Annotated in this window: 56 protein-coding genes, 3 tRNA genes, 1 other RNA gene and 1 pseudogene (2 of these 61 running past the window's edge); 27 read left to right on the top strand and 34 right to left on the bottom strand. The window is 63.2% G+C overall.

Features of this window, described 5'->3' with window-relative positions; translation table 11 throughout:
• Positions 1–1,218, top strand: partial view of a DNA primase gene (dnaG, locus tag ACIGGF_RS01350; protein WP_397519644.1) — the 3' portion only. 699 nt of this gene lie to the left of the window's left edge; only the last 1,218 of its 1,917 coding nucleotides appear in the window; its start codon lies beyond the left edge, outside the window; the stop codon is at positions 1,216–1,218.
• On the opposite strand, the gene ACIGGF_RS01345 is transcribed toward dnaG, so the two are convergent.
• The gene (locus ACIGGF_RS01345) at positions 1,215–1,460 is read right to left on the bottom strand and encodes a hypothetical protein (RefSeq protein WP_397519643.1); all 246 of its coding nucleotides are present in this window, start codon (positions 1,458–1,460) and stop codon (positions 1,215–1,217) included. The genes dnaG and ACIGGF_RS01345 overlap by 4 nt on opposite strands.
• A 181-nt stretch (positions 1,461–1,641) precedes the next feature.
• On the opposite strand from ACIGGF_RS01345, the gene ACIGGF_RS01340 reads away from it, so the two are divergent.
• Both ACIGGF_RS01340 and ACIGGF_RS01335 read left to right on the top strand, forming a co-directional pair.
• Positions 1,642–1,714, top strand: a tRNA-Asn gene (locus tag ACIGGF_RS01340).
• A 224-nt stretch (positions 1,715–1,938) separates the two neighbouring features.
• Complete coding sequence (locus ACIGGF_RS01335) at positions 1,939–2,853, top strand: AfsA-related hotdog domain-containing protein (protein WP_397519642.1); 915 nt, start codon at positions 1,939–1,941, stop codon at positions 2,851–2,853.
• On the opposite strand, the gene ACIGGF_RS01330 is transcribed toward ACIGGF_RS01335, so the two are convergent.
• The gene (locus ACIGGF_RS01330) at positions 2,831–3,472 is read right to left on the bottom strand and encodes a ScbR family autoregulator-binding transcription factor (protein ID WP_397519641.1); all 642 of its coding nucleotides are present in this window, start codon (positions 3,470–3,472) and stop codon (positions 2,831–2,833) included. The two genes, ACIGGF_RS01335 and ACIGGF_RS01330, sit on opposite strands and share 23 nt — an antisense overlap.
• Positions 3,473–3,629: 157 nt before the next feature.
• On the opposite strand from ACIGGF_RS01330, the gene ACIGGF_RS01325 reads away from it, so the two are divergent.
• The 3 genes from ACIGGF_RS01325 to ACIGGF_RS01315 all read left to right on the top strand — a co-directional run bounded on the left by ACIGGF_RS01325 (position 3,630) and on the right by ACIGGF_RS01315 (position 5,855).
• Positions 3,630–4,094 (top strand): NUDIX domain-containing protein, encoded by a 465-nt coding sequence (locus ACIGGF_RS01325; RefSeq protein ID WP_397519640.1) that lies wholly within the window; start codon positions 3,630–3,632, stop codon positions 4,092–4,094.
• 74 nt (positions 4,095–4,168) lie between these two features.
• Complete coding sequence (locus ACIGGF_RS01320) at positions 4,169–4,333, top strand: hypothetical protein (protein WP_397519639.1); 165 nt, start codon at positions 4,169–4,171, stop codon at positions 4,331–4,333.
• A gap of 55 nt (positions 4,334–4,388) precedes the next feature.
• On the top strand, positions 4,389–5,855 hold the full coding sequence (locus ACIGGF_RS01315) for an MFS transporter (RefSeq protein WP_397519638.1): 1,467 nt from the start codon (positions 4,389–4,391) through the stop codon (positions 5,853–5,855).
• Between the two features lie 10 nt (positions 5,856–5,865).
• Here the strand turns inward: ACIGGF_RS01315 and ACIGGF_RS01310 are convergent, their stop codons facing one another.
• Positions 5,866–6,588, bottom strand: a complete 723-nt coding sequence (locus tag ACIGGF_RS01310) for an ANTAR domain-containing protein (RefSeq protein WP_397519637.1) — start codon at positions 6,586–6,588, stop codon at positions 5,866–5,868.
• A 112-nt stretch (positions 6,589–6,700) separates the two neighbouring features.
• Between ACIGGF_RS01310 and ACIGGF_RS01305 the strand changes: the two genes are divergently transcribed.
• The gene (locus tag ACIGGF_RS01305) at positions 6,701–7,168 is read left to right on the top strand and encodes a universal stress protein (protein WP_397519636.1); all 468 of its coding nucleotides are present in this window, start codon (positions 6,701–6,703) and stop codon (positions 7,166–7,168) included.
• Between the two features lie 19 nt (positions 7,169–7,187).
• Here ACIGGF_RS01305 and ACIGGF_RS01300 read toward each other — a convergent pair whose 3' ends face one another.
• From ACIGGF_RS01300 to ACIGGF_RS01230, 15 genes and pseudogenes are all read right to left on the bottom strand, one after another.
• Positions 7,188–7,802, bottom strand: coding sequence for a YdeI family protein (locus ACIGGF_RS01300; RefSeq protein ID WP_397519635.1), 615 nt, complete (start codon positions 7,800–7,802; stop codon positions 7,188–7,190).
• Between the two features lie 462 nt (positions 7,803–8,264).
• Positions 8,265–8,504 (bottom strand): hypothetical protein, encoded by a 240-nt coding sequence (locus ACIGGF_RS01295; RefSeq protein ID WP_397519634.1) that lies wholly within the window; start codon positions 8,502–8,504, stop codon positions 8,265–8,267.
• A gap of 242 nt (positions 8,505–8,746) precedes the next feature.
• Entirely contained in the window at positions 8,747–9,058 is a 312-nt protein-coding gene (locus ACIGGF_RS01290; protein ID WP_397519633.1) for a hypothetical protein, read from the bottom strand.
• Entirely contained in the window at positions 9,058–9,501 is a 444-nt protein-coding gene (locus tag ACIGGF_RS01285; protein WP_397519632.1) for a hypothetical protein, read from the bottom strand. The genes ACIGGF_RS01290 and ACIGGF_RS01285 overlap by 1 nt, the downstream gene beginning before the upstream one ends.
• A gap of 4 nt (positions 9,502–9,505) precedes the next feature.
• Positions 9,506–9,868 carry a hypothetical protein gene (locus ACIGGF_RS01280; protein ID WP_397519631.1) on the bottom strand — a complete coding sequence of 121 codons (363 nt, stop codon included), beginning with the start codon at positions 9,866–9,868 and terminating at the stop codon, positions 9,506–9,508.
• 6 nt (positions 9,869–9,874) lie between these two features.
• Positions 9,875–10,054 carry a hypothetical protein gene (locus ACIGGF_RS01275; RefSeq protein ID WP_397519630.1) on the bottom strand — a complete coding sequence of 60 codons (180 nt, stop codon included), beginning with the start codon at positions 10,052–10,054 and terminating at the stop codon, positions 9,875–9,877.
• Between the two features lie 342 nt (positions 10,055–10,396).
• On the bottom strand, positions 10,397–11,113 hold the full coding sequence (locus ACIGGF_RS01270) for a M48 family metallopeptidase (RefSeq protein ID WP_397519629.1): 717 nt from the start codon (positions 11,111–11,113) through the stop codon (positions 10,397–10,399).
• Positions 11,110–14,397 carry a type I restriction endonuclease subunit R gene (locus tag ACIGGF_RS01265; protein ID WP_397519628.1) on the bottom strand — a complete coding sequence of 1,096 codons (3,288 nt, stop codon included), beginning with the start codon at positions 14,395–14,397 and terminating at the stop codon, positions 11,110–11,112. The genes ACIGGF_RS01270 and ACIGGF_RS01265 overlap by 4 nt, the downstream gene beginning before the upstream one ends.
• Positions 14,394–15,083, bottom strand: coding sequence for a restriction endonuclease subunit S (locus ACIGGF_RS01260; RefSeq protein WP_397519840.1), 690 nt, complete (start codon positions 15,081–15,083; stop codon positions 14,394–14,396). The genes ACIGGF_RS01265 and ACIGGF_RS01260 overlap by 4 nt, the downstream gene beginning before the upstream one ends.
• Positions 15,081–15,338: pseudogene (locus tag ACIGGF_RS01255) on the bottom strand (restriction endonuclease subunit S); the annotation flags it as partial. The gene ACIGGF_RS01260 and the pseudogene ACIGGF_RS01255, both read right to left, overlap by 3 nt.
• A 276-nt stretch (positions 15,339–15,614) precedes the next feature.
• Positions 15,615–18,017: an N-6 DNA methylase gene (locus ACIGGF_RS01250; protein ID WP_397519627.1), complete on the bottom strand. Its 2,403-nt coding sequence runs from the start codon at positions 18,015–18,017 to the stop codon at positions 15,615–15,617.
• 199 nt (positions 18,018–18,216) lie between these two features.
• Positions 18,217–18,573 carry a hypothetical protein gene (locus ACIGGF_RS01245; protein ID WP_397519626.1) on the bottom strand — a complete coding sequence of 119 codons (357 nt, stop codon included), beginning with the start codon at positions 18,571–18,573 and terminating at the stop codon, positions 18,217–18,219.
• The gene (locus ACIGGF_RS01240) at positions 18,573–19,526 is read right to left on the bottom strand and encodes a hypothetical protein (RefSeq protein ID WP_397519625.1); all 954 of its coding nucleotides are present in this window, start codon (positions 19,524–19,526) and stop codon (positions 18,573–18,575) included. The genes ACIGGF_RS01245 and ACIGGF_RS01240 overlap by 1 nt, the downstream gene beginning before the upstream one ends.
• Positions 19,527–19,784: 258 nt before the next feature.
• Positions 19,785–21,461, bottom strand: coding sequence for an AAA family ATPase (locus tag ACIGGF_RS01235; RefSeq protein WP_397519624.1), 1,677 nt, complete (start codon positions 21,459–21,461; stop codon positions 19,785–19,787).
• A gap of 105 nt (positions 21,462–21,566) precedes the next feature.
• The gene (locus ACIGGF_RS01230) at positions 21,567–21,761 is read right to left on the bottom strand and encodes a helix-turn-helix transcriptional regulator (RefSeq protein ID WP_397519623.1); all 195 of its coding nucleotides are present in this window, start codon (positions 21,759–21,761) and stop codon (positions 21,567–21,569) included.
• Positions 21,762–22,097: 336 nt separating this feature from the next.
• Between ACIGGF_RS01230 and ACIGGF_RS01225 the strand changes: the two genes are divergently transcribed.
• Complete coding sequence (locus tag ACIGGF_RS01225; RefSeq protein ID WP_397519622.1) at positions 22,098–23,411, top strand: tyrosine-type recombinase/integrase; 1,314 nt, start codon at positions 22,098–22,100, stop codon at positions 23,409–23,411.
• Between the two features lie 114 nt (positions 23,412–23,525).
• On the opposite strand, the gene ACIGGF_RS01220 is transcribed toward ACIGGF_RS01225, so the two are convergent.
• Both ACIGGF_RS01220 and ACIGGF_RS01215 read right to left on the bottom strand, forming a co-directional pair.
• Positions 23,526–23,602, bottom strand: a tRNA-Ile gene (locus tag ACIGGF_RS01220).
• A gap of 69 nt (positions 23,603–23,671) precedes the next feature.
• Positions 23,672–25,807: a molybdopterin-dependent oxidoreductase gene (locus ACIGGF_RS01215; RefSeq protein WP_397519621.1), complete on the bottom strand. Its 2,136-nt coding sequence runs from the start codon at positions 25,805–25,807 to the stop codon at positions 23,672–23,674.
• An 83-nt stretch (positions 25,808–25,890) separates the two neighbouring features.
• Between ACIGGF_RS01215 and ACIGGF_RS01210 the strand changes: the two genes are divergently transcribed.
• The 3 genes from ACIGGF_RS01210 (at position 25,891) to ACIGGF_RS01200 (ending at position 27,889) form a co-directional block, all read left to right on the top strand.
• Entirely contained in the window at positions 25,891–26,694 is an 804-nt protein-coding gene (locus tag ACIGGF_RS01210) for a serine hydrolase domain-containing protein (protein ID WP_397519620.1), read from the top strand.
• Positions 26,695–26,838: 144 nt separating this feature from the next.
• A complete protein-coding gene (locus ACIGGF_RS01205) occupies positions 26,839–27,351 on the top strand; it encodes a DUF3145 domain-containing protein (RefSeq protein WP_397519619.1) in 513 nt (170 codons plus the stop codon).
• Positions 27,352–27,442: 91 nt separating this feature from the next.
• Positions 27,443–27,889: a cold-shock protein gene (locus ACIGGF_RS01200; RefSeq protein ID WP_397519839.1), complete on the top strand. Its 447-nt coding sequence runs from the start codon at positions 27,443–27,445 to the stop codon at positions 27,887–27,889.
• A 222-nt stretch (positions 27,890–28,111) separates the two neighbouring features.
• Here ACIGGF_RS01200 and ACIGGF_RS01195 read toward each other — a convergent pair whose 3' ends face one another.
• The 6 genes from ACIGGF_RS01195 to aceE all read right to left on the bottom strand — a co-directional run bounded on the left by ACIGGF_RS01195 (position 28,112) and on the right by aceE (position 36,733).
• Positions 28,112–29,545 (bottom strand): acyl-CoA carboxylase subunit beta, encoded by a 1,434-nt coding sequence (locus tag ACIGGF_RS01195; RefSeq protein ID WP_397519618.1) that lies wholly within the window; start codon positions 29,543–29,545, stop codon positions 28,112–28,114.
• 129 nt (positions 29,546–29,674) lie between these two features.
• Positions 29,675–30,925, bottom strand: coding sequence for a KasA/KasB family beta-ketoacyl-ACP synthase (locus ACIGGF_RS01190; RefSeq protein WP_032403883.1), 1,251 nt, complete (start codon positions 30,923–30,925; stop codon positions 29,675–29,677).
• 8 nt (positions 30,926–30,933) lie between these two features.
• A complete protein-coding gene (gene acpM, locus ACIGGF_RS01185) occupies positions 30,934–31,236 on the bottom strand; it encodes a meromycolate extension acyl carrier protein AcpM (protein WP_027497448.1) in 303 nt (100 codons plus the stop codon).
• Between the two features lie 128 nt (positions 31,237–31,364).
• Positions 31,365–32,273, bottom strand: a complete 909-nt coding sequence (locus tag ACIGGF_RS01180; protein ID WP_397519617.1) for an ACP S-malonyltransferase — start codon at positions 32,271–32,273, stop codon at positions 31,365–31,367.
• Positions 32,274–32,401: 128 nt separating this feature from the next.
• Positions 32,402–33,826 (bottom strand): PucR family transcriptional regulator, encoded by a 1,425-nt coding sequence (locus ACIGGF_RS01175; protein WP_397519616.1) that lies wholly within the window; start codon positions 33,824–33,826, stop codon positions 32,402–32,404.
• An 87-nt stretch (positions 33,827–33,913) separates the two neighbouring features.
• Positions 33,914–36,733, bottom strand: coding sequence for a pyruvate dehydrogenase (acetyl-transferring), homodimeric type (gene aceE, locus ACIGGF_RS01170; RefSeq protein WP_397519615.1), 2,820 nt, complete (start codon positions 36,731–36,733; stop codon positions 33,914–33,916).
• A 256-nt stretch (positions 36,734–36,989) separates the two neighbouring features.
• Between aceE and ACIGGF_RS01165 the strand changes: the two genes are divergently transcribed.
• The 4 genes from ACIGGF_RS01165 (at position 36,990) to ACIGGF_RS01150 (ending at position 39,009) form a co-directional block, all read left to right on the top strand.
• Positions 36,990–37,412, top strand: a complete 423-nt coding sequence (locus ACIGGF_RS01165; RefSeq protein ID WP_032379129.1) for a DUF3052 domain-containing protein — start codon at positions 36,990–36,992, stop codon at positions 37,410–37,412.
• A 31-nt stretch (positions 37,413–37,443) separates the two neighbouring features.
• Positions 37,444–37,905: a peroxiredoxin gene (locus tag ACIGGF_RS01160; RefSeq protein ID WP_397519614.1), complete on the top strand. Its 462-nt coding sequence runs from the start codon at positions 37,444–37,446 to the stop codon at positions 37,903–37,905.
• 87 nt (positions 37,906–37,992) lie between these two features.
• Positions 37,993–38,067: transfer RNA gene (locus ACIGGF_RS01155), tRNA-Val, on the top strand.
• A 270-nt stretch (positions 38,068–38,337) separates the two neighbouring features.
• Positions 38,338–39,009 (top strand): nitroreductase, encoded by a 672-nt coding sequence (locus ACIGGF_RS01150; RefSeq protein WP_397519613.1) that lies wholly within the window; start codon positions 38,338–38,340, stop codon positions 39,007–39,009.
• Positions 39,010–39,016: 7 nt separating this feature from the next.
• On the opposite strand, the gene ACIGGF_RS01145 is transcribed toward ACIGGF_RS01150, so the two are convergent.
• Positions 39,017–39,958, bottom strand: a complete 942-nt coding sequence (locus tag ACIGGF_RS01145) for an NAD(P)/FAD-dependent oxidoreductase (RefSeq protein ID WP_397519612.1) — start codon at positions 39,956–39,958, stop codon at positions 39,017–39,019.
• Positions 39,959–40,203: 245 nt separating this feature from the next.
• On the opposite strand from ACIGGF_RS01145, the gene ACIGGF_RS01140 reads away from it, so the two are divergent.
• Complete coding sequence (locus ACIGGF_RS01140) at positions 40,204–41,604, top strand: amino acid permease (RefSeq protein WP_397519611.1); 1,401 nt, start codon at positions 40,204–40,206, stop codon at positions 41,602–41,604.
• Between the two features lie 6 nt (positions 41,605–41,610).
• On the opposite strand, the gene ACIGGF_RS01135 is transcribed toward ACIGGF_RS01140, so the two are convergent.
• Together ACIGGF_RS01135 and ACIGGF_RS01130 are read right to left on the bottom strand one after the other, a co-directional pair.
• Positions 41,611–42,777: an iron-containing alcohol dehydrogenase gene (locus ACIGGF_RS01135; protein ID WP_397519610.1), complete on the bottom strand. Its 1,167-nt coding sequence runs from the start codon at positions 42,775–42,777 to the stop codon at positions 41,611–41,613.
• 106 nt (positions 42,778–42,883) lie between these two features.
• Entirely contained in the window at positions 42,884–44,377 is a 1,494-nt protein-coding gene (locus ACIGGF_RS01130; protein ID WP_397519609.1) for a CoA-acylating methylmalonate-semialdehyde dehydrogenase, read from the bottom strand.
• 111 nt (positions 44,378–44,488) lie between these two features.
• On the opposite strand from ACIGGF_RS01130, the gene ACIGGF_RS01125 reads away from it, so the two are divergent.
• The 3 genes from ACIGGF_RS01125 (at position 44,489) to ACIGGF_RS01115 (ending at position 46,717) form a co-directional block, all read left to right on the top strand.
• Positions 44,489–45,385 carry a LysR family transcriptional regulator gene (locus ACIGGF_RS01125; RefSeq protein ID WP_397519608.1) on the top strand — a complete coding sequence of 299 codons (897 nt, stop codon included), beginning with the start codon at positions 44,489–44,491 and terminating at the stop codon, positions 45,383–45,385.
• Between the two features lie 191 nt (positions 45,386–45,576).
• Entirely contained in the window at positions 45,577–45,702 is a 126-nt protein-coding gene (locus ACIGGF_RS01120; RefSeq protein ID WP_397519607.1) for a hypothetical protein, read from the top strand.
• A 46-nt stretch (positions 45,703–45,748) separates the two neighbouring features.
• Positions 45,749–46,717: a cobalamin biosynthesis protein gene (locus ACIGGF_RS01115; protein WP_397519606.1), complete on the top strand. Its 969-nt coding sequence runs from the start codon at positions 45,749–45,751 to the stop codon at positions 46,715–46,717.
• On the opposite strand, the gene ACIGGF_RS01110 is transcribed toward ACIGGF_RS01115, so the two are convergent.
• From ACIGGF_RS01110 to ACIGGF_RS01100, 3 genes are read right to left on the bottom strand one after another with little or no spacing between them, the layout of a single operon-like run.
• Positions 46,658–47,563, bottom strand: a complete 906-nt coding sequence (locus ACIGGF_RS01110) for an SURF1 family protein (RefSeq protein WP_397519605.1) — start codon at positions 47,561–47,563, stop codon at positions 46,658–46,660. The two genes, ACIGGF_RS01115 and ACIGGF_RS01110, sit on opposite strands and share 60 nt — an antisense overlap.
• A gap of 18 nt (positions 47,564–47,581) precedes the next feature.
• Positions 47,582–48,037 (bottom strand): low molecular weight protein-tyrosine-phosphatase, encoded by a 456-nt coding sequence (locus ACIGGF_RS01105; RefSeq protein WP_397519604.1) that lies wholly within the window; start codon positions 48,035–48,037, stop codon positions 47,582–47,584.
• 14 nt (positions 48,038–48,051) lie between these two features.
• Positions 48,052–48,744 (bottom strand): HAD-IA family hydrolase, encoded by a 693-nt coding sequence (locus ACIGGF_RS01100; RefSeq protein WP_397519603.1) that lies wholly within the window; start codon positions 48,742–48,744, stop codon positions 48,052–48,054.
• Between the two features lie 56 nt (positions 48,745–48,800).
• Between ACIGGF_RS01100 and cobC the strand changes: the two genes are divergently transcribed.
• The 5 genes from cobC to ACIGGF_RS01075 all read left to right on the top strand — a co-directional run bounded on the left by cobC (position 48,801) and on the right by ACIGGF_RS01075 (position 53,310).
• A complete protein-coding gene (gene cobC, locus ACIGGF_RS01095; protein ID WP_397519602.1) occupies positions 48,801–49,838 on the top strand; it encodes an Rv2231c family pyridoxal phosphate-dependent protein CobC in 1,038 nt (345 codons plus the stop codon).
• A gap of 14 nt (positions 49,839–49,852) precedes the next feature.
• Positions 49,853–50,974 (top strand): Nif3-like dinuclear metal center hexameric protein, encoded by a 1,122-nt coding sequence (locus ACIGGF_RS01090; protein WP_397519601.1) that lies wholly within the window; start codon positions 49,853–49,855, stop codon positions 50,972–50,974.
• 104 nt (positions 50,975–51,078) lie between these two features.
• The gene (locus ACIGGF_RS01085; RefSeq protein ID WP_269604300.1) at positions 51,079–51,816 is read left to right on the top strand and encodes a zinc ribbon domain-containing protein; all 738 of its coding nucleotides are present in this window, start codon (positions 51,079–51,081) and stop codon (positions 51,814–51,816) included.
• Positions 51,813–52,955, top strand: coding sequence for a bifunctional RNase H/acid phosphatase (locus ACIGGF_RS01080; protein WP_397519600.1), 1,143 nt, complete (start codon positions 51,813–51,815; stop codon positions 52,953–52,955). The genes ACIGGF_RS01085 and ACIGGF_RS01080 overlap by 4 nt, the downstream gene beginning before the upstream one ends.
• A 37-nt stretch (positions 52,956–52,992) precedes the next feature.
• Complete coding sequence (locus tag ACIGGF_RS01075; protein WP_397519599.1) at positions 52,993–53,310, top strand: hypothetical protein; 318 nt, start codon at positions 52,993–52,995, stop codon at positions 53,308–53,310.
• 45 nt (positions 53,311–53,355) lie between these two features.
• Here the strand turns inward: ACIGGF_RS01075 and ACIGGF_RS01070 are convergent, their stop codons facing one another.
• Both ACIGGF_RS01070 and ACIGGF_RS01065 read right to left on the bottom strand, forming a co-directional pair.
• A complete protein-coding gene (locus ACIGGF_RS01070) occupies positions 53,356–54,603 on the bottom strand; it encodes an ArsB/NhaD family transporter (protein WP_397519598.1) in 1,248 nt (415 codons plus the stop codon).
• On the bottom strand, positions 54,600–55,124 hold the full coding sequence (locus ACIGGF_RS01065; protein ID WP_397519597.1) for a DUF1697 domain-containing protein: 525 nt from the start codon (positions 55,122–55,124) through the stop codon (positions 54,600–54,602). Before ACIGGF_RS01065 ends, ACIGGF_RS01070 begins: the two co-directional genes overlap by 4 nt.
• 63 nt (positions 55,125–55,187) lie before the next feature.
• Between ACIGGF_RS01065 and rnpB the strand changes: the two genes are divergently transcribed.
• From rnpB to ACIGGF_RS01050, 3 genes are all read left to right on the top strand, one after another.
• An RNA gene (rnpB, locus tag ACIGGF_RS01060) (RNase P RNA component class A) lies at positions 55,188–55,628 on the top strand.
• 60 nt (positions 55,629–55,688) lie between these two features.
• Positions 55,689–55,871, top strand: coding sequence for a hypothetical protein (locus ACIGGF_RS01055; protein ID WP_397519596.1), 183 nt, complete (start codon positions 55,689–55,691; stop codon positions 55,869–55,871).
• A gap of 2 nt (positions 55,872–55,873) precedes the next feature.
• Positions 55,874–56,311: the start of an RNB domain-containing ribonuclease gene (locus ACIGGF_RS01050; RefSeq protein WP_397519595.1), read on the top strand. 993 nt of this gene lie beyond the right edge of the window; the window shows 438 of its 1,431 coding nt (coding positions 1–438); it begins with the start codon at positions 55,874–55,876; the stop codon falls past the right edge of the window.

Genomic DNA, 56,311 nt, shown 5'->3' with positions numbered 1-56,311 from the left:
TACATCAACACCCCGGAGACCATGCTGTACAAGAAGTCTCAGGTGTTGTTCGGTCTCGACCTGGCGCGCAAGGAGATCGCGAAGTCTCATCAGGCCGTCATCGTCGAGGGCTACACCGACGTCATGGCGATGCATCTGGCGGGAGTCAAGACGGCGGTGGCGTCGTGCGGCACCGCGTTCGGCGAGGATCACCTGGCGATGCTGCGTCGATTGATGATGGACGACAGCTACTTTCGCGGAGAGGTGATCTACACCTTCGACGGGGACGATGCCGGTCAGGCTGCCGCGATGAAGGCATTCGAGGGTGATCAGAAGATTGCCGGGCAGACCTTCGTCGCCGTGGCACCCGACGGAATGGATCCGTGCGACCTGCGGCTGAAGTCCGGCGACAACGCTGTTCGTGACCTCGTTGCCCGACGGACCCCGATGTTCGCCTTCGTCGTGAAATCGCTTCTGCGGGAGCATGATCTGGACACGCCCGAGGGTCGCGTCGAGGCGCTCAAACGTACCGTTCCCGTGGTTGCGCGTATCAAGGACGCGTCGCTGCGGGACGAGTACGCCCGGCAGCTCGCCGGCTGGACCGGCTGGGACGACACCGCGATGGTGCTCGCCCGCGTGCGGGACGAGGCCAAGAAGGGTGCGCGCGGCGACACCAGCGGCAAACGCGTGCCGTTCGAGAAGCGTCAGGCAGCGCCGACGGAAGCCCCCGCCGGGCCGCCGCGTCCCAACCCCACCGATCCGTCCCTGTGGCCGCAGCGGGAAGCTCTCAAGGCGGTGCTGCAGATGCCTGCGATGGCAGGCACGGTCTTCGACTCACTTCCGCCGGAAAGCTTTCACCATCCGGCATACGCGGCGGTGCGCGACGCCGTGGCTGCTGCCGGAGGCACCGCCGCCGGTCTGGGGGGCGGGGAATGGGTCGACGCCGTGGCCAAGCAGGCCAAGGATGCTGTCGTGGTGTCGTTGGTGACCGAGTTGGCCGTCGACCCGATGCGGGTGGCCGACGACGCACTCACCCGGTACATCTCGGGCGTTCTGGCAAGGCTGCAGGAAGTGTGGGTCGGCCAGCAGGTGGCCGAACTCAAATCGAAGCTCCAGCGCATGTCTCCGGTCGAGAAGCCCGACGACTACAACGCACTGTTCGGCGATCTCATCGCCTTGGAGCAATATCGGCGGAGTTTGCTCGAACTCGCGGTCGGAAGTGTCGCCGAGGTCGGTTAGCGACGCAGCTGATCGCGCGGGACGTAGACCTGCGTCTGGTCGTCGATCGGCTGCATCGGCTCGAGCCGCGGCTGGGTGTTGAGCGAATCGGACAGCTTCTGCCGGCCGACCTCGATCGCCTTCTTGGTTGCCGGAGACGACGCAACGGCGTTCGCCGTCTTGCGAATCTGCTCGTACCGGCCCCGGCCGGCCTTCGCGCCGAGCACGTATGCAGCTCCAGCCGCCAGTACCAAACGAATCATCAGTGGGTCCTTCCGTAGAGCGTGCGGCTGTACGTCCATCTTGCCCGACTGCGCTCCGGGCAAACGCTCTGGGGAAGCAGGGCGGCTCCGGCGAAGCTCGAGCAGGGCGATTTGGTACTCGGCAGGGTGTGTGCGCTATTGTTTTCAACGGCTCGCACGAGAGTGCGGCGTCGCACGACAATCCCCCATAGCTCAATTGGCAGAGCATTCGACTGTTAATCGAAGGGTTCCTGGTTCGAGTCCAGGTGGGGGAGCGCAATCCCCGTCCGGTTCACCGGGCGGGGATTTTTGTCATCTGTGTCGCGGTGCCCCGGGCCCCGGGCGATCCCCGGATTGGGACGCTTCCGGCTGTATACAGATTGAATGAATCAAGTCGATGGATGCCGGTTTTGTCGGTCGTCCGCGACATACTGAGCAGGCGGTCCGGGAGGCTCAACAGTGCTATAAAAAACCGGATCGGTCGGTTTTAAGGGGCTTCATGAGTTTGAGTTACGCAGCAACCGTTCCGCGGCACCTCGTGCATCGGCGTTCGCCGGCCGACGTTTTGTTGACGGACTACGAGACGGTCGACGAAACCCATCGGGCGGCGGTTCAACTTCCGAATTCACACCGGATGTTCGCTCCGGTTCGCCGAACCCACGATTCGCTCATGGTGGCCGAGGCGCTACGCCAGGCGATCAGCCTCTTCTGCCACGTCGATCACGGAGTCCCACTCGATCACGTCGTCTTCATCGAACATTCTCGCTTCGAGATTCTCGATCCTCTCTCGGTGGACGACATCGACGATTCGCTCGTTGCCGAGTCGATCACGACCGACGTCACGTTCGAAGACGACTCGATGGACAACGTGAAGTTGTCGGCCAGGTTGTTGAACGGCGACCGACTCGTGGCGTTCGGTTCGGCGTCCGTGCGGTCGATCGGTCCCGAGGTGTACTCGAAGTTTCGCACCTCGGCGATGGCCGACCCCCACTTCCGGTTCCTGCCTGCCGGGACCGAGGTGGTCGACCCTTCCACTGTGGGACGGCTCGATCCTTCCGACGTCGTCTTGGCACGGCACACCTCCGACGGGTCGCTCTTCGTCGCGCCCGATCCCCGCAACCTGGCGATGTTCGACCATTCCGTCGAATACCTTCCCGGCGTGACCCTGCTCGAAGCCGCCCGTCAGGCATTGCGTCTGGTGACCGGGACGCCGACGCTGGACTTCACTACGTGCGAGGTGCGCTTCATGGGCTTCGCCGAATGGGCGAAGCCGTGCTCGGTCATCGTCGATACCGACTCCACGGACGGCGTGCACCGCATCCAATTCGAGCGCGACGGAGTGGTGCTGTCGGCCGTGTCCGTCTCGGCGACGTCCGAACCGTGGCTGGCTCCTAGCGACCGTTCCAGTCGATGACGGGATCCTCGGCGAGCGCGACCAGTCGCGGCAGACGTCGACGCGGAACGACGCCGGGAAGCAATATCTGCCACATCTCGGTGAGCCGCTGCTGAAGGTCGTCGCGTCCGGTCAGCATCTCCGAGACCGTGTGCACTCCGGTGAACAGCGAGACGATGTACCGACCCACTGCGGTTGCGTCGACGCCGTCGACGATGTCGCCCTCGGTCTGGGCACGCTCGATCAGATCGCCGATCTTGACGATCCATTCCTCGAACGCCAGCGAGTGGGGCCCGTCCGCGATGGCGGATTCGAGCGTCAGTCTCATGCCCCCTCGCGAGATGGACTCGGTCTGCAGCTGACGTCCCAGCTCCTTGGTCACGAGTATCAACGCATCGAGCGCTTTCGGGGTGTTCTCGACGATGACGGCAGTGGCTGTGGCCGCCATGGTCAGTTGCGCGTCGATCACCGCCTGCGCCAGCTCTTCCTTAGACGAGAAATGGAAGTACATCGCGCCCTTGCTCACCCCGGCATGGGCGATGATCGTGCTCAAACTGGCCGTACCGTAACCGAACTTCTCGAAACTGGCGGCTGCCCCTTCGAGTACGGCCTGTCTGGTGGACGCTGCGCGCTCCTGCATCGGTAGACAATAGCTGTTACGCCGATTCACGGCACGGCGTGTGGACTCACGGGCGATTCGCCGACGGTCCGTACAGCAACCACGAAAAGAACGGCGTGTCTCCCGTCTGCCGGCCGAGGAATGCGGTGTGCACGCGAATCGATGGCACGCTGTCGACATGGTCACCAGTGCAGGAATCGTGTTGTATCGCGTGAATACCGAAGGACCGGAGGTTCTGATCGCACACCCCGGTGGGCCGTACTGGGCCCGCAAGGACGACGGTGCCTGGTCGATCGTCAAAGGGCTGGTGGCCGAGGGCGAAGACCTGCTCGCTGCGGCCCGTCGAGAGTTTCGAGAGGAAGTCGGACTGGAGGTGCCCGCCGGCAATCTGGTGGAACTGGGCACCGTCACGCAGCGCGCCGGAAAGATCGTCACTGCCTTCGGCGTCGAAGCCGACCTCGACGTGACGAATGCGGTGAGCAACACATTCGAGATCGAGTGGCCGCCGAAATCCGGTGTCATGACTGCGTTTCCCGAGGTGGACCGCATCGAATGGTTTCCGCTCGCGCAGGCAAAAGTGAAGCTCTTGTCGGCGCAGCACCCGTTTCTCGATGCTGTGGAGGCCGTTGTCTCGGCGAAGTAGTTTCGGCAGGCGAGGCCGGGGTATGTAGCGGCCGGACCGAACGAGATACGCAGATGCAGGGTGGGAAGTGGATCATGACGCCGACGGACTCCTCCAGCGCACAGACCGTTATGGGAACATCTGTGCCGGAAACGTCACTGTTGGAGACACAGTGGGCCGGACGCGTCGTCGCGTCGGCATTCGTTCTGCTGTCCGCAGGCCTGTCATGGGTGTTCGCGGCAACGGCCATGATCGGCTGACAACCACCGAACGGTCTACCGATACCGCTCTATTACAGCTACGAAGGGCGGCGCAGTGACCGACCGCGGTGCTACCGAAACCCCACCCGCGATCGAGGTACCCAAGCGCGCGTGGCAGGCACTGGTGGTTCTGCTGCTCGGTATGTTCATGGCGCTCCTCGATACCACCATCGTCAATGTGGCACTACCGACTATCGGCACCACGTTGGACGCTTCGGAATCGGTCCTGTCCTGGATCATCTCGGGCTACGCACTCGCATTCGGCCTGGCCTTGATTCCCGCGGGCAAGGTGGGCGACCGCATCGGTCACAAGTGGACCTTCTTCGCCGGCCTCGCGCTGTTCACCGTCGCGAGCTTCGCGTGCGGTCTTGCTCAGGACGACCTGCAACTGGTCGTCGCCAGGATCGTTCAGGGCCTGGCAGGCGGCATGTTCGTACCTGCGGTCACCGCGTTCATTCAGCTGCTCTTTCCGGGACCCGTGCGCGGCAAGGCTTTCGCCATCATGGGGGCCGTCATCGGAGTGTCGACTGCGCTAGGACCCATCGTCGGCGGCCTCATCATTCAGGCCTTCGGCGAGGAGAACGGGTGGCGGTTGGTCTTCTGGGTCAATCTGCCCATCGGAATCGTCGGTCTGGTCGCTGCTGCTGTATTGCTGCCGAACAAGGAAGACTCCGCACCTACCTCTCGTCCCGGAATCGATTGGCTCGGACTGGTTCTCATCTCCGTAGGATTGATCGCCCTGCTCGTGCCACTCATCGAAGGTCAGCAACTGGGTTGGCCGTTATGGACGTACCTGACCATTGCTGCAGGGGTGGGGCTGATCGCGTCGTTCGGATGGTGGGAGGTGATTCGCACCGGCCGGGGACAGAGCCCACTCGTGCCGCCTCGACTGTTCACCCGGCCGGCGTTCACCGGCGGTGTCGTTCTCGCTCTCATTTACTTCGCGGCCTTCACCAGCATCTTCTTCACCATCTCGCTGCTGTGGCAGACCGGACTCGGCAACACGGCTCTGTCGTCGGGACTGGTATCGATTCCGTTCGCGATCGGCAGCATCATCGCGTCCTCGCAGAGCAACAAGCTGACCATTCGTCTCGGTCGTACCGTCCTGATACTCGGGGCCTCGTTCGTCTCGATCGGGCTCATCTGGCTGTGGATCATTCTCGCGACCAGTAGCGCCGACACCATCTCGCACTGGACGCTCTTGGTTCCGCTGTTCATCGCAGGTCTGGGCAACGGCGCATTCATCGCACCCAACGCACAGTTCATCGTCGCGACGGTCGATCGCGACGATGCGGGCGCGGCGAGCGGCGTCATCTCCACCATGCAGCGCGTCGGTTCTGCGATCGGCATCGCCGTGATCGGCAGTGTTCTGTTCGGGAGTCTGAACATCACAGGGCCCGACACCGTCGGATCGGGCTTTCTACACGGCGCAGCCATGGCGATGGCGGTCAGTGCGGCGTTCAGCGTGCTGGCGCTGGCATTGGTCTTCGCGCTGCCCAAGAAGGTTCAGAGCGCGCGCTGAGCACACCGGCTCAGGTGGTGAGACCTTTGCTGTGCCGATCGACGACAGACGCCGCGAGATCGGCGATCTTGACGTTCAGGTCCTGGGAAGACTTGCGCAACAAGGCGAACGCCTCGTCGTCGGACACGTCGTTCATGGCCATGATCAAGCCGATCGCCTTGCCGATCTCTCTGTTGCTTTCGAGACCGTCACGCAGCGTCGATGCTTCCTGACCGTTGGTGACCGCCGCGACCGTGACCGCTGCGAACGCCGTCAGGATGACCGCCTTGCTCGCGCTGTCGGTATCGAACACTCCCGGCTTGTCGGTGAACAGGTTGAGAGCGCCCACCTTCTGATCGTCCACCTTCAGGCGAAAACCCATTGCCCCTCGTACCGGCGTGCGGTTCAACACACCACGAGCCATCGCGGGCCACTGAGTGGGAGTGCGAAAGTCGGCTTCGAGCTGTACTACCTCGCTGGTGATCGCGTCCAGACACGGACCTTGGCCGGTAGCGCGTTCGATATCGTCGACGACGCGAGCGATGTCGTCCGACGCGGCGACGGTGACGGGCTTTCCGTGGCGCATCAGCATCAGGCTCGCGTGATCGCAGTGGGGAACGACGAGCACGGCGGCGTTGCAGATGGCGGTATAGATTGCCTCGGCGCTGGTACCTCGGTACACGATGTCGGCAAGAGCGGCGAACACCGTAGCCGGATCCGTCGACGGGCCATCGTGTTGCGAGGCGTCGTTCACTTGCTACTCCCGTCCAATGTGAGCGTTCGAGTGACCGGCACTCGATGTGGTCCAACCGTACCGCCACGGGATGAAGTGTTCGAACGCGCGGGTACGGCAGTAGCCTCAGATCGTGAGCAATGCGCAGGAGTCTGCCGGATTCGAGTACGGCCACGACGGACCCACCTCGATCGTGGTGGGAATAGACGGATCCGATTCGTCCTGGCGCGCCGCCGCCTACGCCGCAGGACTGGCCCGCAGACAAAGATCGCTGCTGATACTCGTGTACGTGCAACCCATTGCGACGGCGTCGTGGGGCCAGGCCGGTATATCGCTCGTCGAAACGGGTCAGCAGATCGCCGACGAGTTGCTCGACTACATCAGAACGTCGGCTGCCCGTTTCGGGGACCGCGAACACGTGCGCTGGGAGTTTCGTACCGCGCACGGTGATCCGTACAACGGGCTGATGGCCGTGGCAGAACAGCTTCGCACGGACGCAGTGGTGGTGGGCGCGTCCGAGAATGCAGGACATCGGATAGCAGGCTCCGTAGCGGTCCGCTTGGTCAAAGCGGGACGGTGGCCGGTGACCGTGGTGCCCTGAACGTCGCTCGTCGGTGCCTTCATCCGCGGGCGCGTCGACCGGCCGCGGCCTCGGCGACGATGTGCGCGATTCGATCTGCACGAGTGTCGGCGCGGGCCGCGCTGACAACCCACCAGAGCATCTGCTTGCGGGCACTGGGCGGAAAACCGTCCCAGTTGCGTCGAGCGTTCGGGGCTTCGTCCAGCGCAGTTGTCAGCTCGAGTGGTTCCAGAAGGTCTTCGACCTGATCGGCAATCGTCCACCAGCCGTTGGCTTTCGCGGCGGCGACGGCCCGTCGACCCGCGTCGGTCATGAGGCCGAGCTCGTCCATGTCGGCTGCGCGCTGCCGGTTGAGTCGAGTCCACTGGCTCTTCGGCCTACGAGGCGTGAACATCTGCAGGCCGCGCTGCTCGTCGAGGACGCCGGCGGTGGAGTCGATCCAGCCGAAGCAGATGGCCTCCTCGACGGCGTCCGGATACGGACACCGTGGTCGATCGGTGGTGCTGCGCCACGAGCACAGCCACACGCCGCGGGTCGAGGCGTGCTCGCGCTGCAACCAAGAACGCCACTGGGACCGAGTCTCGACATGGACGATCGGGTAGTCGAACTTCCATGTCGGTGGGTGAACCGATGGCGATGATCGTTCAGCAGTCACGGGCCGGCTCCGTCTACTGGTCGTGGTGTGCACTGTTGTTCCGCAGGTTCCAGTGTGCCCACGATCGAGGACATTCGATGTCCGCAATGCGTCATGCGATCTGAAAAAATGACCGCGTGGTGGGGCGGGCGGGGCTCGAACCCGCGACCAATGGATTATGAGTTATATTCTGACATTCTCGGGCGATCCTGCATCGTCCCGTATAGACCCATTAAACGGCTGTGGCCAGCATATTGGCGTGATACCGCTACCCGGCGGTTCCCGTCGTAAAACGGCGGTTCAGTCGGTCACTGCTATCCCATTGCTATCCCATCCAGTCGCTCAGCTGTGGGATCACGAGACTATTTGAGAATGCGAAACATGTTTGTGCCGTTTGTTGCTCGTAGCGACGATGCTTCGACCCGATCGCGTAAATCGGGGGCCTTGGGCGTCGCCGGGACAAATAGCCGCCGCGTGGCTCGTTCACGACGCGGCACCCATGAGAGCGCGGATCGACCGCAGAGCGTCGTCGGCGTGCCCGCGCCGGATCTGCCGAACTCGACGATCCTCGGCGTCATGAAGCTCTCGTGCTTTCCGCGCGCGCTCGCGGCGTTCGACCTCGGCGACTGCGCGTTCCCGCTCGGCTCGCGTATTGGGTGTCGAGTCGCGGTCCGCGAACTGCCAACCGGACCGAAACTCAACGGCGGCTGTGAATTTCGGCATTATGGACCTGTGTCGAGCGCCTAGCTGTCGCTTGTAGTTTTCGGGCTCAAGGAGTTCGGCCGGCACCGCTCGGTTCGGGAACTGAGCCCGCCAACACGCCACCCGAACACACACGACACATTCCCAACCGATGGGGCGGTGGCCCGACGCCGCCGACTCGTCGGCCCCGGTGTGACGCACGTAGGTCGTCCGCGGCTCGAGATGGTGCCCGCGTTGGCACCGGGCCGGAACCTGCAGCCCCTTCACTGGCTGTCCTCCCATCGCGCGAGTGACGTCGAATCCCAGCCGCGTAGCGGTCGACCGGATGGCGTAGCCAGGTCACGGTCCGCGAGCCACTGGCAATAGGCGTCCGACCGCATCTCACTCGCTGCCATCTCGCGCGCTCGTTTCTCCTCGATCTCGCTGACGAGCGCCTCAGCGATGTGCCTTGTCTTCACCTTGCCGAGCCACCGACGCCAGTTGCTAGGACGGAACTCGGGCGGGACATCGTCGAACGTGAGGGCAGCGGGACGACCCGCGTCCACCAGGTCGGAGGCGAGCATCAGTCGAGCCATCACGCACCCCGTCCCGCTCGGGGGCGCGCCACACGTCCCTTGCCGCGACGAGCTCCGCGTTCGTTGTCCCGTCCCTGGTTCTGAGATCCGTCTCCGGTGTAGACCCCGCGAATGCCGGTCTGCCCACCGCTCGCAGCTCCGGACGCCGAGCGAGCGGCGAGGATCCGCGCGTCCATGACCGATGCCAAGCGAGCTCGGGTCATACGAAGCTGCCGAACCGCGGCCACCGCGGGGTGCATCTTGACCGTTCCGCTCTTCGTAGTGATCGTGCGGCCGTCGGCGGCGAGAGCTGCATCGAGCGCCGCGATGTCATCGGTCGTGGCCTGTAGGTCCGCGGCGGTCGCGAGGTCGTCGGCCTCGAGGACGGTGCCGACGCTCTTCGCTTTGGCGCGGTAGAAGTCGACGACCGACTCGGTGCCCGCCGTTAGGTCATCGGTGCTCATGTAGTCACGTCCTTTCGAGGTAGCGGCCGACGCCGCGGTTCGGTGCGCGGTCGGACGAACGCGGGGGTGGTCGGTTCTCTGTCGCGGCACCACGGGCGAGCGCGCCTATGGCCTTCTCGACCCGCTCGACGTCGACCGTGCCGTCCGGCCGGACGAACTTCGTGTGATCGAGCGCGGCGAGCAGATCGGCAACGTCCTGTGGTCTGAGACCGACCGTGCCGAGTTGGCGAGCGATCGCCGCGTCGATGATCTGCACTCTCAGTTCGTCGAGCACCTCGGACGATTCGAGGCCGCTGTGCTCGAGCTCGGCGATCCGGTGATCCTGCTCAGCGACCAACCACGCCGCGAGCTCTGCGTCGGTGAACACGGGCGCTCAGTCCGCTGGGCCGGACAGGAACGAGTGCAGACCCGCGACCTGGAGCCAGAAATCGCAATCGACCTCCGCGGTGTAGGGCGCGTGCTCGTAGACCTTCGCGAGAGCGATCCTCGCCATCTCTGCGTGCTGCTCCTTCGTGCCCGTCGCTACGGGGAACTTGGGGGTGATCGTGGGCATCTGAGGCCCCTCTCTGCTGGTGAAAGATCGAGCACCAATGGTCGTACGCCGTACGGTGATCTGTCCAATGTTCCTGCCCACCTCTCCGAAATCCGTTCAGCAGCTGTGTAATACGCGACAAATCGAACGTATTGTCGACCCGAACCATGCTGGACGTCGAGCTGGGGCCGGCATTCGAACGCGCGTTCAGCCCGAAAAGGCCTGTTCAGGGCGTTTGAGGGCGTCAAAATGCGGTTCTTTTCGCACCGCAGCCGACGAAATCTGCAGTACCTGGCTGCCCCCGCTCCGCGGGGCCGGGAGGGGGCTCCCACCCCTACCCCTTGCCGGGCGTCGGAACTCCTTCTAAGCGGACTTTCCCTGCCAGACATGTGCTCCTGCAGCCGCGAGCTCCGACTTGCGCTGATCGCTGTCTGGCATTGCTCGAGTGAGAAGTTGCCAGAACGCGGGGCCGTGGTGCGCTTCGCGCAGGTGCGTGAGCTCGTGTGCGAGCACGTACTCTACGAGTGCTGGGCGCAGCTGCATGGTTGCCCAGTGAATGCGGACTCGACCGCTTGGTGAAGCCGATCCCCATTTGTTGCCAAGGTCAGCCACTTCAATCTGCAGAGGAACAACGTGTAAACGCTTGGCCCAATCCTTGGCTCGGGGCTTGAGCCAAGTCAGCCCTGCCGTTCGATACCAACCGATCAGGTGATCATATCCAGGTTCGGCAAGGGCCCTCGGAAGGTTCAGCTTGCCTCGTTGCAGCCGCACTCGATGGTCTTCGGTGTCGACGATCCTGAGCTGATGGCTACGGCCAAGGTAGAGAAAGCCTTCACCATCTACAAGTTCCTTGACAACCGACTCTTGGCGGAGCGACTGCTTTTCGGCGAGCTTGCGGTAGATCCATCCACGCTTAGAGGCGAGGAAGTGCTCGAGCTCAGCCTGCTCGATGTCGGGTGCCGCTTTGAGTTGTAGGCTGCCGTCCCGGTCTATGGTCAGCTTTGCCTTTCGGCTGGTGCCTCCGGTTTCGACGGAAACAGTCATACCATCGAGTTGGAGCGTCATCGCTGCCACACTCACTGCTTGCTCCTAGAAGCGATAAGGGACTGATTCGCCTTGGCAAGTTCCATCAGCTTATCGGCCAGCGGCGCCTGCTCGTCGAACGGGAACAAGTCGCGGTCGTCAATGGTGTGGATCAGCTGCCTACGAAGAAAATTTTGCTTATGCGGGTTCTGCCAGAACCGCACGATACTGGCCTGCATCTCGACGTCAAGCACGATCTTTTGCGCCAGGTGCACAATGTCGAGACGAACTTCCTCGGACAATTTTTCACCGGTTGCGAACTCAGCCTCCAACAGTCCGTAAAAGCGCGCCACCAGCGGATCTTCGTGCACAGCATTGCCGCTGCCATCGTCCTGCGCATCACCGAGCAATTCGGTCAGTGCCAACGCGAGCTGATCCCACTTGTCGATTAACGTCTTAAGAATGTCGTCGAGCCGTTCGGACAACTTGCTGTACCGAGCCGGGTCTTCGTCGAAGTTCTTACGAATATGAAAGCGGAGCGCGTGCTCCATCTCCGACGCCTTGGCCTTGTCGGAAGTCAGCCCCTGGACCTTGGCCAAGAAATCAGCGTCGGTGATCGACACTGGCGGAATCTTGGTGGCGATGTCGAGGGCTGTGACATGCTCGTCGATCAGTTTGCGGACCTTTTCCCCGTACAGAGAACTGTCGAAGTCGCCGAGACCGTCGTCGCGGTAGCGCCGCTTCGCAGCCAGCGAGATGATCCCGAGACGTTTGGCATCCCGCACGAACGGCAGGGCCTCGGGGCGCGGCAAAACGATGTCCATCGTGGAAAGGAACTGTTTCAGAAGTACTTCGAAGCGGGCGCGGAGGGCCTCGTCGGCCAGCACCTGCACGCAGGCCTCGACATCCTCGGCAGTGTCGAAAGTGTCGATACCGGCTTGGGCGAAGACGGCGATCACTCGTGCGTGTCGATCGCCCAGCTTAGGCAGTTCGTCCCTGATCGACGCCAAGGCACCGATCGCGTCGTCGGCGTCTTCGGGTGCGTAAGCCCTGAGCGCCTTTTGCAGGTGCGCACCGACGCCGTAGTAGTCGACCAGCAGTCCAGCACTCTTGCCGGTGGCAGTCCGGTTTACGCGAGCAATAGCCTGCAACAGTTCGGCGTCTTGGATCGAACGGTCCAGGTAGAGCACTTGCTCAACCGGCGCGTCGAAGCCGGTCAGCAGCATGGTGCGCACGATCAGGAAAGCCACCGGGCTGGTCTTGTCGCCCGGCTGCCCGAGCTTCTTTTTGAAGTCTTCGATCGCGGAGTCCTGACGCGACTTGTCGGTCCACTGCGCCCAAGTCGGATCGTCATTGTGGCTGCCCGAAAATACCGGAACGAATTCCAACGCCTTGAGCAACTCGATCTGGGGAGCCGCACGCACCAGCACTTGCGTTGTGCGGTCGAGGCTGTCGATGTCGATTGCATCACCGTCGTAGTCGGCACTCAGATGAGCCGGTAGCGCCGCGATGTCAGCCACCAACTCATCGCGGGCGACCCTCAACGCTTCGTGGTAGCGAACCGTCGCCAGGCGACTGGCTGCTGTGACTTGCGCTTTGAAGCCGTTCGGCATCACGGTCGAAATATAGTGCCACAACATTGATTTCGACTTGGCCGCAATCAATTTGGGTGCTTCGAGAACGGACCCTGCCGTGGCGTAGCGGGTTTTCAGCTTCTCGATCTCGGCGTCGGTGTGCTCGGCGAACATGTCCTCGAAGAGCTCATCGAGGTCACTACCGCCTGCCACCGCACCCTTGGCAGTTCGACCTTCGTAGAAGATCGGCACTACAGCGCCATCCTCCTCGGCCTGCCGGATTGTGTACTTGTCGATGAACTCGCCGAAGATCGACTCGGTACGCTTCTTCCCCTCGCGCATGATCGGTGTTCCGGTGAACCCGATCTTGGCGGCATTCGGCAGGGCGGCCATCAGGTTCGCGTGCAGGGTCGAAGTCTGCGAACGGTGCGCTTCATCAACCAAGATGAGAACCGACTCGTCCGTATTGAGTACGCCGAACGATTCGACACCTTCATCACTGTCTAGGCCCCGGTCTATCGAACTCTGCGTGTCCGGGTCGCGGTATTTGTGAATCATCGCGAATACGAGCGCTGGCCCGTGCTCGGCCAGCATCGTCCGGAGCTTGGCCGACTTCCGTGCCCGTTGGACAGTTTCGCCGGAGAGATTCGCTGTCGCAGCCAGCTGTTTCTCCAGATCGGTTCTGTCAGTAATGATCACGACCTTAAACGCACGCAGGATAGGGTCGGCGCGCATGGCGCGCACCAGGAACACCATCGTCAAAGACTTACCCGACCCTTGGGTATGCCACACCAATCCGCCGCGACGGTCCTGTTCACCGTCAGTTTTACGAGTCTTGCCGGTGCGCAGACGATCGACGGATTTGAGGACGGCGCGATACTGCTGATAGCGGGCAACGATCTTTATGCGTCGTCCACCAGCTTCTTGAAAAAGAATGTAATGCCGAATGATGTCCAGAAGATTTGCGGGAGTGAGCATCCCGGCAACGAGCAATTCCTGCCCAGTGAGGTCGGCGGCAGATTTGCCCAAGTGCTCGGCCAACTGGTCGCGGCTAAGCGGTGCGGGGTCCTTCCATTCAAGGAAGTGCTCAGGGCCTGAAGTGAACGTGCCGACGCGGGCTTTGTCGCCGTAAGTCGAAATGACGAACTGGTTGGTCCAAAACAGCCGCTCACTACCCTCGGGAGCGCCGAGATCGCGCTGATTTGCGTAACGCCGTAGCTGGTTGATGCCTTCGGCCATCGGATCAGTGACATACGGGCTCTTACACTCGATCACCACCAGTGGAATTCCGTTGACGAACAACACCGCATCGGGCACCACGAACTTCTTTGATTGACCGCCGGGCTCGTCGACGCGGAACTGGTTAACCGCTAGAAAGTCGTTGAGTTCGGGATGCTCGAAGTCGATGAACTTGATTCGTTGGCTGCGACCTTGATCCCACTCTGGCAGCCCCGCAACCGATACGCCTTCGAGGAGGCGCTCAGTCAAACGTTCGTTGATTTCGATGAGCTTGCCGGTCTCTGTGCGCGTCAGCGAGGAGACTGCCTCGGACAGTCTTGAGTCATCCAGCCACGGTTGACCGTCAGGACCGAGGTTTATTTGGTGCAGCGACCTGAGAAGCCGTGCCTCGATCAGCGGTGCACGAAACGATTCTCGACCAGTCACGGTCGGGTCGGATTTGGAGCCTTCGATTTGCGACCAGCCAAGACCGGCCAACTGATCGAGCAACGGTTTCTCGGATTCGATGTATTCCGGGCCGAGGCTCATGATTGATTCTCCGGTACCACCAAAACGCGACCTGTTAAGAGGTCCGAACTCAGACCTTGCTTCTGAAGCCGCAGCTTCGTCAGACCCCTCTGCTCGGCAGCGATCTTAGATTCGAAGGCGAACAATGTGTCTGCAATCTTGCATTGTTCCGATATGCTTGGCACTGGCACAGATATTTTTTCGAGGCTTGCTCGGCGAATTCCAGATGCTGTCGTACCGGTCGAATTTCGCACCAGTTCCTTTTGCAGTGGCTGGGATTGCAGGTACCAATAGGCAAATCTGTTTAGAAATCTCGATTCATCAAACCGAAGCAAGACAACGCGCTGACTGAGGATATATTTTTCCTCATCTGGGACCTGGGCGACGTTCCCAAGCGGTGCTTCCAGCGTCATTAGTATGTCGCCGAGTTTGGTTGTCCCATTCGTCATCCACCTTGCGTATAGCGCTTCGCTACCGAAGTAGGCTTCCTTGCTGGTATCGATCCCCCCCATTTGAACATTGTTAGCGGAGAGTGCCAGGATTTCGCCACCTCCCCAGTCCATGCCTAACTTTCGCGGCGTGCGCCCCCTATAGTCGATCAAGTGCGCCAAAAGCTGAACTAATGGTACAGATTTCGAGTCGGACATTAACGTATGGCCAAAAGAATCATCCGAGTAGCCGTTCTTGGCGAGTGTGAGCTTGGCGATGATCCGCTCGGTGGCGCGGATCTGGTCGTCCAGGGTGTCCAGGATCTCAGTGATACGCCGCTGCTCAGCTAGCGACGGAAGCGAGATCTCAATTTTTGCCAATTCTTGGAGGTACACGCCCGCCTGCGCAGTTGAATTACTTCGCATAACGAGTTCCCGCTGAAACTCGTTTCCGCTTAACAGGTGGAACAGGTACTTAGGATCAAGAAGTGCCCATTCGACCGAAGATACGCAACACTTCGTTGAAAAGTTACCCTCTCTCCACGAAACATCGCACGTCGCCCGAGCGACCCTACAATGGTTAGGAGCAAGTCTCCTGACTTTAAGGAAAACCTTGAATGTATCGCCTGGTAATCACGATCCGAGATCAGATCATCGGTGTCGTCGAAGATAACCGTGCCTGACTTCGAAATATTCTTCGCGCTCAGAAAAGGAACGCCAATCTGTGTCCGTAAAAACGAACCATGGGTTCCGTCTTTCAGCAAGCTGAGTTGTTTGCCAAGTAAAGTCGAGGTCCAATCAGCCGGTGCGCTACTCATATCCGAGCTCCTTGAGGAAGCCCGCTAGATTCTCGGCTGCCGTGTCGCGTTCGTGTTCGAGGCTAGCGAGAGTTGCTCGGTATTTGCTCCACCAGGTTTCGAACGCGTCGACAACCGCTCGGCGGTGTCGGGTTACTCGTTGGTCAGCGACGGTGAGCAAGTCATTTCGGAAGAGGTCGAGGACGAGTGCCTGCGCAGCAGCGTCGTCGAGCGCACGAACTGCAGCGGTGAGTTTCTCGGCAAATGAAGCTTTATCGGCCTTGAAGTGTTTCCTAGCCGCAGTCAGTTGCGTCTTCAGCTTCTTGAGTTCGGCGGGCGACAGTTGCCCGTCTGTGTCGTCTGCATCTTCGTCGCCGGGTTTGGCAGTGGCGGCCTTGATCGTCGAGTCAAGTTCTGCAACGTCGGCATCGCGGACAGCCAAGCCGTCGAGGTACTCGGGCAGCAACGCGCGTGCAACTTTGTGGTCGAGCGGATCGATCTTGGACTTCTCCTCGTCCAGAGCGTCGAGCACTGTGGTGACCCATGCGTCGATAAGGCCTTGAAAGCCGATTGAGGCAAGAGTCTTGAGATCGGGCTGATTCTCGCCCCACCAGCTGGCGATGATGCCGCTGACCACGAAGCGGTCGAGCATGCCGATCGGTGCCAGTGCTGTCTGGAATGTGGCGACCAGTTGTTTGCGTAGGTCTATCAGGTCAGCCGTGGTCTGTAGCCGGGTAAATCGGGCTTGCTCTGCAGTCCACCAGCATTCGATCACCTCGGTGATAGCAGCTTCGGCGTCAATGACCCCAGTGTTGGTTCCGATCAGTTCCTTGAGCTCGGATTTGGCGGTGACGCTAGACATGAATTGCAGGTAGTCGGCGTCACGCTCAACGAGAAGGTCGTTGATGCTCAATCCGTGGGTGGTGAACAGCTCCGACTTGGCCTCCACCTCAGCCTTGGGGATACCGCCGTGCAGATGCGCACGCACGTCCTGCGGTTCCGGCGGTGGGGTCGTGTCGACGTAGCGACGGATGTTGAGGTTGTCGTCGTTCGCGGCGAGTTCCTGGCGGCTGACGACTTTGGCGAATGCCGTTATGTCGCCGAATTCGCGGTAGGCCGAGACGATCTTTTCGATGTGTTCGGGTTCGATGAAGTTCTGAGCGCGGCCTTCGCGGTAGGCGCGGTCAGCGTTGATGAACAGCACCTTGTCCTCACGCTCAGCAGGCTTTGCGCCTTTGTGGCGCAGGATCAGAATGCATGCGGGGATGCCGGTGCCGTAGAACAGTGATGGGCCGAGGCCGATGACGGCTTCGATGATGTCGTCGTCGAGGAGACCGGACCGGATTCGTCCCTCGTCACCGCCGCGGAACAGGACCCCATGCGGCATTACGGTGGCGACCATCCCGTCAGCTCGGGTGACAGCCAGCATGTGCTGAACGAACATGAGGTCGGCCTTTTTGCCGGACTCGGGGGTGTAGCCGTAACGGAAACGTTCGGGGAACGGGATCGCGTTTTTGCTGTAGTTCAGTGAGAACGGTGGGTTGGTGAGGACGCGATCGAAGCGCATCAACTCGCCGCCCTGGATGTGGGCGGGGTCTTCGAGCGTCCCGTCGTCGTTGTTACGTAGATCGGCGTCAGGGATGCCGTGCAGCAGCATGTTCATCTTGGAGATTGCCCAGACGCTGCCATCTTTTTCCTGGCCGGCGAGTGCGAGGTTGCGGCTGTTGCCGCCGCTTTCTTCGACGTAGTCCTTGGACAGGATCAGCATTCCGCCGGACCCTGTGCAGGGGTCGTAGACGCTCATACCTTCCCGGGGGTCTGCGATCTGCACCATGAGCCGCACAACGGAACGGGGCGTGTAGAACTCACCGCCCTTCTTACCTGCGGAGTCGGCGAAATCACTGATCAGATATTCGTAGGCTGCTCCGAGGAGGTCGGGGAACTCGAAGCGGTCTTGACGCAGCGGCTCCTTGTTGAAGTGCATGATCAGCTCACGCAGCTTCTTGTCCGACATCGACGACTGACCAACTTTGCGGTTGAAGTCGATGTGTTGCAACACCCCGTCGAGCGCGCTGTTGCGTTCCTCAAGTGCCTGCAAGGCCTTGTTCAGCTCGTCGCCGACGTGCTTGTGCGCGTGGTCGCGCAGATAGGGCCAGCGGGCACGTTCTGGAACGTAGAAGGTGTCATAGAAAGCAGAGTTCTCGGCCCGCATCTCGGCTTCGGTTTGGTCGCGGCCCCTAGCGAGCTGGTCGGAGATGACTTTGTCGCGCTCGGCTTCAAACTGGTCGGAGGCGTACTTGAGGAACAGCATCCCGAAGATGTACTCCTTGTAGGCGGACGCCTCCATAGATCCACGCAGAACGTCGGCTGCTGAGAAGAGGTGTCGTTCGAGCTGCGGAAGGGTCAGACGCGCCATGGATCGACCTTAGCCGCTTTCGTCGAGGCAAGGTCATGTACTTGGTCTCGCGGCGTGGTGCTTTCGTTGATGCTCAGAAAACGTTTCGGCTTCCCCAGAAGAGGCGAAAGGACTGCTAGGTCCATCCGCGCGTCACACAGGCCCACCGACCAAAGCCGATGAGCCTGTGACGCTTTGAGCTTCCTGGTGGTATCAATGGCTAGCTCGGGCTGTCTGCCCCCACGTATCGAGCCATACCGCGGGCCGTCGGGTCGACGATCTCGGTTCGGTGCTCGAGGGCTTCCTTGGCTCGCTGTACGCGTGACCGCTCTCGCGCGGCCTCAAGCCGGTCTCGCTCGGCGCGATCTGCCGCGTGCTTCGCTTGTCGCGCTTCGGGATCTCGAGCGAGCCGGGTCAGCTCCTTCCCAAGCGCCGACGCGATGTCGTTGACCGGTCCGGTCTCCTCACTTTCCGCACTCGCCTCCCGCTGCTGCCCCTGCATCATTTGCTTAGCGTTCGGCCGATCCTTGAGGTACTTCGACATACCGCGGACTTCGGTCCCGTCGTGCTGTGCCATTACGCGTTCACCTCGGCGGTTTCGTTGTTGGTGGTCATGCGTTCGGCGTACCACTGCAAGGCCTCTGCGGGGGTGTCGGCGTCGATCTCGTGGCCGACGAACTGTGAGCGCCACACCTCGCGCTCGATCATCTGAGCGCCGGTCCGGATGAGCCGATCAGGGGCCTTTTCGTCGAATCCGTTCTCTGCCGCCACCGTGAGCCACTGCCTCACGGACTGCACGTCTTCCCACTTCTGGACCAGCGTCGGCCATGTTTTGAACGCGTCGAGCACTTCGGGCTGTCCGTTCTCGATCACCAGATCCGCGTTGTCCACCACGCCGGTCGCGTCGACCAGAATCCAATACACCCGCGGCGCTTCATCGAGGACCGCCGTCGATTCCTCGCCGATAACCTGCTCGATCTCGACCCACTCCGCGAGCACCGTCTCACGGTTCTCGCTCGCCCAATGCAGACGCATCCTTTCGAGAAGATCTTCGCGTCGGCGCATCGGGTGGTTGACCAGTCTCGTCGATTGGTCAAACTCCTCTGCGGGCAGCATGATGGCCGGCACCTTGGCTTTCGCCTGCGCGGCCTCCCATGCTGCTCCCAGAAGTTCGGGATCCCGCTGCCCTGCCGCCAGACTCATCAGGTGCTCGAACTCCTCGTCGAGACGGGACTGCACCTTCTTCGCCGCGGCCGCGTTGCGCTTGATGCCGGCCAACGGGCCGTCGGCCAATCGCCTACCGAGCTCGTTGTCCAAGTGCGGCCATACCCCGATACCAGACGCTCGAGCCCTGTCGTACTCGGCTCGTCGACGCTCGGCCTGAGCTTCGCTCTGCGCTACGTGTTCCCGGTAGGTGTGCGCGTCGGTGTTGCCGATGATCTCGTGCGCCTCACGTGAGCCGATTCCGGCGAACCCCGCTGGCCGGTCCCAGTCGGTCGAGTCGATCCCGCTGCCGTATTCGTTCGTCATGTGTTGTTCTCCTTTTTGGGGGGTGTTCGTCCCTGGGTGTGCGCACAGTGCCCCACCTACGGTTTGGGCAACTGTGCGAACAGGCACCGATCGAGAGCTGTGCGTACCTGTGCGACGCACAGTTTTACGTGCTCTGAACTGGCGTTTCTGTCTTCTTGGCGGTGACTGTGCGTAGCTGTGCCAACTGTGCGTGGCGCTGTGCGTGGCGGGGGTGCTCGCGCACAGTTTTTCGCACAGTTTTCCGGGGTCATTTTCTGTTCACCCATCCCTCGATCGGCGGTAGTCGATCGCCGCTCGGATCGCGGCGTCCGGCGCGCTGAAACCCGCGTCTCGTAGCTGTGCTGCGACCGACGGCCGACCCGTCTTGGTCGAGACATCCCAATCGTCGAGTTGCGTGACTATCGCTGCGACCTTGCCGTCGGCAGGCACTTCGTCGCCGTCGTCGGATACAACTGTCGCGGCGAGCCGTAGCTTGCCCTCGGACACCCGAATGTGGCCTAGCGGCCCGTCGCGCCGTTTGATGTTCACCCGCTCCGGTAGCAACCCGCTCCGGTCCTTCAATCGAGACAAGGTAAGTGCGTTCGGCCGATCCGCGCGCGGGACAGTGAGCGTCCACTCTGCGTCGAGTTTGGACCGCTTCGCCGATGACCCTCGAGCTCCCAAACTCGGATCCTTGCCGCTGTGGTCGGCGTAGATGACCGTCAGACCCATCGCTTTGAGCGGCAACGTGATTCGGTTGTCGAACGCGATCCACGTGTCCGAGTCGTTCTCGGCCCCGTCGATAAAACTCGACAGCGTATCGAGGATCACGGCGTCGGGCCGGTACCGCTCGACCAACCCCGCCATATCCTGCGCTCCCGCGGCTGTGGTGAGCGGTGCGATCGACTCCATGCTCACCACGATCAGGTTCGGCAAGTGGAGCGGTGCGTCGAAGCGGTCGAGGTAATCGGCCCACCAGGACGGGCCGACTTCGCCGTCGATATAGAGAACTCGTCTCGGACCGCCGTCCAACTTGCGGTGTCGGCCGTCCGAGCCTCGGTCGAGAGCGGAATACCCCAGAGACCAATGCACTCCGCAGTCGGCCAGAAACACCGTCTTGCCCACACCGGACCCGGCGACGAACTTGGTCACGTGCCCCGCGGTGATTATGTCGTTCTCGAGCATTACCCTCGGTTCGCGCGGCCCGGTGCGGAGTTTCACCAGATCGAGAGCTGTCGGTGCGTCGTCCTCGGGGTCAATCTCATCTCCCGGCTCGAGTCCAGCGGTATCGGTCATGTGGTCCTCGGTCAGTTGGATGGTCTGGTCGGACTTGTTCCACACCAGGGGTTCACCGTCGGTCATCGCGTGGCACATCTCGGCCGTCCACTCGACCGAGGGGGCCGACGGCTCGAAGTCGTCGAGGTTGATTCCTGCGGCATGGAACAGTCGAGCGAGTTCGGTTCGAGGTAGCGCCGGTGCCGCCGAGAACACGATCAGGCCGGGGAAGTCCGCGAGGTGCGCGGAATCGAGCAGTGGCGCTGTCTCAGTGGTGAGTTCGAAGAACAACACCAGCGGCGCGTCATCGTCGGGTGAACCGCTGAGCGCGTGATCGGACCGCCATATCCGGCCGGCTGATTCCACGTCGTTCACGAACCGATTTCCGGTGCTTTGGTACTCGCCACCACTGGCCAAGACCTCGGGGGGTATGTCGTTGGGCCGGTCGAGCCTCGAGGCGAACTCGTCGGATTGCGGATCTCCAAGCGGGAAATAGACCGCGACGCGTCCAACCGAATACTCGGCGATTGCGAGTTTCGAGGCTCGATCGGTGGATTCACGCTCGAGCTTCCGCTCGTTGTTGAGGATGTCCGAAAACCGCCGATTGTCCTCTGCCGTTGCTTTCGACGGACTCAGGCAATTACGTGGTATCGGTTCGCGCTCAATAGCTTTCGTTGTCATACCGGCCTCCGAGTTCTGTGGGGTCAAAAGAAAGTCATAGCTGCGCTCCCTTGGTGGTGGTGTGTGGTGGTGTGCGGTGGTGAAGGTGTTTGATGGGTGGTGCTGTCAGGCTCCGATGAGCGTCTGCGACTTGCATCGAGCGATGAAAACTTCGAGGTCTCGCGAGTCGTACCAGACTCGGTTACCGATCTTGTAGCTCGGCGGTCCGGTTCCTGCGCTGCGCTGGTTCGCGAGTGTCTTACGGGAGAGTCCTAGAAACTTTGCTGCCTGTTCTGCTGTGAGGCGATCAGTAGGTGTCACGGTTTGGGTTCCTCCGGGTTGTGGTCGGAAACTTTGTAGCCAAGAAGCTACGTTGCGGGTATCGGTGCCGTCGAATCTTCGGAAGCGTGAAAACCGTTGTGACAGGACAGATTCGAGACGCAAGGTTTACAGGGCATGGGCAAACCGTGTATTCGGACGCTGCGTTGGATTCGGCGGCTATTCATCCGAACCGCCTGTGAGAGAGCATTGTTCGTGTCCGTGGAAGTTGATTCACCCCGCGTCATTGGGAGACGACCGACTGTGACGAGCGTCACACATGTAGATTCGGAGCGGATAGAATATATCCATTGGTCGTACCTCCCGTAGGGTGTGGGTATGTCCCCGCGAATCACGCCGAACGACCTGCCGTCCCCGCCGTCGACTCGGCGGCGTAGGGGAGCGGTATTCGATCGTTGGCATACCCGCGAACAACTCGTAGACGCGGGCGGTAATCCCACCTCCGGCTGTGGATGCCGTGGGGCCACGCGCAAACCCGCTGCACGGCACGGCGTCGGTAAGCAGTGGACGGCCCGATACGTAGACGGCAAGGGCCGCGAGGTGTCGCAGTCGTTCACCACCAAGCGCGCCGCTCAAGCCTGGCTCGATGAACAGAGCGCCGCCTTGGTGCGAGGGGACTACGTCGCTCCCGACCGCTCCTCGATGACAGTGGGCGAGCTAGCCGAGATCTGGAGAGCGGGACTGTCGGCGCGTACCGCCAGCACTCGGCGGTCCTATGAGAGCGTGCTCGACACTCACGTTCGTCCCCGTTGGGAAGCGGTCAGGTTGGCAGACGTCGAGCACGGCGACCTCGCAACGTGGATCGCTTCGCTGACCACTGAGCGCAAGCTCTCGCCGTCGAGCGTGCGGCACGTTCACGTCGTCACTCGGATGATTCTCGACCTCGCGGTGCGAGACGGCCGGATGCCGCGCAACCTGTGTGACGGGATACAGCTGCCGCGGGCGCGTAGGGCTACACAACGCTTTCTCTCACGTCCCGAACTCGCTCGATTGGTACGTGCGGCCGACTTCCTCGCTGTCGAGCGCGACAGTGCGCAGCGGGCAGGCAAGCGCGCCGCACCGTCAACGATCGAGGAGGACGACAACGGCCGGAACACGATCCCCGATGCCGCGCCGTCCGTCGACGGGTTGATCATCAACACGCTTGCACGGACAGGCATCCGCTTCGGCGAACTCGCGGGACTACGGATCGGGTGCGTCGATCTCGTCAAACGCCGCCTGACCATCGATCAGTCGGTGAGCGAGGTGGGCGGCAAGCTCGAATGGTCCGACACCAAGAATCACAGCTCCCGCTCGGTTACGTTCCCGTCGATGTTGGTCGAGCCGCTACGCGAGCAGATCGGCGGCAGGGCGAGTGGTGAGCTGGTGTTCCCGTCTCGGTCCGGCGAGCCGATCCGCAATCCGTCGTGGAGTAAGCGAGTGTTCAGGCCCGCGGTGGAGCTGGCACAACTCGCGCCGCTGACACCGCACGATCTCCGCGATACCTACGCCTCGCTTGCCATCGCTGCGAAAGCGTCACCGAAAGATGTACAGCGGCAGCTAGGGCACAGCTCGGCCGCAATGACGCTCGACGTCTACAGCGGCCTGTTCGAGGACGGTCTCGACGCTATAGCCGACGCACTCAACGACTAGGTCCGACCAGGGCCAACTCGGGGGCGAGTTTGGGAACTGCTATCCCACTGCTATCCCAACCCGCTTCTTACGTCTTTCGCCGCATGGCCATAACGCGCTGGTCAGCGAAAACAATGGTGGGGCGGGCGGGGCTCGAACCCGCGACCAATGGATTATGAGTCCACGGCTCTAACCGACTGAGCTACCGCCCCATGCTCGTACCACGTACGAGCCTGCAGAATCGTACAGAATCCGGACCTCGTGATGGTGCATCGGGTGCGCTACTTGGCCCTCACCTGCACAGGGACACCGTTGAGGATCGCGTTGGCCGAGACGGCGTCGACGCGGCGGGGATCGGTGATGTCGTTGACGCTGGGACCGGTCACCGTCGTCGCAACCGACAACTGGACACCGGGACGCTGATGGCCGAAGCCGTGCGGCATGCTCACCACGCCCGGCATCATCTTCTCCGACGCGGCCACCTCGATATCGACGGTTCCGGCCGCGGAAGTGACCGACACCATCGATCCGTCCTCGATACCGCGATGCGCGAGGTCGTCCGGATGTGCCAGAAGCTGATGTCGCGCTTTGCCTTTGGTGAGCCGGGCAGTGTTGTGCATCCACGAGTTGTTGCTGCGCAGGTGTCTGCGGCCGATCATCAACAACTCGTCACCACTCGGAACTGCGCTGGAACGCATCAGATCGACCAGAGCAGGGAGCTCGGCAACCACGACATCCTGAATCAACTGAACACGCTTGTCCCGCGTCTTCAATTTATGTGGAAAGCCGGGACGCAGTGGGCCGAGGTCGACGCCGTGCGGATTGGCCCGAAGCTTGCGCAGCGACAACCCCTTTCGCCTGCTACGGAGCAGGATGTCCAGAGTGCGAGCAGGGGACAGGCGCAGCCGGGCCTCGCCGATCATGTTCTTCGGAGTCACTCGTGCTTTCAGTCGACCGACCGTCGAACCTGCCATGCGATTCTTGTAGCGCAGCGACAGGTCTCGGAAGATCTCCCAATCATGCTTGGCCCCCGGCTGCTTGGGTAGAACCGCGGGCATGTACTTCGCGGTGTTGTGCACCGCGAAGGAATTGAAGATCAGGTCGTAGTGGTCGCGTTCGAGCGACATCGTCGGCGGCAGGATCACGTGCGCGTGACGCGAGGTCTCGTTGATGTAGAAGTCGAACGACACCATGAAGTCCAGGTTCGCGAACGCGTCGTTCAGGGTGGTGCCGCCGGGCATCGACAACACGGGATTGCCCGACAGCACTGCCATCGCGCGAATCTGGTCCTTGCCCTCGGTGGTGATCTCGTCGACAAGCGTCGAACAGGGGTATTCGCCTGCGAACTCGGGCAGATCCCGAACGCGGCTACGCCACTTGTCGAAGTGGCCTCGGCTGACGATGCCCTGCGAGATCAGATCGATCGCGGGATCGGTCACCATCGCGCCGCCCGGGCGGTCGAGGTTGCCCGTCACGATGTTGAGTACCTGGATGGCCCACTGACAGACGGTGCCGAACTGTTGAGTGGATACTCCCATCCGGCCGTATGCCACCGCTGACTCCGCCGACGCGAAATCGTGCGCGAGGGTGATGATCTCGTCCGCCGATATGCCGACGACGGGAGCCACGGATTCCGGAGTGAACTCGGCGACCAGATCCGCCAGTCGATCGGCCCCGTCGATGTAGTCGGCCACCTTCGACGTGCCATCGGCGACGATGACGTGGATCATCGCGAGCAGCAACAATGCGTCGGTGCCGGGTCGAACGAAGAAGTGCGTGTCGGCGATGTCGGCCGTCTCGGTTCTGCGCGGATCGACCACCACCATGCGTCCGCCTCGTTTACGCAGTGCGCGAGCTCTTTTCGCGAAATCGGGCACCGTCATCATGCTGCCGTTCGACGCCATCGGATTGCCGCCGAGAACCAGGAAGAAGTCGGTTCGATCAATGTCGGGAATCGGCAGCAGCAGCTGATGGCCGTACAGCAGGTGGTCGACGAGTTGATGTGGCAGCTGATCCAGCGAGGTGGCGGAGTAGCGATTGCGCGTCCGCAGCAGCGAGGCGAACGGAATTCCGTGCGTCATCGCGCCCATCGAGTGCACGTTGGGGTTTCCCTGATAGAGCCCGACCGCTTTGCGGCCGTACTTCTTGCGGGTCGAGATCAGCCCGTCGACGACGAGGTCGTATGCCTCGTTCCACCCGATCCTCTCCCAGGTGTCGCCCACCCGCTTGACCGGTGTGGTGAGCCGATCCGTATCGGCATGCAGGTCGATCAGCGACAGTGCCTTCGGGCAGATGTGGCCGCGAGAGAGCGGATCCTTCTCGTCACCGCGGATCGACACCACCGCGTCGTTCTCCACGGTGAACTCCAACCCGCAGATCGCCTCACACAAATTGCACGATCCATACACAACCGACATTGCATCTCCCATCCCTGTGGACCGAGAGTAGCCCGGCGGGGGAGCGAGGCACCGTCACCGGCCGACAATTAGGCTCTGGAGTCGTGCCTACCCTCGACCTCACGTCCTCCTGGCCCGTCGACCACGTCAGTGCCGTCGTCGTCACCGACTCCGGCGTTCGCGAGTCTGTCGGCGATAGTGATCGTGTCTACGAACTCGCCTCGGTGACCAAGTTGCTGAGTGCGTACGCGATCCTCGTCGCCGTCGAGGAAGGTGCGGTGGAACTCGATCAACCCGCCGGGCCGGAGGGTTCGACGGTGCGTCATCTGCTCGCGCACGCGTCGGGACTGGCGTTCGGCGACCGCACAGTGCAGGCACCGGTCGGCACCAAGCGGATCTACTCGAGTGCGGGATTCGAGGTGCTGGCCGAGTTGATCGAAACCGAATCGGGCATAGCCTTTCCCGATTACCTGGTCGAGGCCGTGTGTACGCCGTTGCAGATGACGAACACCTCGTTGCCGGGGTCGGCCGGCCATGGCGGCCGCTCGACGCTCGCCGATCTGACGATGTTCGCTACCGAGTTGGTGGCACCCACGCTCGTGGCACCGCAGACGCTGGCGTCGGCGACGGACGTGCAGTTTCCCGGGCTGAACGGCATCGTTCCCGGGTACGGATCGCACAAGCCCTGCGATTGGGGGCTCGGGTTCGAGCTGCGGGGCGACAAGACTCCGCATTGGACCGGCAGCAACAACTCGTCGTCCACGTTCGGCCACTTCGGGCAGGCCGGAACGTTCCTGTGGGTGGATCCGGCAGTGCAGACTGCATGCGTCGTGCTGACCGACAGGGCCTTCGGAGAGTGGGCGAAGCCGCTGTGGCCGGAGGTGTCCGACGCAGTGCTGGCGGGGTGAAAGTCGTCACTTCACAGATTGCACTGGCGCAACAGGGGCAACTCGGGGCACACTAGTACACACACGCACAAAATCACTGCAGCCAGTCGGAGCATGTCGAGGTCGTTGGGGAAGACGTCCCTCGTCGAAGCTGGAGGTAGTGCAATGCGTGGATCGAATCAGTTCGCAGAAGCGACGTCGGGTGTTGTGTACATCCACTCGTCGCCCGCTGCGTTGTGCCCGCACGTCGAATGGGCGTTGACCGACGCCCTCGATTGCCGTGCCAATTTGAAGTGGTCTGCGCAGCCTGCCTCCGACGGTCAGCTGCGTGCCACCACCGACTGGGTGGGCCCGGTCGGTACCGGAGCCACGCTCGCCGGCATCCTGCGTTCGTGGCAGATGCTGCGGTTCGAGGTGACCGAAGACGCCAGCGAAGGCGTCGACGGCGAACGATTCTCGCACGTACCCGGGCTGGGTCTGTGGCGCGGAACGACCAGCGCGAACGGTGACGTGGTACTCGGTGAGATGCGACTGCGCGCGTTGATTGAGAACAACCAAGGCAACTTCACCGCAGCCGTGGAGCAGGCGCTCGGCTCGGATTGGGACGCTGCACTTGAGCCGTTCCGCACCGGCGGTGCAGGAGCCGAAGTGACGTGGTTGAGCCGCAACGTCGGCTGACCGCTGGGGTTGCTGGGGTGTGGTGGCCACGGTAGTTTCGCGTTCGTGCCTGGGGTAGGCATGTGGGAACGACCGTGGAGTGGTGAGTTCGATGTTGTCGACCGGAAAAGTGATTCGCTTCGACGAGTTCAAGGGGTACGGATTCGTAGCGCCGGACGAGGGCGGCGAGGACGTGTTCATTCACGTCAACGATCTGGACTTCGACAAGAGACTGCTGGCACCGGGGGTTCGAGTCGAATACGTCGCCGTCGAAGGCGACCGCGGCCTCAAAGCCACCCAGGTGCAGATCATCGACGGTCCGGCATCGACGGCCCTGGTCACCAGACACAAGCCGGACGTTCCGTTCCACAATGTTGCACTCACCGACCACGACCAGCACGAAGACGTCATGTGCGACGTGCTGTCAGAGAGAGATTTCACCGCAGAACTCACCGAGGCGCTGTTGACCGCCAACGGCACGTTGACCGCGACGCAAATCCTCGACATTCGATCCGCGCTGTTGCGAGTGGCTCACGATCACAAATGGATCGAGAACTGACCGACGCGTAGCCGCGTCATCCCGCCTTGGAGCCCGTTCGGCTCCGGATGAATGTGGCTTCGTTGCACTCAGAGCGCCTCGGAATCGCATTGAGCCACACCGTGAATGGACCATTGCATACGTCTGGGCGCTGCAAGGGTCCATCCACGCGGCCGGGGGAGGACGCGGCTGGGGGAGGACGGGGCGGGGTGCTGAGTCAGGGTCGCAAGCGAAGCCGAGCGGTCAGAGTGGGATGTTCTTGTGGTTTCCGCGAGCCGCGGGTGCCGCGGCGAGAGCCTTGGCGACGGTGCTGCGAGTCTTGCTCGGCTCGATGACCTCGTCCACGACACCGATGGCCACGGCGCGCTCGACGCCACCGGCGATGCTTTCGTGCTCGACGGTGAGGCGATCGTGCAATGCCTCGCGCTCTTCTTCCGGCGCGGCGGCGAGTGCCTTCTTGTGCAGGATGCCGACGGCTGCCTTCGCACCCATCACGGCGACCTCGGAGCCCGGCCAGGCATACACAGCGGTGGCACCGAGCGCGCAAGCATTCATGGCGATGTAGGCACCGCCATAGATCTTGCGCGTCACCAGAGTGACGCGAGGAACGGTGGCTTCGGCGAAGGCGTGCAACAGCTTTGCTCCGCGGCGGACGACGCCTTCCCATTCCATGCTGACGCCGGGTAGGTAACCGGGAACGTCCACCACCACGATGAGCGGAATGCCGAATGCGTCGCACAGACGCACGAATCGCGCTGCCTTCTCGGCACTTTCGGAATTGAGGCAACCGCCGAGGCGAATGGGGTTGTTGGCGATGACGCCGACGGTGCGGCCGCTGATGCGTCCGAGACCGATGACGATGCTGCGGGCCCAGCCGCCCTGGAACTCCTCGAAGGTCGATTCGCCCTCGACGTTGTCGAGCAACTCGTGCACGATCGGATGAACGTCGTACGCGCGACGGTTGGATTCGGGCATCAACGCTCGGAGGTCGGTGTCTCCGTGCTCGGCGGCGGCGATGTCGAACTCGCCCTGCTCGCAGAACATGGACACCAGACGGCGGGCGCGGGTGAAGGCGTCCATCTCGCTGTCGGCGACGATATGGCACACGCCGGATTTCTTGTGATGGGTGTCGGGGCCACCGAGCGAGGCCATGTCGACCTGCTCGCCGGTGACGCTGCGGACGACGTCGGGACCGGTGACGAACACGCGTCCCTCGGGAGCCATGATGACGACGTCGGTCAACGCAGGACCGTAGGCGGCACCGCCGGCCGCGAAGCCGAGGACGACGGAAATTTGGGGGACGAGGCCGGAGGCTCGAACCATGGCCTCGAACACGAGTCCGACGGCATGGAGAGCTTCGACGCCCTCGGCGAGGCGCGCGCCACCGGAATGCCAGACACCCACGAGCGGAGCGCGCTGTTCGATGGCCGTATCGATGGCGGCGACGATGTGTTTGCAGCCGTCGACGCCCATGGCACCGCCCATGACGGTGGCGTCGGAGCAGTAAGCGATGGTGTGGACCCCGTCGATCTCACCGGAGGCCGCGAGAATCCCCGATCTGTCCCGATCGTGCAGGGGCACAGTGGTTCCGGCATCGAAGAGCTTCTCGAGGCGGGCGAGTGGATCGCGCGGATCGGTGGAGGTACCGGATCGTGTGACGGGGGCCAGAATTGTCATCGCTTGTCCTTCTTCAGGGCCCCGTGAGGGGCGAGGCCCGAGCCGGGACCGTCCGCGAGGAACGGTCCCCGGCCCGGATCATGCACTGCGAGAGCGAGATCGGCTGAGTCGAGAAAACGACTCAGTGCATCACGCCTTACCGAAGGCGAGCGCTACGTTGTGCCCACCGAATCCGAACGAGTTGTTGATCGCGTAATCGATCTGTCCGACGCGGGGCTCGCCCTTGACGACATCGAGATCGATTTCGGGATCCTGGTTCTCCAAATTCAGTGTGGGAGGGATGATTCCCTCACGCACTGCCAGCACCGTCAGGACCGACTCGAGGGCGCCGACGGCACCGATCGAGTGGCCTAGAGCGGATTTCGGTGCGTACACCGCTGCGTGATTTCCGACGGCCTTGTTGATCGCCAGCGCCTCGGCGGTGTCTCCGATGGGAGTTGCCGTGGCGTGGGCGTTCACGTGGGTGATGTCGGACTTCTGCAGACCGGCGGTCTCGATCGCACGCTGCATAGCGCGCGCGGCACCCTTGCCCTCCGGGTCGGGAGCCACGAGGTGGAACCCGTCGGAGGTGATTCCGGCACCGAGCAGGCGGGCGTGGATCGTTGCGCCGCGTGCCTTGGCGTGCTCCTCGGTCTCGATGACCATGAGCGCACCCGCTTCACCGAAGACGAAGCCGTCACGATCCTTGTCGAACGGACGTGACGCACCCTTCGGATTGTCGTTGTTGGTGCTCATCGCCCGCATCATGGAGAAGCTGGCGATCGGAACGGCGTCGATGTAACCCTCGACGCCACCGGTGACGACCATGTCCGCGTCGCCCATCACGATCATTCGCCATGCGTGCGCAATGGCTTCCGATCCCGAGGAGCAGGCAGAGACAGGGGTGATGACGCCGGCCTGTGCTTTGAGCTCGAGTCCGACGACCGCTGCGGGGCCGTTCGGCATGACCATCTGGACGGCGAGCGGAGACACCTTGCGGTAGCCGCCGGCCTTCATCTTGTCGTTGGCGTCGATCAGAGAATCGCCGCCACCGAGGCCGGTACCGATCGACACGCCGAGGCGAAGAGGATCGACGTCGGGAGTCCCGGCGTTCTTCCATACCTCACGACCGAGCACGGTGGCGAGCTGCTCCACATAGCTCAGGCGACGAATTTCGACCCGTGAAAGCAGGCTCTGCGGGTTCACCGCGAGGTGCCCGCCGATCCGCACGGGCAGGTCGTACTCGGCGACAAAATCGTCTTCCAGAGTTGCAATCCCGCTGTCGCCGTTCAGCAGACCCTTCCACGTGGCATCGACGTCACCCGCAAGTGACGTGGTCGCAGCGAGGCTGGTGACGACGACACTGGGGAAGCGTCCGTTGGCGGTGGATGGGTTGGTCATGGGCCGTGTCACTCGCTCGCGGAGTCGTCGAGCTTGGCCTTGATAGCTTCTGCGGCTTCGGGGTTCTCCGCTTCGAGCTTCTGGATGTAGTTGACGGCGTCACCGACGGTGCGCAGACCTGCGAGGTCCTCGTCGGGGATCTTCACGCCGTACTTGTCCTCGGTCTGCACTGCGATCTCGACCATGGAGAGCGAGTCGATGTCGAGGTCGTCCACGAAGGACTTCTCGATGGTCACCTCGGACGGTTCGATGCCCGTGACCTCTTCGATGATCTCTGCAAGTCCGGCGATGAGGTCTTCCTGGCTGGCCACTGTTGTGGGTCCCTTCTCTTCTGTGTCGAACGCCGAAGTTATGTGCTTCGAGACGCGGTTGTGCATTTCTGCCACTCGGGGAGTGGAAGTGGAACCGCAGTTCAGAGACTGCGGTGTGGGGTGCCGAGCTATCCGAGCTCGGCCATTGTGGAGATGTCCGCCGGCGTCTTCAGGCCCAGGTTGGCAACGCCGCGCAATTCACGCTTGGCGATACCGACCAGTGCGCCTGCCGGGGGCAGCTCCACAAGTCCGGTGACCTGCGCGGTGCGCAGGTAGGCATTGCACAGATCCCATCGCACGGGGCGAGTGACCTGGGCGGCAAGTTTGTCGAGTGCGTCGGCACCCGAGGTGACCGGCTGACCGTCCGAGTTGGACAGCAGGGTCCGGGTGGGCTCGGACGGAGTGATGGCGGCGGCGGCCGCGGCAACGGTGTCGCCGGCCGACGCCATGTACTTGGTGTGGAATGCGCCTGCGACCGGGAGTGCGCGAACGCGAGCCTTCTCGGGTGCACTCTCGGCCAGTTCGGCGAGCTTGGTCAGCAGTCCCGCTGCCACGATCTGCCCTGCAGCGTTGACGTTGGCCGGGGCCAGATCGAGTTCCTCGAGCCTGGCGAGCACAGCGGCTTCGTCGCCACCCAACACGGCGGACATGCCTGTCGGTTCCAGTGCGCAGGCCTTGGCCATCGCAGCGCCGCGCACCGCGGCCAGTGATACCGCGTCGTCGGAGGAGATGACGCCGGCGATCGCGGCTGCGGCGAGCTCACCCACGGAGTGTCCGGCGATGACGGCGTCCTCAGGGAACAAGCCGCGTGCTGCGATCTCCTCGAACGCGAGCAGAGCCGAGGCCACGACCAGCGGCTGTGTCACCGCGGTGTCGGTGATTTCCTCCGCCGTGGCCGTAGTGCCGAGGCGAACGAGGTCCAGGCCGGAAGCCTTGGACCACAGAGCAAGCCGGTCGGCTGCGCCCGGCAGTTCGAGCCATGGCAGCAGCATTCCGGGAGTCTGGGAGCCCTGACCGGGCGCAAGCAACGCAATCACAGAGTTAAGGGAACACTGTCGGCCCACTGATCAGTGATGTCGCGCCCGATGAACTCTCGACAAGCAATTTGTGGGAACCCTACAAATTGCCTCGTGGAGGTCCGACATCGCCGGACGGTGTCAGAGCGTTACGTGACCACTTCGCCAAATGTGACTTGTGTGACGTATGGGGCTGGATGGGGTGGTTCGTGATGCGTTCGAGCCAACCTTCCTACTGTTGCTGCAACCCGGAGCACGTACGCATCGCGTGGGTTCGTGGGATCACGCCCGGTTACCTCGGCAATGCGCTTGAGGCGGTAACGGACGGTATTTGGATGAACAAACAGCTGCCGTGCGCAGGTTTCCACCGCGCCGCCACAGTCCAGATACGCATCCAGCGTGTCGGCCAAGCCGGACCCCGCAGCAGACAGAGGGACGACCACATGATCGTGAAGCGCCGATATCGCAGCACCGTCGTTCAGCAACGCACGCTCGGGGAGCAACTCACCCGCGTGCACCGGACGGGGAGCGCCCCGCCACCCCGCCACGGCCTGCATACCGGCGAATGCCTCCACAGCGCTCGAGTGCGCCGCGCCGAGTGTGCGGGTGGTGGGGCCGATGACGACCGGGCCGTCGGAGAAGTTCTGCAGCATGTCGTCGAGAAACGAATGATGAGCCGACGAATCGGTGATCTGGCCACTGACGACCATCACCAGCCGCGTCCCCTGCACCACGGCCAGCGCTGCGCGTCCGTGCTTCTGCGCCACGGCGTGCACGGTTCCGACGACCGAGACGCCCCGGTCTTCCGGGGGAGTTCCGACGAGGACCGTCGCGGGCGCTGTGGCGTCCCAGTTCAACGTGGCGGCGCGCGAGAGCATGTCCGAGCCGGTGTCTCCGCGCACGACGGCGTCGACCACGAGGGCTTCGAGGCGGGTGTCCCACGCGCCACGGGACTCGGCGGCACTGGCGTAGACCGATGCGGCCGCGAAACCGAGCTCGCGTCCGTACCGCAACACGGCCTCGGTCAGGGCGACCAGCTGCTGATCGTTTCGTGCCAGGGCGGGTAGCCACTGCTCGAAGAACTCCATCGCCACCCGAACCATGTCGACGGTCTGGCGCAGAGTGAGGCGACGAGCAAGGTCCTGAGGAATGACCTGGAAGGCATCGAGGGAGAAGCGAATATCGCTGTTGGGATTCTTCAGCCATTCGAGGAAGTTGTCGACGGCCGTCTGGATGAGTAGCTGAACACTCGCGCGTTGGGCCGCGTCGAGATCCCCGAAGAACGGCAGCTGGCCCTGCATCGTCGTCACGGCCTCGGTCGAGAGTCGGCCGGAGAACTGCTTGACCCGTCGCAGCAAGGCGTCCGGCAGGGGATCGCGCTTCTGACGAGAGGGTGCCAGTGAGGCCACCGGAAGGTGTACCTCGTTGTCCGCGGTCAGTGAATCGCGACCGTGAGAATCGCGGGTGGGGGAATCGCGAGCCAGCGATTCGCGCAACGCCTCGCGATAGGCGTCGCGTCGGGACACTTCGCGTGCGGACGCATCGTCCGGTGAACCGGGCTTCGCATCGGACATAAGGAGAACCTACGCCCGACCCCCGCCCCTATCGCGACGGACATGCTTCGCGACGTGGGACGGGGGCTGGCCGATCAACGGTGGAACCTACGCGGAACCGGTGTCGGCGTACGACGTGGGAGCCGCGGTGACGTCGTCGATCTTGTACTTCTCCGCGGCCTCGACGGCCTTCGATCGGTCGACCTCACCGGATGCCGCCAGAGCCGACAACGTGGCGACGACGATCGACTCGGCGTCGACGTTGAACACTCGACGCGCGGCCGGACGGGTATCGGAGAATCCGAAGCCGTCGGTACCGAGAGTGACGTAATCGCCCGGAACCCACTGACGGATCTGGTCCGGAACGGCGCGCATCCAGTCCGAGGACGCGATGACCGGGCCGTTGGCATCGGCCAGGGCCGAGGTGACGAACGGAACGCGCTTGTCGGCACCGGGGTTGCGCAGCGACTCCTTCTCGGCTTCGACGCCGTCGCGGCGCAGTTCGCCCCACGAGGTGACCGACCACACGGCCGAGCGCACGCCCCACTCCTCGAACAGCAGTTCTCGGGCCTTTCGGGCCGAGACGATACCGACGCCGGACGCCAGCAGCTGCGCCTCGGGTCCGTCGCCGTCCTGCGGTTCGGCGAACCGGTAGATGCCCTTCAGCAGACCCTCGACGTCGAGGTTCTCCGGCTCGGCCGGCTGCACGTACGGCTCGTTGTAGAGGGTGATGTAGTAGAAGATGTTCTCGCCGCCGAAGCCTTCGACGCCCTCGGTGCCGCCGTACATCCGGCGCAGACCGTCCTTGACGATGTGAGCGATCTCGTACGAGAACGCCGGGTCGTACGCCACCGCTGCGGGGTTGGTCGATGCCAACAGCAGCGAGTGCCCGTCGGCGTGCTGCAGACCCTCACCGGTCAGCGTGGTGCGTCCCGCCGTGGCACCGAGCACGAATCCGCGGGCCATCTGATCTGCCGCTGCCCAGAGACCGTCGCCGGTGCGCTGGAACCCGAACATCGAGTAGAAGATGTACAGCGGAATCATGACCTCGCCGTGCGTGGCGTACGAGGTACCGACCGCGGTGAACGACGATGTGGAGCCGGCCTCGTTGATGCCCTCGTGCAGGATCTGGCCGACCGAGCTCTCCTTGTAGGCGAGCATCAGCTCCGAGTCCACCGAGGTGTACAGCTGGCCGTTGCGGTTGTAGATCTTCAGCGACGGGAACCACGAGTCCATACCGAACGTGCGTGCCTCGTCGGGGATGATCGGCACGATTCGGTGACCGATCTCCTTGTCTCGCAACAGCTCTTTCATGACGCGCACGAGCGCCATGGTGGTGGCGACTTCCTGCTTGCCGGAGCCCTTGCGCAGCGTCTTGTACGTGTCGTCGCCCGGCTGCGGCAACGGCTTGACGTCGACGCGGCGCTCGGGGACGAATCCGCCGAGCTTGCTGCGACGATCGAGCATGTACTGGATCTCGGGAGCGTCCGCACCGGGGTGGTAGTACGGCGGCATGTACGGATCCTTCTCGAGCTCCTCGTCCGAGATGGGGATGTGCTGCAGATCGCGGAACGTCTTGAGATCGTCCAGCGTCAGCTTCTTCATCTGGTGCGTTGCGTTGCGGCCCTCGAAGTGCTTGCCGAGGGTGTAGCCCTTGATGGTGTGCGCCAGGATGACCGTCGGCTGGCCCTTGTGCGACATCGCCGCCGCGTAGGCAGCGTGCACCTTGCGGTAGTCGTGGCCACCGCGCTTGAGGTTCCAGATCTCGTCGTCGGACAGATCCTTGACGAGTTCCTTCGTCCGGGGATCGCGGCCGAAGAAGTGATCGCGAACGTAGCCGCCGTCGTTGGCCTTGTACGTCTGGAAATCACCGTCGGGCGTGGTGTTCATGAGATTGACCAGCGCGCCGTCGCGGTCCTTGTGCAGCAGCGAATCCCACTCGCGGCCCCAGACGACCTTGATGACGTTCCAGCCCGCACCGCGGAAGAACGACTCCAGTTCCTGGATGATCTTGCCGTTACCGCGCACGGGGCCGTCGAGACGCTGCAGGTTGCAGTTGACGACGAACGTGAGGTTGTCGAGCCCCTCGGTGGCGGCCACGTGTGCGAGTCCGCGCGATTCCGGCTCGTCCATCTCGCCGTCGCCGAGGTACGCCCACACGTGCTGATCGGAGGTGTCCTTGATGCCGCGGTCGTTGAGGTAGTGGTTGAAGCGGGCCTGGTAGATGGCGTTCATCGGGCCGAGGCCCATCGACACCGTCGGGAACTCCCAGAAATCCTGCATCAGTCGCGGGTGCGGGTAGGACGGCAGTCCGCCGCCCTCGTTCACGTGGCTGGCCTCCTGCCGGAAGCCGTCCATGCGCTCGGCCGGGATGCGGCCCTCGAGGAAGGCGCGGGCGTAGATGCCGGGAGAGGCGTGGCCCTGGATGAATATGTGGTCGCCGCCGCCCGGGTGATCCTTGCCGCGGAAGAAGTGGTTGAAGCCGACCTCGTACAGCGCGGCCGAGGATGCGTACGTAGAGATGTGTCCGCCCACGCCGACGCCGGGACGCTGTGCGCGGTGCACCATGATCGCGGCGTTCCAGCGGATCCAGGCGCGGTACCGGCGCTCCATCGATTCGTCGCCGGGGAACCACGGCTCGTTCTCGGTGGGAATCGTGTTGACGTAGTCCGTCGATGTCAGCGACGGGAGCGCGACGCGGCGCTCACCGGCACGCTCGAGCAACCTGAGCATCAGGTAGCGAGCGCGGTTGGGGCCGGACCTCTCCAACAACCCGTCGAAGGATTCGATCCATTCGTTGGTCTCGTCGTTGTCGATGTCGGGCAGGTACGACGCGACACCCTCGCGGATGACGCGGACCCGTCCGTCCGAGCTCTTCTTGCCTGCAGACGATGTGTTCTGCCGTTCGCCGCTGTTCACTTCGGACAACGTGTGCACTCCTCAATGTGGCGGACGCTCGGTGTGGCGTCCGGTCCGGTAGCTCGCCCCTGTGACGGCGATCTACTTTCCTCGTTCTCGTGATTCCTCCCCAATCCTGCCGCATCTCGTCGGTTCTGGTAGTACAGAGGTCCGATACCCACCAGTAGAAATTTATGTACGCAATTTCGGCGCGGTCAGCTTGCGCGAACGGCTTCGACCCTGTTCGCTTTGACTACTGCACCCACAATTCAAGGAGGTCACCACCGTGGTCGCCGCGGCGGACGCTCAGAACTACGCTCAGAAACTTGGCATCACTCGCGACATGGTCGTTCAAGAGCTGGGCTGGGACGAGGACACCGACGATGATCTGCGCGCCGACGTAGAAGATGCGATCGGTGGCGAGACCCTCGACGAGGATTCCGACGAGGTGATCGACGTTGTACTGCTGTGGTGGCGCGACGGAGACGGTGACCTGGTCGATGCACTCATGGATGCCATCGGGCCGCTCTCGGACGATGGAATCGTGTGGGTCCTCAGCCCCAAGACCGGCATGTCCGGTCATGTGGAGCCCAGCGAGATTGCCGAGTCCGCTCCTACCGCCGGTTTGACGCAGACCTCTGCGGCCAATCTCGGTGACTGGATCGGAAGCCGATTGGTTCAGCCCAAGACTCCCGCCACCAAGCGGTAGGCCCATGCTCGACACAGGAAGACGGTTCTAGATGCCGATCGAGGTTGGCGCGGAAGCGCCCGACTTCACCCTCAAGGACCAGAACAATCAACTGGTCACGTTGTCGTCGTACCGGGGCGTGAAAAACGTTCTGCTCGTGTTCTATCCACTGGCCTTCACCGGCACGTGTCAGGGCGAGCTGTGCCGAGTACGCGACGAGCTACCGACCTTCGAGAACGACGACACTGCGGTGTTGGCGATCTCCGTGGGACCACCTCCGACCCACAAGATCTGGGCTGCAGAACAGGGCTACACCTTTCCGTTGCTCTCGGACTTCTGGCCGCACGGTGAGGTTGCTCAGGCGTACGGCGTGTTCAACGAAGACGCCGGCTTTGCCAATCGGGGCACCTTCGTGGTCGACAAATCCGGAATCATCAGGTTCGCCGAAATGAACGGACCCGGCGAGGCTCGCGACAGTTCCTCGTGGGCCGAGGCGCTCGCACAGGTGAGTTGACCTGCGGAATTGTAGTTAGAGAACAGACACGATAAATTTCTCCAAGCGTTCCGGTGGCCCGGGGTTGTCCCCAGGCCACCGGTACACGGGCGTATAGCTCAGCGGTAGAGCTCTGGTTTTACACACCAGCGGTCGGGGGTTCGAACCCCTCTGCGCCCACCATCCGACGTCTGGCGGCTCGTCTCGACTCACGTACATGTTCCACGTGTCGCGCGGCAAACACTCGCACCCACTGTCGTGTTTCTTCACTTTCGATGAAAGCTGTTCCGCTGACTGAAGACTCGGTCGCTCGACTCGATCACTGTCGCATTTGTCGGATAGGGCAGGTTCCCCGGTAGTAGCGAGGCCCGACGGTCCGCGAGCGGACCGTCGGGCGCAGTCGTGGTGTTACGTTCGATCCGCACCCGATGACACTGACACGAGGCGGACGATGTGACCCGGTACGAAGCACTGACCGAACTTCTCGACGAACGCTACTCGTGCCGGCAGTTCCTGCCCAAGCAGGTTTCGCGCGATGTGCTGGGGCAACTGCTCTCTGCCGCCCGGCGTACACCCTCTTGGTCCAACACCCAGTCGTGGCAAGTCATCATCACCGAAGGCGACGCCACCCGTAAATTCTCCGAGGCCTTGGTGGAACATGTGGCGTCCGGTGTGCCCCAATCGGACTTTCCGTTTCCGGCCAGCTACAACGCCCTGCATCGGGCACGGCGACGTGAGTGCGGCGGCGCACTCTACGAGAGCATCGGCGTCGTCAAGTCCGACACCGAGGCAACGACGCGTCAGTTCATTCGCAATTACGAGCTGTTCGACGCCCCGCACGCGGCCATCATCACCACCGACGCCGATCTCGGTGTGTACGGCGCGGTCGATTGTGGGTTGTATCTGCAGACCTTCTTGCTCGCGGCGCAGAGCCTCGGTCTGGGGGCTATCGCGCAGGCAGCGCTGGCCGCGTACTCGCCGTTTCTGCACGAGTGGTTCGACATCCCGGACACTCGAAAAGTGGTGGCCGGCATCTCGTTCGGCTATCCCGACGAGAGTCACCCGATCAACGGATTCCGCACCAGCCGAGCACCTTTGGACGAGACGGTGACATTGGTCAGCTGAACCTGATTCAACGGCCCAGTCTTCGAACCAACTCCCTGCCTACATCCGTCCCCGAACGCCAGGCGCTCTCGACCCTCGGCACTCCGGATTCACACCACTGATCGCCGGCCAATCCGACGAAGCGTCCGTCCTGCTCCTGAAGCGCGAAGTTGGAATCGTGTTGCGTCGCAGGCTTGGCGAAGGTCCACCGATGAGCGTGAGTCCATGCGGGCGCCGCCGAGACGACGGACAGTTCGCGTAGGGCCTCGAGAATCGGGGCAATCGCGCCGTCGGGATTCTCGAGATGCTGCTGCGCGCGCTCCGATGTGGTGTGCACCACCAGAACCGGAGCGCCGTCGCCGCGGCGGGCACCGTCGTCCACGACGAAATCGATGTCTGGATGATCGTTGACGAACGCTGCGTCTCGGAAAGGGATGTCGAGCCCGTCGAACTCACACGCCACCGCGATGACAGGAACGTAGTCGACGGCATCCGGGACGGCGATCATTCGCGCCGCCTGCGGATCCGGCATGGCGACCACGACATGGCCGTCGGGCAATTCGGTCAACTCGGTGGAATGTTGTATGTCGACGCCGTCGAGCATGTTTCGTACCAGCGATCGCAGCCCACCCGGGGTGGCCCAGCGAACCGGTCCGGTCGTGGTGCACGGTGCCGTCTCGGGCTTGAGGATGCCGAACGTGTTGGCCCACTGCCGCGCCGATCCACCTGACTCCCAGTCGGCGACCACCGTCGAGAATTCCTGATCACGAACGGTGAAGTAGCCGGCACCCAGATCTACGCGACGGCCGTGCAACTCCGGCGACGACATCCGACCACCCGGCGCGCGCCCCCTGTCGACGATGCGGATCGGCACATCTGCGTCGCGGAGAACCCGCGCACAGGCTGCGCCGGTTATGCCCGCACCGACGATGGTGACCGGATCGGTGATGGTGCCCGCTTCGGAGTTCATCGGTCCAGTATGCCGGGATCGGTCGGTCGCGTCGGTGAGCCGAAGGAATGCGCCGCCGTGGGACGAGAGTAGCTATCCGGCCCGGCCTGTTCGGCAAGGTTCACGGCGGTGAATATCGCGAGTCTGCTCCAGCGAATCGGGGAGCCCCGATTCGGCTCGTTGTGCGGAAAACATCTGCACCAGAAGCATTCTGGACAATTCGGTCACCCGCTGCGTCGGCGCCCACTTTGTGTTCGACTACAGAGATGTCCATTACGGAGAAGCCGGAGACCGGCGAGAGCGGACTCGGCACGAGCCTGAAGCCGCGGCACGTGACGATGATCTCGATAGCCGGAGTGATCGGTGCCGGTCTGTTCGTCGGCTCCGCCAACGCGATCGCAACGGCCGGGCCTGCGGTGTTGCTGGCCTACTTCTTTGCCGGCCTGCTGGTCATCCTGGTGATGCGGATGCTGGGGGAGATGGCGACGGCCAATCCCGATACCGGCTCGTTCTCCACATATGCGACCCGGGCACTGGGGCACTGGGCCGGCTTCTCCGTCGGATGGCTGTACTGGTGGTTCTGGGTGCTGGTCATCCCCGTCGAAGCGACCGCGGCTGCCGCCATCCTGACCAACTGGCTCGGCGGTGCCCAATGGATGTGGGCTCTCATCATCGTTGTTGCCCTCACTGCCACCAACTTGATCAGCGTCGGCAACTACGGCGAGTTCGAGTTCTGGTTCGCGCTGGTGAAGGTCGTGGCGATCATCGCCTTCATCGGCCTCGGGATCGCAGCCATTCTGGGCTGGCTGCCGAACTCCGAAGTCAGTGGTGTCGACCAACTCTGGGCGTCGGGCGGCTTCATGCCCCTCGGCTTCGGCGCGGTGATAGCCGCCATGCTCACGACCATGTTCTCGTTCATGGGATCGGAGATCGTCACGATCGCCGCGGCCGAATCCAAGGACCCGGCAAAGGGAATCACCCGCGCGACGAACTCGGTGATTTGGCGAATCTCGATCTTCTACTTCGGTTCCATCTTCGTCATCGTCGCGTTGGTGCCGTGGAACGAACTGGACCCGGCGACCGGCTCCTATCAGTACGTACTGTCCAAGATGGGAATTCCGCACGCGGAGACCATCATGGACATCGTCATTTTGACCGCTGTCGCGTCGTGCCTGAACTCGGCGCTCTACACCGCGTCGCGCATGCTGTATTCGCTCGGCGATCGAGGCGACGCTCCACGGGCGGTCAAGAAGATCACGTCCAACGGAGTGCCGTGGATCGCGGTGATTGCCTCGATGGTGCTCGGGTTCCTCGCCGTCGTCGGCAACTACATCTTGCCCGAGAAGCTCTTCACCTACCTGCTGGCGACCACCGGTGCCGTCGCACTGTTCGTCTACCTGGCCATCGCCAGCAGTCAACTGGTGCTGCGACGTCAACTGGACCGCGACGGCGAACGCCCCGCCGTCCTGATGTGGCTGTATCCGTGGCTGACCTACCTGGCCATCGGGTTCATCGTCTTCGTCCTGGTCATGATGGTGGTGCGGCCCGAACAGCGGTCTGCCATCCTGCTGTCGGCTGTGCTGGCGGCAGTGACCGTGATCGGCGGGATTCTGGTGCAGCGCCGAAATACGCGGCGCGGCACTGTTGCCGCCCGCGTATCGGAGTGAGGTCGTCTAGATCCCGGCGTACACCTGGCGGTACAGATCGACGATCTGCTCTGCGGTGGGCACGACCGGATTGTTGCCCGGGCTACCCGAAGCAAGGGCCTGCTCGGCCATCAACGGCAACAGGTCGTCCCACTTCGCCTTGTCGATACCGAACGTCTCCGGCGTCGGGACCTCCACTTCACGGCACAGAGTGACGATCGCGTCCTGCAACTTGCCACCGGCAATCGCGTCCGAATCGGCTTCCGACGCCGCGCCCAGTGCGCGGGCGCAGTCCGCGTAGCGCGACTGGGCGCCGGTGATGGAGAAAGCGGTGACGGCAGGCAAGAGCATCGCGTTCGACAGCCCGTGTGCCACATGGAAATGCGCACCGATCGGGCGGCTCATGCCGTGCACCAAACAGACGCTCGCATTGGAGAACGCCATGCCGGCCTGCGTCGAGGCATGCATCATGGCCTCGCGCGCCTGCCGGTCGTCCCCGTCCTGATATGCCCGCAGCAGCGACGTTCCGATCGTGCGAATCGCACTGAGCGCCAAACCGTCGGAGATGGGGTTGGCTTTCTTGCTGACATACGCCTCGATGGCGTGGGTGAGGGCATCGACGCCGGTATCGGCGGTCAGACGTGTCGGCATCGACATCGTCAACTCGAAGTCGATGATCGAGGCGATCGGTAGAAAGGACAGGCCGGGGCAGAGCATCTTCTCGTCCGAGGCGACGTCGGTGATGATGGTGAACTGAGTTGCCTCCGAACCACTTCCGGCGGTGGTGGGGATAGCGATGATCGGTAGGGCCGGTCCGGTCGAGAGGACCGGAGCCTTGAAGTCCCGCATCGTGCCGCCCTGCACCGCAAGAATGGCCAGCGCTTTGGCCGTGTCCATCGGACTGCCACCACCGAACCCGATGATGGAATCGGCCGAATGTTGCTGCACCGCTTCGAGACCGGCGACCAACGAATCCGTCGTCGGATCGGGCACGGTGCCCGAGAACAATGCGGGTGTCTTGCCGGCGTCGGTCATGATCTTCATCAAGCGATCGGCCGATCCGTTTCCGGCCATGAACGCGTCGGTGACAAGAAGGGGCCGTGAGACGTCGAGATCGCTCAGCACCGTGCCGAGCTCTTCGACTGAGCCTCCGCCCAGCTTGAGAAACCGAGGAAACGAAATGTTGGCAACCATGGTGTGCTCCTTCGCGGGGTGACCATGTGCGCGGAACTTCGTAGCCTGCTGCGAGGTTCCGTGCACATGCGTCAGCTCTTTTTCGGGGGTCAGCTGTTTTCGGGGCTCAGTTGTTTTCAGGGAATCCGAGGTTGATGCCGCCGTGACTGGGGTCGAGCCAGCGACTGGTGACGGCCTTTCCTCGGGTGAAGAAGTGGACTCCTTCGGTGCCGTGGGCGTGGCTGTCGCCGAAGAGGGAGTTCTTCCAACCGCCGAAGCTGTAGTACGCCATGGGAACTGGGATGGGGACGTTGATGCCGACCATGCCGACCTCCACCTCGTTCTGGAAGCGCCGGGCCGCGCCGCCGTCGTTGGTGAAGATCGCGGTGCCGTTGCCGTACGGGTTGTCGTTGATCAGCTGCAGTGCGTCGTCGTAGGTGTCGACTCGTACGACAGACAAGACCGGCCCGAAAATCTCGTCGGTGTAGATGCTCATGTCCGGTGTCACGTGATCGATCAGGGTGGGGCCGAGCCAGAATCCGTCGTCCGCTCCGTCGGGCTGGACGATACGGCCGTCGACGACGATCGTGGCACCAGCCGCCTCGCCTGCGTCGACATAAGACGCGACCTTGTCGCGGTGTACCCGGGTGACGAGCGGGCCCATATCTGCGCCGCGGGTGCCGTCGCCGGTCACGAGTGGGACGGTGCGTTCGGCGATCTTGGCTACGAGTTCGTCGGCGATGTTCCCGACGGCCACGAGAGCGGAGATGGCCATGCATCGTTCGCCTGCGGAGCCGAAGCCAGCGTTGACCATGGCGTCGGCGGCAAGGTCGAGGTCTGCGTCGGGGAGGACGACGGCGTGGTTCTTGGCACCGCCGAGGGCTTGGACGCGCTTGCCGTGTGAGGTGCCGACGCTGTAGACGTACTGGGCGATGGGAGTGGAGCCGACGAAGGAGATCGACTTGATCTTCTTGTTCTCGAGCAATTCGTCGACGGCCACCTTGTCGCCCTGGAGAACGTTGAAGACACCGTCGGGCAAGCCTGCCTCGGCCCAGAGCCGGGCGAGCCAGATGCTCGCGCTCGGATCCTTCTCCGAGGGCTTGAGTACCACCGTGTTACCGGCCGCGATGGCGACGGGGAAGAACCACATCGGGACCATGGCGGGGAAGTTGAAAGGGGAGATGATGCCGACGGGGCCCAGGGCCTGACGGATCGAGTAGACATCGACGCCGGTCGATGCGTTCTCGGTGTATCCACCCTTCAGTAGATGTGCCATCCCGCAGGCGAATTCGACAACCTCCTGGCCGCGGGAGATCTCGCCGAGGGCATCGGAGAGGACCTTCCCATGTTCGGCGGTGATGATCTCGGCAAGCTCGTTCTTCCTGGCGCTGAGCAGTTCTCGGAAGGAGAAAAGAATCGAAGTGCGCTTCGCCAGGGAGCTGTCTCGCCACGCCGGGAATGCGGCGGCGGCAGCGTCGATGACTGCCCGCGCGTCGCCGGTGTCGGCCAGGGTGAGTGTGCCGGTGACCTCGCCGGTCGCGGGGTTGGTGACGGGAGCGGTGCGGTCGGACGTGCCGGAGTAGGTCTTTCCATCGAGCCAGTGCGCAATGACGTCGGTCAACGTTCGATCCCTTCATCGGTGTGTGTCGAGTCTCACTGTGATCGATGCACATGTCAAAGGCCAAGTTCGCAGATCGCTGTGCACATATGCACACAGCGATAGTCTGAGCACGTGTTCAACCCAGACCACCTACGCTATTTCCTCGAAGTGTCGAGAACGGGACGGTTGACCGATGCGTCTCGCTCCCTCGGAGTCGACCACACCACCGTCGGCCGCCGCATCAGCGCGCTCGAAAAGTCCGCTGGGCAGCGGCTTTTCGACAGAACCCCGTCGGGCTGGCGACTGACCGAGGCCGGGCGACGGCTCGTCGGATATGCCGAAACCGTGGAGTCGACCCTCATCGCGGCGTTCGAGGATCAGACGTCCGACACCGGGACTCTGCGCGGCACAGTGCGTATCGCCGCCCCGGACGGCTTCGGAGCCTTCGTTCTGACGCCAAAACTCGGTGTACTCAGAGACAAGCACCCCGATCTCGACATCGAGTTGGTGACCGCTACCGAGCACAACTCGTTGGCCACCCGGGAATTCGATATCGCCGTCACTCTGGAGCGGCCGTCGCCGAGATTCGTGGTGACGCGCCGATTGGCCACGTACTCACTGGAGCTCTACGCCACCGAGGACTATCTCGCCGCGAGGTCGCCGATCAGGACCGTCGACGACTTGCGCGGCCACACGCTGATCTCGTACGTCGAGGCAGTGCTCGACGTCGCACCCCTCCGTATTCTCGACGCAATTCTGCCGGACGGCCGAGCGCGGATTCAGACCAACAACATCACCGGGCAATGGATCGCCGCGAGATCGAGCGTGGGAATAGCGCCTCTGCCCAGCTACATCGGTGAGCCGGACGGGGCCTTGACGTGTGTGTTGCCCGGCGTGGTCTCGGTCGAGCGGACGTATTGGACGGTGGTGCCACGGGAACTGATCGATCTGGCACGCGTGAAGGCCGTCGACGAATTCCTTCGCTCGGTCGTGACCGACGAACGTCATCTCTTTCCTGTGCGACAGTAACTACGGCGGAAGTGCACAGAATGTAAATGCCTGTGGCGGTGCGCCTTTGGACGTTCGAATGAGACGGCCGTCTCGTGACGACCGACACACGTGACGGCCGCCTCAAACGAGTGGGAAACCGCCAACATAGGGGTAACAATCTGTTACAGACACATCCGCACCGCGGATCCACACGAGATTCTGGGGGAATCATGACACTGTTCGTCATCGCAACGGTCGGCTTCGTAGGAATGGCAATCGCACTGCTCAACGACGGAAGCGACATCGATTTCGGTAACCGCCAACTGGCGAGCGCATACCGCCAGCGCTGGGCCTGACACACCGGATTTCTGAACCGCACGCGCGGTTGGCAAGATTCGGAGAATGTGGACACACCCCCGAGCGGTCGGACTGTTGGTCGGCTACGGCCTCGATCGCGTGTTCGCAGATCCCCGACGCTGGCATCCCGTGGCCGGATTCGGCTCGACGGCACTGCGCCTCGAACGTGCTCTCTACCGTGACAGTCGCGTGCTCGGTGGCGTTCACGCGGTCACATTGATTGCCGCCGCGGCCGCTGTCGGTGTCGGCTCGCGTCGCGTGGCCTCGCGGTTGGGCGTGACCGGTGACATAGCCGTCGTCGCCGTCGCAACCTGGGCCGCTCTGGGCGGAACATCGTTGACCCGAGTGGGCCGTTCCATGGCGGATCACCTCGACGCGGAGGACCTGCTTGGTGCACGTGCCCTGCTGCCGTCGTTGTGCGGGCGTGATCCGGATTCGCTCGGCTCCGACGGTATTGCACGCGCTGCACTCGAGTCGATCGCCGAGAACACGTCCGACGCGTCCGTCGGAGTCCTGGTGTGGGGAGCGCTGGCGGGAGCGCCGGGGATTCTGGCGTACCGGGCCAGCAACACGCTGGACGCCATGATCGGCTACCGGTCTCCGAAATATCTCCGCTTCGGATGGGCCGCAGCGCGCATCGACGACGTTCTCAATCTGGTGCCGGCCCGGGTGACCGGACTGGCCACGATAGCGTCGGCACCCCTTGTACATGGCTCTCTCCGGGGGGCGATCACGATGTGGCGACGGGACGCGTCGAAGCATCCCAGCCCCAATGCCGGTGTCGCCGAGGCCTCGGCCGCTGGAGCGCTCGGTGTGCAACTCGGAGGCAGAACGGAGTATCGACACGGCGTCGAGAACCGTCCGACCCTGGGCGATGGCCCCGCACCCACAGCTCGCGATCTACGTCACGCGGTCGTGCTGTCGACTCGGGTGCAGGAAATGTCGGCGATCGCGTCAGCGATTCTTGCCGTAGCGATCGGCGAGGCGAGGGTCCGTCGGTACCGTCGGTCGTGATGCAGCCCGCGCTCTGGCCCGCTTCTCGCGGCGTGTGGGCAGCGTGAATTCTTCTTCCTCATCGGGAACTGGCTCGGTGTCCGGTTCGCCAGACGTCGCGCGCGCCATCTCGGCACGCGAATTTCGGCGTTCCCTGATCTCGGCCCGGGCGAAATACGCCAGGCCCAGCGGCGCCATGATGCCGAACGCCAGCCACTGCAGACCGTACGAGAGGTAGGGCCCTGCATCGGTCTGCGGCAGCTCGATCAGGCCGAGTCCGCCAGGCTGAGCGTCGTCGAGCTGTAAGTACCCGTCGATTGCATCGACGCCGACTGCTGCGCCGATCTGTTCGGGGTTGATGTTGTAGACCTGAAGACGACCGTCTTCCTCGATCGGCTCCCGCGACGTGCCTTCGGCCTGGCGCAGCCTGGCATCGAGAGTGACCTGGCCGGAAGGTGCGGGCGCGAACTCGGGTGCTCTGGTGCCCTCCACCGGCAGTACGTATCCACGATTGACCAGCACGGTGGGCCCGCCGTCGATCACGAACGGGGTGATGACCTCGTACGCCGGCTGCTGACGGATGCTGCGCAGTCGCACCAGCGCCTCGGAATCGGGCAGGTAGGAGCCGGTCGCGATCACCCGACGCCATTCATCGTCGGGAGAAATGCCGTCGGCAGTGAGGATGTCCGAGATGGGCACCGGATCTGCATCGACCGATTGGGCGATCAGGTCGTTGCGCGCAGAGGTCGAGGTGTTCTTGCCCAGCTGCCACGGTGCGAGCACGCTGAAACACAGAAACGCGAAGGCCAGCACGACCGCAGCCAGCACCAACCATTTGGGGCGCAGCAAGAACGCTAACTTGTCCACTCCACCACGGTAGCCGGGTCAGTGGGAGAGGCGAGACCGTGCCCAGTCCAGCATGCCCGGAACAGCACTTTCGATCTGTCGGCGCACCTCGGTGAACGCAGAATCGTCGGAGTAGTACGGATCAGCCACGGACGTGTCGTCGGCGTCGGGATCGAACGAGCGCAGCAGTACCACCCGCTCGGCCGGTGCGCCGAGACGCAGCAGATCCCGCGCATGGCCGGTATCGAGGGCGACGATCAGATCGGCCGCCAGATGGTCCGGTCCGACCTGAGCGGCCTCGTGTTCGCTGTCGTAGCCGTGGGCATCGAGCTCGGCGACGGTGCGGGGATCTGCGCCGTCGCCCACATGCCAGCCGCCGGTGCCCGCACTGGACACCCGGACGGCGTCAGCGAGACCGGCCTCAACGAGGTGCGCAGCGAAGACCTTCTCGGCCAACGGTGATCGGCAGATGTTGCCGGTGCACACGAATGTCACGTGCAGTTGGTCGCTCACCGGGCGGCTGACGTGTTCTGCTCCAACACAGTGGCCAGTTCCTCCATGTTCGACGCGGTGAACGCAGCATCGGCGCTTTCGCCGTCGATGCCGTACCCCCATTCGACGTACACGGTCGGAATGCCGAATCGACCGGCACCGTGAACGTCGTGGTCACGATCACCGATCATGATGACTCCGGGAGTGCCGCCGTCTGCGGATTCCACCGGGTCCACGCCGAGGTTGGCCAACGCATGCGCGATGACATCGGATTTGGCCCGTCGAGTGCCGTCGTTGCTGGCCCCGCCGATGAACTCGAAGTACCTCGACAGGCCGAAGTGGTTCAGAATCCGAACGGCGAATCGCTCCGACTTCGACGTCGCGACACCGAGGCGGACACCGCGCTCCTGCAATCGCGTCAACACCGACTCGATGCCGTCGAACGCGGTGTTCTCGGCCCAGCCCCGCTCGTCGTAGCGCTCGAAGTACGCCGCCAATGCACGCTGCGCCGCGTCCTCGGTCAGACCCATACCGCGAAGTGTGTCGATCAGGGGCGGACCGACGACCAGCGACAGCTGTTCCTCGGTCGGTGCGGGGGCGTCCACAGTGGCGAGCGCATGCCGAAAACCGGCATGAATTCCCGGTGCGGAATCGGTCAACGTCCCGTCGAGATCGAACAGAACGACGGTTGCAGCGGGGAGAGCGGACATGCTCGAAGCCTATCGGTGCGGCTGGTCCGGCAACGCCTACGGCTACGCTCGTCGCGATGTCCGATACAACTGCCGACACCGACGCGTTCCTCCGTCACCACGGGGACGTGGAGGTCGAGTCCGGATTCGTCGACTTCGCCGTCAACGTGCGCGGTGACGGACCGCCGGAATGGCTACGGAACCGGCTGGCCACGGCGCTGGGTTCACTGGGTTCGTACCCGAGCGCTTCGGCAGAGCACGCCGCGCGAGAGCAGGTTGCCGCACACCACGGCCGGTCCCCGGACGAGGTGCTGTTGCTCAGCGGGGGAGCGGAGGGCTTTTCGATGCTGCCACGGCTCGAGCCCCAGCTGGCGGCGACGATCCATCCGTCGTTCACCGAGCCGGACTGGGCGCTGGAACAGGCGCGTATCCCGGTGCACCGAGTGATTCTGCCGCCCCCGTTCGTGCTCGACGCGTCTCTGGTGCCCGACGCCGCCGACATGGTGATCATCGGTAACCCGACCAACCCGACGTCGGTCCTGCATCCGCGCGAGGCGGTCCTGAACCTGCATCGTCCCGGCCGCATGCTGGTGATCGACGAGGCCTTCGCCGACGCCGTTCTCGGGGTGGGAGAGTCGGCCGCCTCACAAAGCACGGCCGATGTGCTCGTTCTGCGCAGCCTGACGAAGACGTGGGCATTGGCAGGACTGCGGTGTGGATACGCGCTGGGGCACCCGGACGTTCTCGCCAGGATGCAACACGGCCGCGCGCATTGGCCTCTGGGGAGCCTGCAGATCGAAGCGATTCGAGCCTGCACCGAACCGTTCGCCGTCGATCAGGCACGCGCCGAATCCGAACGCATCGACCGCGAACGAACCGAGATGATCGACCGACTCGCCGGCCAGGGTCTCGAAATCGCCGGCCCAGCCCGTGCACCGTTTCTGCTGTTGCGTGTCGAGGGTGCCGACCTTGTCCGAGTACGGCTTCGCGCGATGGGCATCGCGGTACGTCGCGGCGACACGTTCCCAGGTCTCGACCGCCACTATCTGCGCGTGGCGGTACGCGACTCGCCCCAGGTCGACATACTGGTCGATGCGTTGAACACCGTTCTGTGAGGAGAGCATCGAACATGGCAGTGACATTGGCCGACGTCATCGAGGTTCTCGACAACGCGTATCCACCGCGTCTGGCCGAGAGCTGGGACTCCGTGGGGCTGGTGTGCGGAGATCCCGAAGCTGTTGTGCAGCAGATCGTGTACACCGTCGACGTCACCGACGCCGTGGTCGACGACGCCATCGCCTGGGGTGCGGATCTGATCGTGGCTCACCACCCACTGCTGCTCAAAGGTGTGGACACCGTGGCGTCCGATACCCCCAAAGGCTCGGTGATTCATCGCCTCATCAAGGCCGACTGCGCGCTGTTCACCGCCCACACCAACGCAGACTCGGCCGATCCCGGCGTTTCCGACGCACTCGCGTCGGCGCTGGGAGTGATCGACACTCGGCCACTCGATCCCATTCCCTCACTCGCGCACGACAAGTGGGTGGTCTTCGTGCCCATCTCCGACTCGGCGGCGGTGAAGCAGGCGTTGTTCGACGCCGGAGCCGGGCAGATCGGCGACTACAGCCAGGCCGGTTGGCAGGTGGCGGGACTCGGCCAATTCCGTCCCGGACCGAATGCGCACCCGACGCTCGGTGTTCTCGGAGAAGTACACACCGAGGCGGAGGATCGCCTCGAAGTTGTTGCCCCCAAAGGGCAACGTGCTCAGATGCTTTCGGCACTGCGCCGGGCGCACCCCTACGAGGAGCCTGCGTTCGACGTCTTCGAGTCCGCGGCTCTACCGTCGTGCACCGGCCTGGGCAGGATCGGCCGACTCCCGGCACCGATGACTCTCGCCGAGTTCGCCGACGTGGTGCGGGACGCGTTGCCGGCCACGACGTGGGGAGTGCGTGCTGCGGGGAATCCCGAGGCAACGGTGTCGGTGGTAGCTATGTGCGGGGGAGCGGGGGACTCGTTCCTCTCGGCCGTGGCACGCACCGACGCAGACGTGTACGTCACCTCGGATCTGCGGCACCATCCCGTCGACGAGCATCTGCGCGCCGGCGGGCCCGCGGTGATCGACACCGCGCACTGGGCCTCGGAGTTCCCCTGGTGCGAACAGGCGCGCGGAATCGTCGATGCCGCGTTCGGCGACACCGACGGGTGGAGCAGCAAGGTCACCGAGGTCCGTACCGACCCGTGGACGCTGTGACCGGAGAACCCGCGACCTGCCATCGAGTGGATCCGGCTCGCTCGGTTTCCCTCAGCCGGTAGGGTAATCGGAATCAACTTCCATAGTCGCAGGAGTCATCAAGCGTGAACGTCGATCCCAAAGTCCAGGCCTCGCTGCTCGAATTGGCCGGTGTGGATACCGAACTCTCGCAGATCGCCCACCGTCGTAAGAGCCTCCCCGAGCAGCAGGAAGTGGACAAGCTCGAGACCGAACGCACCACCCGCAAGGACGCGGCCGTGACGGTGCAGATCTCCATGGACGACCTCGATCGGGACATTCGCAAACTCGAGGGCGAGGTGGACGCGGTTCGCCAACGTGAAGCTCGCGACAAGAAGATGCTCGAGAGTGGCACCATCGCCCCCAAGCAGATGACAGAGCTGCAGCACGAGCTGGGCAGCCTCGAGCGGCGCCAGGGCATCCTCGAGGAGGAACTGCTCGAAGTGATGGAGCAGCGTGAGGCCAGTGAGCGGGACTACGAGCACGCAGGTGCTCAGTTGACTCAGATCGAGGATGAACTCGTCGATGCCGGTCGCCGCCGCGACGACGCCGTCGCAGACCTCGACACCGCCGAGAAGCGCAGCGCCGAGCGTCGTGAGTCGTTGGCCTCGGGATTGCCCGCAGATCTGCTTGCGCTCTACGAGAAGCAGCGCGCCCTCACCGGCCGCGGTGCAGCCCTGCTGCAGGCCCGCCGATGCGGAGCCTGCCGCATCGAATTGGACCGTAACGAGATCGCCAGCATCGCCAACAAGCCCGCGGACGCGCTCATTCGCTGCTCCGAGTGCAACGCAATCCTGGTGCGCACCAAGGAATCCGGAATTTGAGCCAGGTATCGAGGGTCGTCGCCGAGGCCGACGGTGGATCACGCGGCAACCCCGGACCGGCCGGGTACGGCGCAGTGGTGTTCAGTGCCGATCGCTCGCAGGTTCTGGCCGAGCGTCGGGCGTCGTTGGGTGTCGCCACCAACAACGTCGCGGAATACAACGGACTGATCGCCGCGCTGAGCGCCGCGGCCGACGTCGGGGCCCGTGAGGTCGCTGTTCGGATGGACTCAAAACTTGTCGTCGAACAGATGTCCGGACGCTGGAAAGTGAAGCATCCGGACATGATTCCGCTTCAGCGGAAAGCGGCCGAACTGGCTCGCGGGTTCGATTCCGTCACCTACGAGTGGATTCCACGCTCGCAGAACTCGCACGCCGACGCTTTGGCGAACGAGGCGATGGATGCCGCGGCCGAGGGTGTGGACCTGTTGGAATTGCCCGATGCAGGGCCGGTCGCAAAGAAGGATGCCGAGCCGGTTGCGAAGAAGACCGAGTCGCCCGGGTGGACTGGTGCGATGGGGGAGCCGACGCGTCTGCTGTTGCTGCGGCACGGCCAGACCCCGATGTCGGTCGACCGTCGGTATTCCGGTCGCGGCAATCCGGAGCTGACCGAGCTGGGCCTGAATCAAGCCGATTCTGCCGCAACAATTCTCGGAGCACGTACCGATATCGACGCCATCGTGGCCTCGCCGCTCACGCGCGCCCAGCAGACCGCCGCAGCGACAGCCCGCCGCCTCGGACTGGCCGTCGCCACTGTCGACGGTCTCATCGAGACCGACTTCGGCGACTGGGAGGGACTGACGTTCGGCGAGGCGAAACAGCGATACCCGGAGCAGCATCAGGCTTGGCTCGGGAAAACATCGGTCGCACCACCGAACGGGGAGAGCTTCGACGCGGTGCGCACGCGCATCGAAGCGACCCGCGACCAGTTGCTCACCGAGTACGCCGGGAAAACCGTTCTGGTGGTGACCCACGTGACTCCGATCAAGATGCTTCTGCAACTCGCACTCGACGTCGGACCGTCCCTGCTGTATCGATTGCACTTGGATCTCGCGTCGCTGAGTATCGCCGAGTTCTACCCCGACGGTGGGTCCTCGGTGCGATTAGTGAACGACACCTCACACCTGGCAACTCTGGGCTGATCGTTTTTCCGGGGCATCGAAGGAGGGCTGGGTTCGCATGTCCGACAACGGCACCCGTGAACCTTCGCCGGTTCGTTCGATCGCCCTCGTGTCGTTCGCGTCGGCTGTCGCCGGTCTGGCAGTCGCGTTCACGTGGCGATACTGCGTGTTTCGACTGTGTACACAGCTCGACGGCCAGTTACCGGACGGTGTGGAGGCGTTACCGGAGGTCGAGGTTGTCGTCGATCCGGATGCTGCCACGCTCACAACGCTGGATCTGAGTCCGCACGGATACGTCGAGCAGGTTCGTCGAGGGCGGTTCGTCATCGAGGCCCCGGTACCACTGACAATCGATCTCGACGCTGAGCTGAGCTGAGCTGACGCGAAAGTCCGGCCTGGGCCACGAGCCGCGTATCGAGGGTCAAATCTGCAGGGCAAGCCACAGGCCCGCGACTGCACCGACGATGGTCAGCGGCGTCGTGATGACGCCCAGCACGGTGAAGGTGCGTAGGTCTGCCGGCTCGTCGTTGGCCGACGCGACGCGTCGCCACAACATGATCGCCAGCGACCCGACGTAGGTGAGATTGGGGCCCAGGTTCACCCCGATCACCATGGCCAACAACAGCGCCGGGGGAGCGTCCGCACCGAAGGCGGCCAGCAGCAGCAGCGTCGCGGGCAGGTTGTTGACGATGTTCGACGCCACCGCCGCGATAGCTGCAACGGCGAGCAATGAGGCGAAGGTGGTGTCGGACGGCAGAATTCGCGTCAGCCAGTCGCCGATCGGGCCCGTGGTAACGCCGAGAACGACGATACCGAGCAGGAAGACGAAGCCACAGAACGGCAGATCGGCACCGCGCAGTATGGCGCGAGGCGTGGTGTGTCGTCCTCGAAGTGCCGGGACAGTCAGCGCAACTGACCCCACGGCAGCCACCCAGAACGGTTCGATATCGAACAGCCCCGCCACTGCAAAGCCGATGAGTGTCGCGCCGAGGATGACGAGCGTGGCTCGCGGAGCGGGTACATCCTCCGCTTCCTGCCCGGACGGCTTGTCCGTCGTCGCGGTATGGGTCAGATCCTTGCGGAAGAAGAGGAGGAACACCGCCAATTCAATGACGACCGCGAAGATCCACGGCAGTGCCATCAACGCGGTGAAGTGCAAGAAGGTCAGACCCGTCGCGGCGAAGGCCAGCAGGTTGGTCAAGTTCGAGACCGGTAGCAGAGTCGATGCCGAATTGGACAGGTGCGCAGTGGCGTAACTGTGCGGGCGCGGCGACATACCCAGGACGCGAGCAGCGCCGATGATGGCCGGCGTCAGCAGCACCACGGTGGCGTCGAGGCTGAGGACTGCCGTGGTCGATGCGGCTGCTGCGAACACCAGAGTGAGCAGCCTGCGTGGGCTGCCCTTCGCGCCTCGTCGTAGCTTCGCCGCGATCCAGGTGAACACGCCGAGCGCGTCCGAGAGATGCGCCAGGATCAGGATGAACGCCAGGAACACGACGGTCGGAGCGAGTTCGAGTACTTGCTCGCGTGCGGCGTCGAGGCTGACGAGACCCACGAGCAGAACGATCGCCGCGGCCGGCAGTGCAGCGACGATCTCGGGCAGACCACGAGGTCGCACGATCGCGAAGACGAGTACTGCAGCGACCAATGCCGCGGCGAGAAAGGTCACGCGAGAATTTTCACGAGCGTGCGCAGATTTCGCGTGGTGGTCGTGGCCTTGTACTTGGCTTTCGCAGTGGCTTTCCCGAAGGTGCTGTCGGTGGTGCTGCCCTTACGCACCTCCCAGTAGAGCACGTGGTTCCCCTCGTCGATCCTTTCAAGATTGGGGTCGAGTTCGTCTGCAAGAGCGGACAATTCGGTCAAATGGCTATCATCGCTACCGAACACCACATAAGGATGCCAGCCTTCTCGTTCGGCGTCGAACGGGTAGGAGTCCACAATCGCTCGCAGCGTCGGCCTGTTCAGTACGACAACCCAGGCCTGGTAGCCGAACGCCCGGGTCAGCGTGTTCTCCACCTTCGCCTTCACCTCGGCGGCAGCCAGTGAGGAGTTCAGCAAGACATTTCCGGTCGCCAGAACGGTGCGGACATCGGTGAAGCCGGCCGATGTCAGTGCGGCACGGAGATCGGCCATCTTGATATTGATGCCGCCGACGTTGATGCCGCGCAGCAACACGACCCATTCATTCATGGAAGGAACTGTAGTTCGGTTCCCGGCGACCGAGCAGGGCCGAGTAGAGTACGCAACCGCGAACGAGTTGGCCGGACGGCTGCGGCTCGGAGGACCGGCGACCGAGTGTCGTCGCGCTTCGAGCCGAGGAAAGTCCGGACTCCACAGAGCAGGGCGGTTGTTAACGGCAACCCGAGGTGACTCGCGGGACAGTGCCACAGAAAACAGACCGCCTGCGGATCGGTTCTTCGGAACCGAACTGCAGGTCAGGGTGAAACGGTGCGGTAAGAGCGCACCAGCATCCCAGGTGACTGGGATGGCTAGGTAAACCCCGCCCGGAGCAAGGTCGAAGGCTGCACCGCGAAAGCGGTGCAGCTGCGCAGGTGCTCGAGGGCTGCTCGCCCGAGCCTGCGGGTGGACTGCTCGAGGTACCCGGCGACGGTGTGCCCAGATGGATGGTCGTCCAGCCGAACTTGCGAAAGCAGGAACGGCAGACAGGATCCGGCTTACAGGCCGACTCGTTCGCACTCACTATTTCCCCTGCAGTTCTCCTGCGGCGTCGCTCCGTGGGGCACACTGGAAGTCATGACCGACGACGACACCTCCTGGTACTACGACATCGCCGCCAAGAAGGTGGTTCAGGGCAAAGAGACCAATGCCCTCGACCGCATGGGTCCGTATCCGGACAAGGCCACCGCGGAGCAGGCGCTGAAGATCGCCGCGGCGCGCAACAAGGCCGCCGATGCCGACGACGACTGGAACAACTGACGGTGCTGCTCACCCGGCTGAGGGCTTCTAGCTTCGACTTCGAGGCCATCCGCTCCGAGTTCGCCCTCACCGACCATTTCAGCGCAGACGTAGTGCGCGAGGCAGTCGAAGCCCGAGACCTGCACGCCGACAGCAGGATCGATCGCACCGACATTCCGTTCGTCACCATCGACCCGCCCGGCTCGAAGGACCTCGACCAAGCCGTCCACATCGAGAAGACGCCCAACGGGTTCGTGGTCCACTATGCGATCGCCGATGTGGGCGCACTGGTGACGCCCGGGGGAGCGCTCGACATCGAGACACGTCGACGCGGCCAGACGTTCTACCTTCCCGACGGATCGATTCCGCTGCACCCACGTGAGTTGTCCGAGGGTTCGGGCAGCCTGTTGGAGGGGCAGACTCGCTGCGCCGCTCTGTGGACCATCGAACTCGACGACGTC

It is taken from the genome of Rhodococcus sp. NPDC078407, from assembly GCF_044542515.1.
Lineage (GTDB): Bacteria > Actinomycetota > Actinomycetes > Mycobacteriales > Mycobacteriaceae > Rhodococcoides.
Note: the sequence above shows the minus strand (reverse complement) of the source record. Positions and strands in the feature narration are given on the sequence as shown.

Excerpts from the sequence above, each read along its gene's own strand:
- ACIGGF_RS01245 (WP_397519626.1), bottom strand. The coding sequence starts at position 18,573 with ATGGCACAGCACGACGGGACCGAAGTCCGCGGTATGTCGAAGTACCTC.
- ACIGGF_RS01090 (WP_397519601.1), top strand. The coding sequence starts at position 49,853 with ATGGCAGTGACATTGGCCGACGTCATCGAGGTTCTCGACAACGCGTAT.
- ACIGGF_RS01285 (WP_397519632.1), bottom strand. The coding sequence starts at position 9,501 with ATGAGCACCGATGACCTAACGGCGGGCACCGAGTCGGTCGTCGACTTC.
- ACIGGF_RS01235 (WP_397519624.1), bottom strand. The coding sequence starts at position 21,461 with ATGACAACGAAAGCTATTGAGCGCGAACCGATACCACGTAATTGCCTG.
- ACIGGF_RS01265 (WP_397519628.1), bottom strand. The coding sequence starts at position 14,397 with ATGAGCCTCGGCCCGGAATACATCGAATCCGAGAAACCGTTGCTCGAT.
- ACIGGF_RS01065 (WP_397519597.1), bottom strand. The coding sequence starts at position 55,124 with ATGAATGAATGGGTCGTGTTGCTGCGCGGCATCAACGTCGGCGGCATC.
- ACIGGF_RS01135 (WP_397519610.1), bottom strand. The coding sequence starts at position 42,777 with ATGGTTGCCAACATTTCGTTTCCTCGGTTTCTCAAGCTGGGCGGAGGC.
- cobC (WP_397519602.1), top strand. The coding sequence starts at position 48,801 with ATGTCCGATACAACTGCCGACACCGACGCGTTCCTCCGTCACCACGGG.
- ACIGGF_RS01225 (WP_397519622.1), top strand. The coding sequence starts at position 22,098 with ATGTCCCCGCGAATCACGCCGAACGACCTGCCGTCCCCGCCGTCGACT.
- ACIGGF_RS01115 (WP_397519606.1), top strand. The coding sequence starts at position 45,749 with ATGTGGACACACCCCCGAGCGGTCGGACTGTTGGTCGGCTACGGCCTC.
- ACIGGF_RS01240 (WP_397519625.1), bottom strand. The coding sequence starts at position 19,526 with ATGACGAACGAATACGGCAGCGGGATCGACTCGACCGACTGGGACCGG.
- ACIGGF_RS01250 (WP_397519627.1), bottom strand. The coding sequence starts at position 18,017 with ATGGCGCGTCTGACCCTTCCGCAGCTCGAACGACACCTCTTCTCAGCA.
- ACIGGF_RS01190 (WP_032403883.1), bottom strand. The coding sequence starts at position 30,925 with ATGACCAACCCATCCACCGCCAACGGACGCTTCCCCAGTGTCGTCGTC.
- ACIGGF_RS01195 (WP_397519618.1), bottom strand. The coding sequence starts at position 29,545 with ATGACAATTCTGGCCCCCGTCACACGATCCGGTACCTCCACCGATCCG.
- ACIGGF_RS01345 (WP_397519643.1), bottom strand. The coding sequence starts at position 1,460 with ATGATTCGTTTGGTACTGGCGGCTGGAGCTGCATACGTGCTCGGCGCG.
- ACIGGF_RS01145 (WP_397519612.1), bottom strand. The coding sequence starts at position 39,958 with ATGAACTCCGAAGCGGGCACCATCACCGATCCGGTCACCATCGTCGGT.
- ACIGGF_RS01175 (WP_397519616.1), bottom strand. The coding sequence starts at position 33,826 with ATGTCCGATGCGAAGCCCGGTTCACCGGACGATGCGTCCGCACGCGAA.
- ACIGGF_RS01055 (WP_397519596.1), top strand. The coding sequence starts at position 55,689 with ATGACCGACGACGACACCTCCTGGTACTACGACATCGCCGCCAAGAAG.
- ACIGGF_RS01290 (WP_397519633.1), bottom strand. The coding sequence starts at position 9,058 with ATGGCTCGACTGATGCTCGCCTCCGACCTGGTGGACGCGGGTCGTCCC.
- ACIGGF_RS01330 (WP_397519641.1), bottom strand. The coding sequence starts at position 3,472 with ATGCAGGAGCGCGCAGCGTCCACCAGACAGGCCGTACTCGAAGGGGCA.
- ACIGGF_RS01205 (WP_397519619.1), top strand. The coding sequence starts at position 26,839 with ATGCGTGGATCGAATCAGTTCGCAGAAGCGACGTCGGGTGTTGTGTAC.
- ACIGGF_RS01075 (WP_397519599.1), top strand. The coding sequence starts at position 52,993 with ATGTCCGACAACGGCACCCGTGAACCTTCGCCGGTTCGTTCGATCGCC.
- ACIGGF_RS01335 (WP_397519642.1), top strand. The coding sequence starts at position 1,939 with ATGAGTTTGAGTTACGCAGCAACCGTTCCGCGGCACCTCGTGCATCGG.
- ACIGGF_RS01275 (WP_397519630.1), bottom strand. The coding sequence starts at position 10,054 with ATGCCCACGATCACCCCCAAGTTCCCCGTAGCGACGGGCACGAAGGAG.
- ACIGGF_RS01295 (WP_397519634.1), bottom strand. The coding sequence starts at position 8,504 with ATGCCGAAATTCACAGCCGCCGTTGAGTTTCGGTCCGGTTGGCAGTTC.
- ACIGGF_RS01325 (WP_397519640.1), top strand. The coding sequence starts at position 3,630 with ATGGTCACCAGTGCAGGAATCGTGTTGTATCGCGTGAATACCGAAGGA.
- ACIGGF_RS01320 (WP_397519639.1), top strand. The coding sequence starts at position 4,169 with ATGACGCCGACGGACTCCTCCAGCGCACAGACCGTTATGGGAACATCT.
- ACIGGF_RS01140 (WP_397519611.1), top strand. The coding sequence starts at position 40,204 with ATGTCCATTACGGAGAAGCCGGAGACCGGCGAGAGCGGACTCGGCACG.
- ACIGGF_RS01100 (WP_397519603.1), bottom strand. The coding sequence starts at position 48,744 with ATGTCCGCTCTCCCCGCTGCAACCGTCGTTCTGTTCGATCTCGACGGG.
- ACIGGF_RS01160 (WP_397519614.1), top strand. The coding sequence starts at position 37,444 with ATGCCGATCGAGGTTGGCGCGGAAGCGCCCGACTTCACCCTCAAGGAC.
- ACIGGF_RS01200 (WP_397519839.1), top strand. The coding sequence starts at position 27,443 with ATGTTGTCGACCGGAAAAGTGATTCGCTTCGACGAGTTCAAGGGGTAC.
- ACIGGF_RS01215 (WP_397519621.1), bottom strand. The coding sequence starts at position 25,807 with ATGTCGGTTGTGTATGGATCGTGCAATTTGTGTGAGGCGATCTGCGGG.
- ACIGGF_RS01120 (WP_397519607.1), top strand. The coding sequence starts at position 45,577 with ATGACACTGTTCGTCATCGCAACGGTCGGCTTCGTAGGAATGGCAATC.